Source organism: Kitasatospora sp. MAP5-34, from assembly GCF_029894335.1.
In the GTDB taxonomy this organism is placed as follows: domain Bacteria; phylum Actinomycetota; class Actinomycetes; order Streptomycetales; family Streptomycetaceae; genus Kitasatospora.
Map to the genome: position 1 here is coordinate 1 of NZ_JARXZC010000029.1, position 57,671 is coordinate 57,671.

At 71.7% G+C, this 57,671-nt stretch carries 43 protein-coding genes, 2 tRNA genes and 1 pseudogene (1 of these 46 running past the window's edge); 27 read left to right on the forward strand and 19 right to left on the reverse strand.

Annotated features, from left to right (window positions below; translation table 11 throughout):
• Positions 1-201: 201 nt before the first annotated feature.
• Both P3T29_RS22190 and P3T29_RS22195 read right to left on the reverse strand, forming a co-directional pair.
• A complete protein-coding gene (locus P3T29_RS22190) occupies positions 202-957 on the reverse strand; it encodes a nucleoside/nucleotide kinase family protein (RefSeq protein WP_280718319.1) in 756 nt (251 codons plus the stop codon).
• Positions 958-971: 14 nt separating this feature from the next.
• Positions 972-1,949, reverse strand: coding sequence for an LD-carboxypeptidase (locus P3T29_RS22195; protein ID WP_280718320.1), 978 nt, complete (start codon positions 1,947-1,949; stop codon positions 972-974).
• Positions 1,950-2,355: 406 nt separating this feature from the next.
• On the opposite strand from P3T29_RS22195, the gene P3T29_RS22200 reads away from it, so the two are divergent.
• Positions 2,356-3,204: a hypothetical protein gene (locus tag P3T29_RS22200; protein WP_280718321.1), complete on the forward strand. Its 849-nt coding sequence runs from the start codon at positions 2,356-2,358 to the stop codon at positions 3,202-3,204.
• 209 nt (positions 3,205-3,413) lie between these two features.
• A complete protein-coding gene (locus P3T29_RS22205; RefSeq protein WP_280718322.1) occupies positions 3,414-4,307 on the forward strand; it encodes an ATP-grasp domain-containing protein in 894 nt (297 codons plus the stop codon).
• 115 nt (positions 4,308-4,422) lie between these two features.
• Here P3T29_RS22205 and P3T29_RS22210 read toward each other — a convergent pair whose 3' ends face one another.
• Entirely contained in the window at positions 4,423-8,175 is a 3,753-nt protein-coding gene (locus tag P3T29_RS22210) for an ABC transporter ATP-binding protein (protein ID WP_280718391.1), read from the reverse strand.
• Positions 8,176-8,604: 429 nt separating this feature from the next.
• Positions 8,605-9,312, reverse strand: a complete 708-nt coding sequence (locus tag P3T29_RS22215) for a TetR/AcrR family transcriptional regulator (RefSeq protein WP_280718323.1) — start codon at positions 9,310-9,312, stop codon at positions 8,605-8,607.
• A 127-nt stretch (positions 9,313-9,439) separates the two neighbouring features.
• Between P3T29_RS22215 and P3T29_RS22220 the strand changes: the two genes are divergently transcribed.
• The 4 genes from P3T29_RS22220 (at position 9,440) to P3T29_RS22235 (ending at position 16,076) form a co-directional block, all read left to right on the forward strand.
• Positions 9,440-11,215: a carboxyl transferase domain-containing protein gene (locus P3T29_RS22220; RefSeq protein WP_280718324.1), complete on the forward strand. Its 1,776-nt coding sequence runs from the start codon at positions 9,440-9,442 to the stop codon at positions 11,213-11,215.
• Between the two features lie 163 nt (positions 11,216-11,378).
• Complete coding sequence (locus P3T29_RS22225; RefSeq protein WP_280718326.1) at positions 11,379-13,679, forward strand: biotin carboxylase N-terminal domain-containing protein; 2,301 nt, start codon at positions 11,379-11,381, stop codon at positions 13,677-13,679.
• Between the two features lie 71 nt (positions 13,680-13,750).
• Positions 13,751-14,704, forward strand: coding sequence for a hydroxymethylglutaryl-CoA lyase (locus tag P3T29_RS22230; RefSeq protein WP_280718392.1), 954 nt, complete (start codon positions 13,751-13,753; stop codon positions 14,702-14,704).
• 181 nt (positions 14,705-14,885) lie between these two features.
• Positions 14,886-16,076: an acyl-CoA dehydrogenase family protein gene (locus P3T29_RS22235; protein ID WP_280718327.1), complete on the forward strand. Its 1,191-nt coding sequence runs from the start codon at positions 14,886-14,888 to the stop codon at positions 16,074-16,076.
• A gap of 197 nt (positions 16,077-16,273) precedes the next feature.
• Here the strand turns inward: P3T29_RS22235 and P3T29_RS22240 are convergent, their stop codons facing one another.
• A complete protein-coding gene (locus P3T29_RS22240) occupies positions 16,274-16,801 on the reverse strand; it encodes a universal stress protein (protein WP_280718328.1) in 528 nt (175 codons plus the stop codon).
• 746 nt (positions 16,802-17,547) lie between these two features.
• Between P3T29_RS22240 and P3T29_RS22245 the strand changes: the two genes are divergently transcribed.
• From P3T29_RS22245 to P3T29_RS22270, 6 genes and pseudogenes are all read left to right on the forward strand, one after another.
• Entirely contained in the window at positions 17,548-18,315 is a 768-nt protein-coding gene (locus P3T29_RS22245) for an HAD family hydrolase (protein ID WP_280718329.1), read from the forward strand.
• Between the two features lie 1,200 nt (positions 18,316-19,515).
• Positions 19,516-20,553: pseudogene (locus tag P3T29_RS22250) on the forward strand (helix-turn-helix domain-containing protein); the annotation flags it as partial.
• 698 nt (positions 20,554-21,251) lie between these two features.
• Entirely contained in the window at positions 21,252-21,854 is a 603-nt protein-coding gene (orn, locus tag P3T29_RS22255) for an oligoribonuclease (RefSeq protein ID WP_280718330.1), read from the forward strand.
• Between the two features lie 187 nt (positions 21,855-22,041).
• A tRNA-His gene (locus P3T29_RS22260) sits at positions 22,042-22,117 on the forward strand.
• A 232-nt stretch (positions 22,118-22,349) separates the two neighbouring features.
• Positions 22,350-22,796 (forward strand): DUF4442 domain-containing protein, encoded by a 447-nt coding sequence (locus P3T29_RS22265; RefSeq protein ID WP_280718331.1) that lies wholly within the window; start codon positions 22,350-22,352, stop codon positions 22,794-22,796.
• A 462-nt stretch (positions 22,797-23,258) separates the two neighbouring features.
• Entirely contained in the window at positions 23,259-23,894 is a 636-nt protein-coding gene (locus P3T29_RS22270) for a hypothetical protein (RefSeq protein WP_280718332.1), read from the forward strand.
• Positions 23,895-23,928: 34 nt separating this feature from the next.
• Here the strand turns inward: P3T29_RS22270 and P3T29_RS22275 are convergent, their stop codons facing one another.
• Both P3T29_RS22275 and P3T29_RS22280 read right to left on the reverse strand, forming a co-directional pair.
• Entirely contained in the window at positions 23,929-24,879 is a 951-nt protein-coding gene (locus tag P3T29_RS22275; RefSeq protein ID WP_280718333.1) for a fused MFS/spermidine synthase, read from the reverse strand.
• A gap of 166 nt (positions 24,880-25,045) precedes the next feature.
• Positions 25,046-25,522, reverse strand: a complete 477-nt coding sequence (locus P3T29_RS22280; RefSeq protein ID WP_280718334.1) for a hypothetical protein — start codon at positions 25,520-25,522, stop codon at positions 25,046-25,048.
• 399 nt (positions 25,523-25,921) lie between these two features.
• Between P3T29_RS22280 and P3T29_RS22285 the strand changes: the two genes are divergently transcribed.
• Complete coding sequence (locus tag P3T29_RS22285) at positions 25,922-27,418, forward strand: tetratricopeptide repeat protein (protein ID WP_280718393.1); 1,497 nt, start codon at positions 25,922-25,924, stop codon at positions 27,416-27,418.
• A 54-nt stretch (positions 27,419-27,472) separates the two neighbouring features.
• On the opposite strand, the gene P3T29_RS22290 is transcribed toward P3T29_RS22285, so the two are convergent.
• Positions 27,473-28,117 carry a histidine phosphatase family protein gene (locus P3T29_RS22290; RefSeq protein ID WP_280718335.1) on the reverse strand — a complete coding sequence of 215 codons (645 nt, stop codon included), beginning with the start codon at positions 28,115-28,117 and terminating at the stop codon, positions 27,473-27,475.
• Positions 28,118-28,457: 340 nt separating this feature from the next.
• On the opposite strand from P3T29_RS22290, the gene P3T29_RS22295 reads away from it, so the two are divergent.
• From P3T29_RS22295 to P3T29_RS22320, 6 genes are all read left to right on the forward strand, one after another.
• Entirely contained in the window at positions 28,458-30,011 is a 1,554-nt protein-coding gene (locus P3T29_RS22295) for an FMN-binding glutamate synthase family protein (RefSeq protein WP_280718336.1), read from the forward strand.
• 217 nt (positions 30,012-30,228) lie between these two features.
• Positions 30,229-30,669, forward strand: a complete 441-nt coding sequence (locus tag P3T29_RS22300) for a hypothetical protein (protein WP_280718337.1) — start codon at positions 30,229-30,231, stop codon at positions 30,667-30,669.
• Between the two features lie 70 nt (positions 30,670-30,739).
• On the forward strand, positions 30,740-31,984 hold the full coding sequence (locus tag P3T29_RS22305; RefSeq protein ID WP_280718338.1) for a hypothetical protein: 1,245 nt from the start codon (positions 30,740-30,742) through the stop codon (positions 31,982-31,984).
• Positions 31,981-33,606 (forward strand): hypothetical protein, encoded by a 1,626-nt coding sequence (locus P3T29_RS22310; RefSeq protein WP_280718339.1) that lies wholly within the window; start codon positions 31,981-31,983, stop codon positions 33,604-33,606. Before P3T29_RS22305 ends, P3T29_RS22310 begins: the two co-directional genes overlap by 4 nt.
• Positions 33,607-33,614: 8 nt before the next feature.
• Positions 33,615-34,973 carry an AAA family ATPase gene (locus tag P3T29_RS22315; RefSeq protein WP_280718340.1) on the forward strand — a complete coding sequence of 453 codons (1,359 nt, stop codon included), beginning with the start codon at positions 33,615-33,617 and terminating at the stop codon, positions 34,971-34,973.
• A gap of 177 nt (positions 34,974-35,150) precedes the next feature.
• Positions 35,151-35,510, forward strand: coding sequence for a UBP-type zinc finger domain-containing protein (locus P3T29_RS22320; protein ID WP_280718341.1), 360 nt, complete (start codon positions 35,151-35,153; stop codon positions 35,508-35,510).
• Positions 35,511-35,538: 28 nt separating this feature from the next.
• On the opposite strand, the gene P3T29_RS22325 is transcribed toward P3T29_RS22320, so the two are convergent.
• Positions 35,539-36,483: a DUF5996 family protein gene (locus tag P3T29_RS22325; protein ID WP_280718342.1), complete on the reverse strand. Its 945-nt coding sequence runs from the start codon at positions 36,481-36,483 to the stop codon at positions 35,539-35,541.
• A 259-nt stretch (positions 36,484-36,742) separates the two neighbouring features.
• On the opposite strand from P3T29_RS22325, the gene P3T29_RS22330 reads away from it, so the two are divergent.
• The 3 genes from P3T29_RS22330 to P3T29_RS22340 all read left to right on the forward strand — a co-directional run bounded on the left by P3T29_RS22330 (position 36,743) and on the right by P3T29_RS22340 (position 38,033).
• Entirely contained in the window at positions 36,743-37,144 is a 402-nt protein-coding gene (locus tag P3T29_RS22330) for a hypothetical protein (protein ID WP_280718343.1), read from the forward strand.
• Positions 37,145-37,286: 142 nt separating this feature from the next.
• Positions 37,287-37,892, forward strand: coding sequence for a bifunctional DNA primase/polymerase (locus P3T29_RS22335; protein ID WP_280718344.1), 606 nt, complete (start codon positions 37,287-37,289; stop codon positions 37,890-37,892).
• A 67-nt stretch (positions 37,893-37,959) separates the two neighbouring features.
• A tRNA-Lys gene (locus tag P3T29_RS22340) sits at positions 37,960-38,033 on the forward strand.
• 51 nt (positions 38,034-38,084) lie between these two features.
• Here the strand turns inward: P3T29_RS22340 and acnA are convergent.
• From acnA to P3T29_RS22385, 9 genes are all read right to left on the reverse strand, one after another.
• Complete coding sequence (acnA, locus tag P3T29_RS22345; RefSeq protein ID WP_280718345.1) at positions 38,085-40,763, reverse strand: aconitate hydratase AcnA; 2,679 nt, start codon at positions 40,761-40,763, stop codon at positions 38,085-38,087.
• A 92-nt stretch (positions 40,764-40,855) separates the two neighbouring features.
• Complete coding sequence (locus P3T29_RS22350; protein ID WP_280718346.1) at positions 40,856-42,430, reverse strand: amino acid adenylation domain-containing protein; 1,575 nt, start codon at positions 42,428-42,430, stop codon at positions 40,856-40,858.
• Between the two features lie 108 nt (positions 42,431-42,538).
• Complete coding sequence (locus tag P3T29_RS22355) at positions 42,539-44,248, reverse strand: asparagine synthase-related protein (RefSeq protein WP_280718347.1); 1,710 nt, start codon at positions 44,246-44,248, stop codon at positions 42,539-42,541.
• 21 nt (positions 44,249-44,269) lie between these two features.
• On the reverse strand, positions 44,270-45,064 hold the full coding sequence (locus P3T29_RS22360) for a hypothetical protein (RefSeq protein WP_280718348.1): 795 nt from the start codon (positions 45,062-45,064) through the stop codon (positions 44,270-44,272).
• Positions 45,064-46,443, reverse strand: a complete 1,380-nt coding sequence (locus P3T29_RS22365; RefSeq protein ID WP_280718349.1) for a hypothetical protein — start codon at positions 46,441-46,443, stop codon at positions 45,064-45,066. The genes P3T29_RS22360 and P3T29_RS22365 overlap by 1 nt, the downstream gene beginning before the upstream one ends.
• 33 nt (positions 46,444-46,476) lie before the next feature.
• Positions 46,477-47,208: a phytanoyl-CoA dioxygenase family protein gene (locus P3T29_RS22370; protein WP_280718350.1), complete on the reverse strand. Its 732-nt coding sequence runs from the start codon at positions 47,206-47,208 to the stop codon at positions 46,477-46,479.
• A gap of 6 nt (positions 47,209-47,214) precedes the next feature.
• Positions 47,215-48,903, reverse strand: coding sequence for a condensation domain-containing protein (locus P3T29_RS22375; protein ID WP_280718351.1), 1,689 nt, complete (start codon positions 48,901-48,903; stop codon positions 47,215-47,217).
• A 281-nt stretch (positions 48,904-49,184) separates the two neighbouring features.
• Complete coding sequence (locus P3T29_RS22380) at positions 49,185-51,209, reverse strand: alpha/beta fold hydrolase (RefSeq protein WP_280718352.1); 2,025 nt, start codon at positions 51,207-51,209, stop codon at positions 49,185-49,187.
• Positions 51,206-52,168, reverse strand: a complete 963-nt coding sequence (locus P3T29_RS22385; RefSeq protein ID WP_280718354.1) for a TauD/TfdA family dioxygenase — start codon at positions 52,166-52,168, stop codon at positions 51,206-51,208. Before P3T29_RS22385 ends, P3T29_RS22380 begins: the two co-directional genes overlap by 4 nt.
• Before the next feature lie 498 nt (positions 52,169-52,666).
• Here P3T29_RS22385 and P3T29_RS22390 point away from each other — a divergent pair, with 498 nt between their 5' ends.
• The 5 genes from P3T29_RS22390 (at position 52,667) to P3T29_RS22410 (ending at position 57,526) form a co-directional block, all read left to right on the forward strand.
• Positions 52,667-52,996 carry a hypothetical protein gene (locus P3T29_RS22390; protein WP_280718355.1) on the forward strand — a complete coding sequence of 110 codons (330 nt, stop codon included), beginning with the start codon at positions 52,667-52,669 and terminating at the stop codon, positions 52,994-52,996.
• A 201-nt stretch (positions 52,997-53,197) separates the two neighbouring features.
• Positions 53,198-54,592, forward strand: coding sequence for a CoA transferase (locus tag P3T29_RS22395; RefSeq protein WP_280718356.1), 1,395 nt, complete (start codon positions 53,198-53,200; stop codon positions 54,590-54,592).
• Positions 54,593-54,709: 117 nt separating this feature from the next.
• Positions 54,710-55,960 (forward strand): hypothetical protein, encoded by a 1,251-nt coding sequence (locus P3T29_RS22400; RefSeq protein WP_280718357.1) that lies wholly within the window; start codon positions 54,710-54,712, stop codon positions 55,958-55,960.
• Entirely contained in the window at positions 55,957-57,222 is a 1,266-nt protein-coding gene (locus P3T29_RS22405; protein ID WP_280718358.1) for an MFS transporter, read from the forward strand. Before P3T29_RS22400 ends, P3T29_RS22405 begins: the two co-directional genes overlap by 4 nt.
• 139 nt (positions 57,223-57,361) lie before the next feature.
• Positions 57,362-57,526, forward strand: a complete 165-nt coding sequence (locus tag P3T29_RS22410) for a hypothetical protein (RefSeq protein ID WP_280718359.1) — start codon at positions 57,362-57,364, stop codon at positions 57,524-57,526.
• A 103-nt stretch (positions 57,527-57,629) separates the two neighbouring features.
• Here P3T29_RS22410 and P3T29_RS22415 read toward each other — a convergent pair whose 3' ends face one another.
• Positions 57,630-57,671, reverse strand: the end of a protein-coding gene (locus P3T29_RS22415) for a helix-turn-helix transcriptional regulator (RefSeq protein WP_280718360.1). The gene runs 948 nt beyond the window's last position; only the last 42 of its 990 coding nucleotides appear in the window; its start codon lies beyond the right edge, outside the window; the stop codon is at positions 57,630-57,632.

Here is a 57,671-nt window from a genome sequence, read left to right on the forward strand (position 1 = left end):
GTTTCATTCGCCGTGCTGCGCTTTCCGACGTCCCAAACTTTAGCCGAACCCCGCTCCATAAAGCGAATCCAGCCGCAATCCATATAAACGCGCACAACAACCAGCCCGTACGAATACGGGAAGAGCGAAGTGGTGGTTCAGAGGATTGGCCGCCCCGGGACCGTCCGCGCGAATGCGTGTCCGGTGCTCCCTGCCGAGCGACTAGTGAACACTACGCCCATCCACAGCCACAGGCAAATCCCCGGCCCGGACCACCCGGGTACACACCGCCCGAGCCGACTTCACGTACTCGCCGTTCAGGTGGTCGTTCGAAGCGATGCGCCTCCGTGCCGTGGCCGCGTCCTGTCCTCCAATGGTGTGGCGCCGCAGCAGCCGCTCCTCGCGAACGGCGTCCTCGGTGTCCACGTACCAGAGTTCGCGCAGCAGTCCGCGGGCCTCCGGCCAGGGGGCGTCTGCGTTCGCCAGGTAGTTGCCCTCGGTGATCACCAGGCGGGTGTGCGGTCGGATGACGTGGCGTGCGGCGACCGGCTCGTCGAGTGTGCGGTCGAAATCCGGGGCGTAGACATCGTGGAAGCGCTCGTTCACGACTCGGCGCAGCAGGGCGACGTAACCCCAGGCGTCGAAACTCGGTGGGGCACCCTTGCGTGAGCGCAGGCCCAGGCGATCGAGCTGGGTGTTGGAGAAGTGGAAGCCATCCAGCGGGAGGTAGGCGGCGGTGCCCGGGCCCTCCCGGCAGTCGATCTCGGTGACCAAGTAGTGGGCGAGGGTCGACTTTCCGGCGCCCGGCGGGCCGGTCAGGCCCAGGATGGTCCGTCCCGAGCCGGCTCCCCGGCCGTGCAGCAGCTCGACCGCCCGGGTGAGCAGTGCACCCGGTCCGCTGGTCGGCTCGGCGGCGAATGGGGGCGCGGGTGAGGTGACGGTATCGGGGTGGTGGGTGGTGGGTCCGTCCGCATGCATGGGGCGCACCCTACTCAGGACTCGCCGGATTCGGCAGGCGGCATTTCGTCGCAGAGCGCCGGCACGTCCAAGGTCAGCGCGCCGGCCGTCGAGTCGAGGGTGGCGGGGACCCCCAGGGGAACGGTGAGAGTCGAGGGGCCATGGCCGAAGCCGAGTTCCCAGAGGACCGGCACCCCGAGCGGGGAGAGTCGTTCGAACATCACGTCACGGACCCGCTCCAGGCGGCCGCACCCGTTCCAGGAGCCGAGGACGATGCCCGCCACGCCGTCGAGCGCGCCGGATCGGAGCAGCTGCGTGAGGATCCGGTCCAGTTGGTAGGGGTGTTCGTTGGTGTCTTCCAGTATGAGGAGCGTCCCCGCGAACGAGGCGCGGGCGGTGGGCGTGCCCCAGTCGGCGGCCAGAACGGAGGCGCAGCCGCCGGCGGTGAGACCGTGGGCCGTTCCGGGTATCAGCGGTGTGGCCGTGGCTGAGGTCAGGACGGTGGTGCCGGCCGGGTCGAAGAGGGTGCGGCGCAGGTGATCGGCCGTCCCCGCGTCGGCGACGAAGGAGGTGGTCGTGGCCATCGGCCCGTACAGCGTGGCCACCCCGAGCCGCTGCGCGACCGCCTCGTGCAGCACGGTGGCGTCGCTGAACCCGACCAGCACCTTGGGCGGACCGGCTCGGAGTGCGTCCCAGTCGATCAGCTCGGTCATGCGCTGGACACCGTAGCCGCCTCTGGCGCAGATGACGGCCGCGATGGAGGGGTCGAGCCAGGCGCGCTGGAAGTCCGCAGCGCGGGCGGCATCGCTGCCCGCGAGATAGCGGAGGTCGGGGTGGATGTCACGGAGGTGACTGCCCGGTACGACGTCCAGCCCCCAGGAGCGGAGGATGCTGGTGCCGACCGCCAGGCGGTCGGGGTCGGCGGGACCACTCGGGGCGACCACTGCCACCCGGTCGCCGGGAACGAGACGGCGCGGGCGGCGGAGCATCTGGTGGGGCTGGATCTGAGCCATCGGCAGCTGCCTCCTGACGGGTATTCGGCTGCTCACGTTATCCCCGCTCGGCCAGGGAGCCGATCGTCCTCCGGGGGCCTCCTCGGTAAGGAACGGTCCGGCGGAGGTGGGCGGCTTTTCGAGACGTGCAGCAGGAGCCGCTGTCAGGTCCGGCCGGGTCCGGGCCTCGGCCGAAGCGGTGGTCGGAGCGTGCCCGACCCGTGCTTGGCAAAGGCAGCCCCATGGGCTCGTCAGGCTTGAGTCACGGCCGCCATCGACGGTCCGGCACGAACGACCCTTTCACGCCATGGGCATTTGCCCGCCAGGTGGCGATCACGACGCTCTGTCATCCCGCACTCACCCCTTGGCCCATCGCGCACTAGTACGGGAGGATCATCCGAACAAACATCTCGGAGGGCCCGCACCGATGACCTCGCTCGACCAGACCGCGTTCGACGACTCCTCCAGGGAGCCGTCGTCGGCCGACCGTGGCGGGTTGGACGTCGAGGCGGCCACTGCGGCGAACCTGCTCACCGCGCTCGCCGCAAGGCTGCGCGCGGCGTACGAGCGTGGGGCGGACATCTCCGAGCTGGCTGCGGCGTCCCACCAGTCCACGGCGGAGGTCAGGCGGCTGCTGCAGCGAGCCGGGGTCAACGTCCCGGCCGATGACCAAAGGTGGGTGGACGGCCCCGGACGAGGGGACGGCCGGAGCTGGGCGGACGAGCAGGGCCGGGTGAACGAGCAGGGCCGGGCCGGAGCCCTCAAGCCACCGGGTAGACCGGCGCACGACTCGCAGCAGCCAAGACCGGTGCGGCGTCCGACGCCCTCCCGTCGGCTGAGCCGCCTGCACCCTCGAACCGAAGCGACCCCCACCGACCCACCTGCCCCGTCTGCCCCGTCTGCCCCAGCGACCCCACCGGAGCCGCTGCCCACGCAGCCAGGCGCTCGACAGCCGGTTCCCCCGCCGCCGTCGCAGACCCCGATGGGCATCCTGATCGGCGCCTCGCCGACCTACTCGGAACCGCCGGCCCAGCCGGAGGACAGACATCCGCGCCGCGTGCCCGCCCGGGTCGTACGGGTGGGCCGAGGTACCAGTCTGGTCGTACTGCCGTCCTGGCGGGCCGCCATCGCGGTCTCCGTGCCGACCGACCTGCTCGTGAGAGCGACCGGGCTGAGCGCCGACCGGCTCGCGGGCGCCCAGCTGTCCGCGCTGATGAATCCCGACGCCCTGCACGACCGTGAACTCGACCTGCACGATTGGCAGTCGGAGCCGTAGATCCCCGGGTCGCGCGGCTGATCCGGCGAAGGATGACGAAGCGTCGGCCCGACATCACTGTTCCCCGACAAGTTGACGATTACGCGCGAAAGCCCGACCTGGCCGAGTTCCGTCGGAGTACGCACCGGCCGACCCCGGCAGAACTCGTCGTTGTCGCACCACCGCGTTGTTCGCGCCGTCGGGCCGGCCCCTCGTCCTAGGCTGGCCTCATGCCCGCACCCGTGATCCTGCTGCCGACAGATCCGCTCGCACCCCGCCGGCCCGACCCGCACTACGTCTGGGAGGCGCAGCAGATCAACGAGTTGGGTGGCGAGTACGCCCTGGTGGACCATGACGCGCTGCTGGCCGGCGACACCGCCCGGGCGGTCCGGCGCGTGCCGCACGGGAGTGGGCCGCTCTGGTACCGGGGCTGGATGATTCCGGTGCCCGCGTACGGCGCGCTCGCCGAGGCGCTCGCCACGCGCGGCTGCACGCTGCTGACAACGCCGTCCTCGTACGCGAACGCGCACGAACTCCCGGGCTGGTACGCCGTGTTCGAGGGAGCGACCCCACCGAGCGCCTGGATTCCCGGTAGTTGGATCCCGGGGGACGCGCCGGACGCCGGCGCCCTGGCGGCGGGCGCGCGCGTGCTGGGCGGGCAGGGCCCCGCGATCGTGAAGGACTACGTGAAGTCCCGTAAACACGAGTGGGCCGAGGCCTGTTACGTACCCGAGCTGGGTGATCTGCCCGCCCTGACCCGGGTGGTGAGTCGGTTCGTCGAGCTTCAGGGCGAGTTCATGACCGGGGGTGTGGTGTTGCGCCGGTTCGAGGAGTTCGTGCGGGACGAGGACGGGCGGGCGGTCGAGTCCCGGGTGTGGTGGGTCGACGGTGAGCCCGTCCTCGTCGGCCCGCACCCCGACCACCCCGACGCCGACCCCGAGCCGGAGTTGGCGGAGATCAGCCCCCTGGTACGGACGCTGGGCTGCCGGTTCATCACCACCGACCTCGCCCAACGCGCCGACGGCCAGGGCTGGCGGGTGGTCGAGGTCGGCGACGGCCAGGTGAGCGACCTGCCGCGCGGGATCGACGCGTCGGCCTTGCTGGCCTCGCTCATCGCCGCGTAGCGGCTCCGCCGGGTAGCCGGTGGGGCGCAGGGGACGGCGCGAAGCGGGAGAGTGCGGCTCGTCCCCTCCCGCTTCGCGCCGTCCCCTGGGATACCCGATCCTGATGGGCAGAGTCTCAGCCGCGCACCGGGTCGGGCTCGGCGTGGCGGTCGGCGATGAACGCCTGCCAGAGCCTGGCGTACGCTCCGCCGCGCGCCAGCAGTTCGTCGTGCCGGCCGTCCTCCACCACCCGGCCGTGGTCCAGGACCACGACCCGGTCGGCCCGCTGTGCCGTGGTGAGGCGGTGGGCGATGACCAGGGTCGTCCGGCCGCCGGCCAGCCGGTCCGCCGCGTGGTTGACGGCGGCTTCCGTCGCCAGGTCGAGCGCGGCGGTGGCCTCGTCCAGGAGCAGCAGATCCGGGTCGACCAGCTCGGCGCGGGCCAGGGCGATGAGCTGGCGCTGCCCGGCAGAAAGGTTCCGCCCCCGGCTGGTGACCTCGTGCCGGTAGCCGCCGGACAGGCGGACGATCATCTCGTGCGCCCCCACCGCCCGGGCCGCCGCCTCGACCTCGGCGTCGGTGGCCGTCGGACGTCCGTACGCGATCGCGTCACGCACGGTGCCGGCGAACAGGTACGCCTCCTGCGGGACGACCCCGAGCCGGTGCCGGTACTCGGCGAGGCCGTAGCGGGTGATGTCGGTGCCGTCGATGCGGACGGTACCGCCGGTGGCGTCGTAGAACCGGGCGACCAGCTTGACCAGCGTGGACTTGCCCGCGCCGGTCTCGCCGACCAGGGCGACGGTCTGGCCCTGTGGTATGTGCAGGTCGATCCCGGACAGCACCTCCGGGTTCCCCTCGCCGCCACCGTTGTAGGCGAAGCTGACGTTCTCGAACCGGACCTCGCCGCGCAGCCGCTCCACCTTCACCGGGTCGTCCGTGTCCGGCGTGCTGGTCGGCGTGCGCAGCAGCTCACGGATCCGCCCGAGGCCGACGGAAGCCTGCTGGTAGCCGTCGAAGATCTGCGAGAGCTGGTTGACCGGGGCGAAGAAGAGGTCGATGTAGAGCAGGTAGGCGACCAGCGCGCCGATGGTGAGCGTGCCCGAGTCCACCCGGGAGGCACCCACGATCAGCACCAGCGCGGCAGCCACGCTGGAGAGGAACTGCACGAACGGGAAGTACATCGATATGTAGAGCTGCGCCCGGACGCGGGCGTCGCGGTACTCGACGCCACGGGCGACGAACCGGGCGGTGTTGATGTCCTGGCGGCGGAACGCCTGGACGATCCGCATGCCCGCCACGTTCTCCTGCAGGTCGGCGTTGACCGTACTGATCAGGTCGCGGGAGATCTGGTACTGGGTGGTCGACTTCCGGCGGAACACCAGCGTGGCGACGACCAGCAGCGGCAGCACCGCGAACACCACCAGTGCCAACCCCGCGTCGATCACCAGCAGCGCCCCGAAGATCCCGACGAAGGTCAGCAGACTGACCACCGCGGTGACCACGCCGGTCTGCAGGAAGCTGGAGATCGAGTCGACGTCGGTGGTCATCCGGGTCATGATCCGGCCCGAGAGCTCGCGCTCGTAGTAGTCCAGACCGAGGCGGTTCAGGTGGGCGAAGATCTTCAGGCGCAGCGTGTAGAGCACGCGCTCACCGGTCCGACCGCTCACCCGGGTCTCGGCGCTCTGGACCAGCCAGTCGAGCGCGACCACGACGAGCGCGGCCAGCGCGGCGACGGCCACACCCGAGAACGCCGCCTTGCTGACACCGTCGTCGATGCCGTGCCGGATCAGCACCGGTATCGCGAGGCCGGCCGCCGCGTCGAGCGCGAGCAGGAGCAGAGCCAGCAGCAGCGGGCGGCGGAACGGGGTCAGCAGCCGGCGGAGGCTGAAGTCCGGATCGCCCGCTTCCGCGTCGGCGAGCGGGATGTCCGGGGTGTCGGTGGCCGCCGGGAGGGCCGCCACCTTGGCGAGCAGGTCCGGGGCGGCGGCCTTGGCCTCGGGGGCCGACGGGGCCGTGGGGACGGGCGCCGGGGCGGGCTCGAGTTCGAGCCCGGGGGCGGCGGTCCGGGCCGGTTGCCGGATGCCCGCGTCAGGGTCGGTGATCAGCGCCCGGTACTGCGGGCATCGGGCCTCGAGCTCCTCGTGTGTGCCGATGTCGATCAACCGGCCGCGCTCCAGTACGGCGATCCGGTCGGCCAGCTGGAGTGTGGAACGCCGGTGCGCGATGAGGAGAGTGGTCCGGCCGGCCATCACGCTGCGCAGCGCCTCGTGGATCTCCGCCTCCACCTGCGGGTCCACGGCGGAGGTCGCGTCGTCGAGCAGCAGGATCCGGGGGTCGCTGAGAATCGCCCGGGCGAGGGCGATGCGCTGGCGCTGGCCGCCGGAGAGCGTCAGGCCCTGCTCGCCGACCTTGGTCCGGTAGCCGTCCGGGAGGTCGCGGATGAAGCCGTCGGCCTGCGCCGCCCGGGCGGCGGCGTGGATCTGCTCCTCGGTCGCGTCCGGCCGCCCGTAGGCGATGTTGGTGCTGACGGTCTCGGAGAAGAGGAAACTGTCCTCCGGGACGATGCCGACGGCCGCGCGCAGCGAGTCGAGCGTCAGATCGCGCAGGTCGTGGCCGTACGCCCGGACTCTGCCGGCCACCGGGTCGTAGAACCTGGGGACGAGCTGCGCGACCGTCGACTTGCCCGAGCCCGAACCGCCGACCAGCGCCAGCGTCTCTCCCTCGGCGAGCGACAGGCTCAGCCCTTCCAGGACGAGTCCATGCCCGTCCGCAGCGCTCTCGTACCGGAAGTCGACGCCGTCGAACTCGAGCGCCGGGATGTCCACGCCTACCGAAGAAGCGGTGGCGGCTTCAGCCGGGGAAGCGGTGGTGGCGGTGGTGGCGGCTTCAGCCGGGGAAGCGGTGGTGGCGGTGGTGGCGGCGAGGTCGATCGCGTCGGTGCGTTCCCGTACCAGCGGCTCCTGGTCGACGAGCTCGAGTACCCGCTCGACTCCGGCCCTGGCCTGCTGGCCGACCGTGATCAGCATGGTGAGCATCCGCACCGGGCCGGTCAGCTGTGCCACGTAGGTGGAGAAGGCCACGAAGGTGCCGAGCGACACGTCCCCGCGCACCGCAAGCCAACCGCCGAGCGCGAGCACTGCGACCTGTCCGAGCGCGGGGATCGCCTGCATGGCGGGGGTGTAGCGGCTGTTGAGCCGGATCGAACGGAGCCGCGAGCCGTACAGGTTGCGCGAGGCTTGTTCGAGTTTGGCGCGCTCCTGTGCCTCCTGGCCGAAGCCCTTGACCACCCGGACCCCGCCGACGGCGCCGTCCACCACGCCCGCCACGACTGCGGCCTCCTGCTGAGCTGCCCAGGTCGCTGGGAACAGCCGCTTGCGGCTGAGTGTCGCGACCCACCAGAGGGCGGGGCCCATGACCAGGGCGACCAGGGTCAGCGGGGGCGACAGCCAGAGCATTACCAGGGCCGACATGCCGAACATCAGGAAGTTGCCGGTCATCATCGGGAGCATCGACAGCAGCCCGTTGATCAACTGCAGGTCGGAGGTGGCGCGTCCGACCACCTGGCCGGTGTCCAGACTGTCCTGGCGGGCGCCGTCCAGGCGGGTCAGTGACCGGAAGAGGTCGGTGCGCATGTCCTGCTGGACGTCCAGTGCCAGCTGCCCGCCGTAGTAACGGCGGATCTGGGTGCAGAGGAAGACGAGAGCGGCAGCCAGCAGGAGCGCCACGGCCCACGGTGTGAGCGGGCGCGTGTGGGTGGTGATGACGTCATCGATGATCAATTTGGTGATCAGCGGGACGATCGCAGTGATCGCCATGCCGACGAGTGAGGCGCCGAAGGAGAGTAGAACGTTTCTTCGGTACCGCCAGCAGTAGCCCGCGAGCCGACTCAGCCACCCGCGCTCCGACGTCGGACCCGCTCCCGGGCGCGTACCCGCTCCCGAGGGCGCAGCCGCTCCTGGGCCGCGCGTGGGACTCGGCGCGGGGGCGGTCGTCGCCGGCCGGGATGCCGAGGCGAGGCCGGAAGGGTCGCTGGGGGCGTTGCCACCACGGGAAAGCTCCGCAGTGGATACGTGAGTCTCAGGCATATTTAGGGATACTAACCATTCTGTCGAGTTGTCGTCCATCGTGATTCGACGGGCGTGCCACAGACTCGAACGGCACACGACCGAGCCGGCTTCCCGACCCGACCAGCCTGACTCGTCGGGCTGGTATTCCGCACCGGACCATGGGCCGGGCCGCTTACCCCCTTGGACCTACTCCCCCGGCCGCAGCCCCGCAGTCCCGCAACCGCGCGACCGCGCGACCCCGCGACCCTGGGATCAGTCGGAGGCCGAGCTGACGGAGTCCGAGGACGAAGGGGCAGCGGGGGCAGCGGAGCCGGGAGCAGTGGCAGTGGCAGTGGCAGTCGCCGCTGCGGCCGTGAACGCGCCCTGTGCCAGGCCGTGCAACAACGAGGCCATGGCGTCGCGCGGCAGCCCGCCCTTGTCGCCGGCGGTCGGCTGTGGAGCGGCACTGTGCGGGGTCGAGTTGATCAGCCCGAAGACCGCGTGCACCGAGGCCCGGGCGAACGGAGCCGCCTCAGGCGTCGCCAGAGCCGGGAAGGCCTCACGGACGACCTCGACCCACAGCTCCACGTAGCGGCGCTGGAGCCGTCGCACATGACGACGGTCCTCCTCCTTGAGATGTAGCAGCTCCCGGTCGTGCAGGATGATCAGATCCTGGTCGTCGAGCGCGAACTCGACGTGCCCGCCGATCAGCGCGTCGAGCGCACCGGCCGCGCTACCGGCGTCGCCGACCCGGCGTCGCCCCTCCTCCAGCAGGCGCTCGCTGATGCCGACCAGCAGGTCCGCCAGCATCGCGTCCTTGCCCGGGAAGTGCCGGTAGAGGCCGGGTCCGCTTATACCGACGGCCTTGCCGATCTCGTCCACCCCTACTCCCAGGAAGCCCCGGGCCGCGAACAGCCGGGCCGCCTCCTTCCGGATCTGGTCGCGGCGTGGGATCGCGGAGACAGCTTGGTCGTTCGACATGATGCACATCGTAGACAGTCGGGTTATCGAGCGTTAACCTGAGCGCGAGAGTTAACGCTCACTAACTTGGGTGCGGACCTACCTGTCCGCCTACCCGGATGGCTCCGAGGGCAAGGGAGCTCTTGAGATGGCCCCCTCATTCGTTGGACCGACCGTCAGGCCGATAACCGGTCCGACGGCGGGTTCGTCCGGCCACTCTTCCGGTGGCCCGTTCAGCGGCTCGCTCGGCGGCTCGTTCGCCGATCCGGCCGACGACCCGGTCGCACAGACCGGCGCCGCCGCTGCCGCACCCGCGCCCCGGCTGGAGAGCGCGGCCGACCCCGGCACGGCCGCGTACCGCGCGAACACCGCCGCACACCAGGCGCTGGTCGCGGAGCTTCGGGAGAAGCTCGCGGCCGCCGCGCTGGGTGGCGGCGCCAAGGCCCGGGCCCGGCACACCTCGCGCGGCAAGCTGCTGCCGCGCGAACGGGTGGACACCCTGCTCGACCCGTCCTCCCCCTTCCTGGAGCTCAGCCCGCTGGCGGCCGACGGCCTCTACGCCGGCGCGGCACCGGCGGCCGGCGTGATCGCCGGTATCGGGCGGGTGGCCGGCCGAGAGGTCGTGGTGGTCGCGAACGACGCCACCGTCAAGGGCGGCACGTACTACCCCATGACCGTCAAGAAGCACCTCCGGGCGCAGGAGGTGGCGCTGGAGAACCGGCTGCCCTGCCTCTACCTGGTGGACTCGGGTGGCGCCTTCCTCCCGATGCAGGACGAGGTCTTCCCCGACCGCGACCACTTCGGGCGGATCTTCTACAACCAGGCGCGGCTGTCCGCCGCCGGGATCCCGCAGATCGCGGCGGTACTCGGCTCGTGCACGGCCGGCGGCGCCTACGTCCCGGCCATGAGCGACCAGGCGGTGATCGTCCGTAACCAGGGCACCATCTTCCTGGGCGGCCCACCGCTGGTGAAGGCCGCCACCGGCGAGGTCGTCACGGCGGAGGAGCTGGGCGGCGGCGACCTGCACTCCCGCATCTCGGGCGTGACGGACCACCTCGCCGAGGACGACGCGCACGCGTTGTCGATCGTCCGCACGATCGTCTCCGGGCTCGGACCGCGTACGGCCACGCCGTGGCCGCTCTCCCCGGCCGAGCCTCCTGCGGTCGACCCGGCGGGGTTGTACGGGGCGGTACCCGTCGACCCGCGCACGCCGTACGACGTCCGCGAGGTGATCGCCCGCCTGGTCGACGGCTCCCGGTTCGCCGAGTTCAAGGCGGAGTACGGCGCGACGCTGGTCACCGGCTTCGCCAGGATCCACGGACACCCGGTCGGCATCGTCGCCAACAACGGCGTGCTGTTCGCCGAGTCCGCCCAGAAGGGCGCCCACTTCATCGAGTTGTGCGATCAGCGCGGCATTCCGCTGCTCTTCCTGCAGAACATCACCGGCTTCATGGTCGGACGGCAGTACGAGGCGGGCGGCATCGCCAAGCACGGCGCCAAGATGGTGACAGCCGTCGCCTGCACCCGGGTGCCCAAGCTGACGGTGGTGATCGGCGGCTCGTACGGGGCCGGCAACTACTCGATGTGCGGGCGGGCGTACTCACCTCGCTTCCTGTGGATGTGGCCCGGGGCGAAGATCTCGGTCATGGGTGGCGAGCAGGCGGCCTCCGTCCTGGCCACCGTGCGCCGGGACCAGCTGGAGGGGCAGGGCGAGGAGTGGTCCGCCGATGCGGAGGACCAGTTCAAGCGGCCCGTCCGGGAGCAGTACGAACGCCAGGGCAACGCCTACTACGCGACCGCCCGACTGTGGGACGACGGCGTGATCGACCCGCTGGACACCCGGACCGTCCTCGGCCTGGCCCTCTCCACCTGCGCCAACGCCCCACTCGCCGAGCCGAAGCCGTACGGCGTCTTCCGGATGTGAGCCGGCGGGGCTCGCCCCTGTGCCGCGCTCACGTTCGGCGATCCGCCCCTGCCCCGGCTGAGCCCTGCTGTCACACGTCGGCGGGCTCGCTCTGCCATCCGCACTCCCGTGCGCGGCTCCCCTCGACTCCCTCGACTCCCCTCGACCCGGAGGAACACCTCCCATGTTCGACACTGTTCTGGTCGCCAACCGAGGCGAGATCGCGGTACGGGTGATCCGGACCCTCCGGCAACTCGGTGTCCGGTCGGTCGCCGTCCACAGCGACGCGGACGCTGACGCACCGCACGTCCGTGAGGCCGATCTGGCCGTACGCCTCGGTCCGCCCGGGCACAGCGACAGCTCGGCGGCCGAGACCTACCTGCGTACCGACCTGATCCTGGCGGCCGCCCGCCGCGCCGGTGCGCAGGCCGTCCACCCCGGCTACGGCTTCCTTGCCGAGAACTCGGCCTTCGCCCGGGCCTGCACCGAGGCCGGCCTGACCTTCATCGGCCCACCGCCCACGGCGGTGGAGCTGATGGGGGACAAGATCAACGCGAAGGCAGCCGTACGCACCGCCGGGGTGCCCGTCGTGCCGGGCAGCCAGGGCGACGCCCCGACCGACGCCGACCTGACGGCGGCGGCCGCCGCGATCGGTTACCCGGTTCTCCTCAAGCCGTCGGCGGGTGGTGGTGGTAAGGGGATGCGGCTGGTCCGCGACGCGGCCGATCTGCCGTCCGAGCTGGCTGCCGCCCGGCGGGTCGCCCGTACCTCCTTCGGGGACGACACGCTGCTGCTCGAGCGGTGGGTCGACCAACCCCGGCACATCGAGGTCCAGATCCTGGCCGACACCCACGGCAGGACCGTCCACCTCGGCGAGCGCGAGTGCAGCCTCCAGCGCCGGCACCAGAAACTGATCGAAGAGGCACCCTCCGTCCTGTTGAACGCGGAGACCCGCGCCGCGATGGGCGCCGCAGCCGTCCGCGCGGCCGAGGCCTGCGGCTACACCGGGGCCGGCACGGTGGAGTTCATCGTGCCGGGCATCGACCCCTCCGGGCCCACTCCCGAAGGTGTCCTGGACTTCTTCTTCATGGAGATGAACACCCGCCTCCAGGTGGAACACCCCGTCACCGAGCTGGCCATCGCGGTGGGCGCCGACACCCCGCACCCGCAACGGCTGGACCTCGTCGAATGGCAGCTCCGGATCGCGGCCGGCGAAGCCCTCCCGTTCGCCCAGTCGGACATCTCCTTCCTGGGCCACGCGATCGAGGCCCGGATCTGCGCCGAGGACCCGGACCGGGAGTTCCTGCCCACCGGCGGCCAGATCCTCTTCCTCGACGAGCCGCACGGCACCGACGTCCGCGTGGACTCAGGTGTCGCCGCCGGCACCGAGATCGGCAGCCTGTACGACCCCATGCTGGCGAAGGTCATCGCGTACGGGCCCGACCGCCCGACCGCGCTGCGCCGCCTCCGGGCCGCCCTCGCGGACACCCGGATCCTCGGCGTGACCACCAATACCGGTTTCCTCCGGCGGTTGCTCGCCCACCCGGACGTCGTCGCCGGCCGACTCGACACCGGCCTGGTCGAGCGGACCACCGAACAACACCCCGAATTGCTGGCCTCCCCGTACGCCCCGACCGCGAGCACTGCACCGGCTGCGAGCACTGCGCCTGCTGCGAGCACCGAGACGACCGCCACGGCTGACGTCGAGACTGCACCTCCGTCCGTCGGCTTGGACGTTCCCAGGTCGGAAACGCTCTACTACGCCGCCGCCCTGACACGGCAGCTGGCCCTGGCCCCGACCGTCGCCGCCAACGGCTGGACCGACCCGTTCTCCGTACCGTCCGGCTGGCGGCTGGGCGGCGAAGCCGCCTGGACCACCCACCGGCTCCGCCTGCCGGGCCGCGACCCGGTCACCGTTCTCGTCCGACCTGTTGCTGTCGGCAACGTATCGGAAGCCACTGACAATTCCTCAGCCAGCACCCCTGAGCTGCAGGTTCGCCTGGCTGACGGCCCGATTCGGACTGCTCGGGCCACCCGGACCGCAGGTCGTCTGCACCTCACCGTCGACGGCCTGCAGACCACGTTCGCACAGGCCACCGACAACAGCGCCTCCGCGGGCCCGGTGACCTGGCTCGGGATCGACGGCGACGCCTGGGCGGTACACACGTACGACCCGGTCGCCGACCGGACGTCCGCCGGAACCGCCCACCACGGCGCGCTCACCGCACCGATGCCGGGCACCGTGACGGTGGTCAAGGCCAGCCTCGGTGAGCTGGTCAAGCGTGGTCAGGCCCTACTCGTCCTGGAGGCGATGAAGATGGAACACGTCATCACCGCGCCGCACGACGGCACGGTCACCGAACTGCGGGCCACCGCCGGCGGGACGGTGGCGATGGACGAAGTACTGGCCGTCGTAACGCCCGGCGAGGAGCCGACCGCTGACGGTACGTCGGCCGAGGTCGCATCCGCCCAGGTCGCGTCATGACCGCCGCCGCGCAGGAGCCGAGGAGCCAGGAGTCGGCCACCCAGCAGTCGGCCGGCCACGAGCCGGATGCCCTGGAGCTGGGGCTGCCCGAGCCCGTACCGGCACCGGATCTGCCCGCGCAGGTGCGGATCCACGAGGTCGGGCCGCGTGACGGCCTGCAGAACGAGAGCTCGCTCGTCCCCGTCGAGGTGAAGGCGGAGTTCATCGCCAGGCTCGCGGCGGCCGGGCTGCGCACGGTCGAGGCGACCAGTTTCGTCCACCCGAAGTGGGTGCCGCAGCTCGCCGACGCGGAGCAGCTGATGCCGCACCTGACCGGCCTCACCGCCGAGTACCCCGGTCTCCGGCTGCCGGTCCTGGTACCCAACGAGCGCGGCCTCGACCGGGCGCTCGCGCACGGCGTCACCGACATCGCGGTCTTCGCCAGCGCCACCGAAACCTTCGCCCGGCGCAACCTCAACCGTTCCGCCGACGAGGTGCTGGAGATGTTCCGGCCCGTCGTACGACGGGCGGCCGAAGCGGGCGTCCCGACTCGCGGCTACCTCTCGATGTGCTTCGGCGACCCGTGGGAGGGCCCGGTACCGCTCTCCCAGGTGATCGGCTTCGGGGTTCGGTTGCTGGAGCTGGGCTGCACCGAGCTGAGCCTCGGCGACACCATCGGGGTGGCCACCGCCGGCCAGGTCACCGCGCTGCTCCAGGGCTTCGCCCGGGCGGGTGTGCCGACCGACCGCCTCGCCGTCCACTTCCACGACACCTACGGCCAGGCGCTGGCCAACACCCTGGCGGCCCTGCGCTGCGGGGTGACCACCGTGGACGCATCGGCGGGCGGCCTGGGCGGCTGCCCGTACGCCAAGAGCGCCACCGGCAATCTCGCCACCGAGGACCTGGTCTGGATGCTGCACGGCCTGGGCATCCGGACCGGGGTCGACCTGCGGGCCCTGGTCGCCACCAGCGGCTGGATGGCGCGGCAGCTCGGCCGCCCCAGCCCCTCCCGGGCGGTCCAGGCGCTGCTCGGCGAGCCCGCCTGACCTGTCCGTTCCGGGTTCGCGGTCGCCCGGGCGGGCCGGTGGGCGGCCCGCCCGGTCCGTTCCGCCGCCGGTCGCTGCTTTCCCGGCCGCTGTTTCTGCCAGCCCCCGCCCTTTCCCGCCCTTCCCCCCGCCTTTCCCACGTGAGCGTCGGCCCTGCGGGCCTCGACCGAGGAGGATCACCATGCTTGACCACCGCTTGGACCAGGAGCACGAGGAACTGCGCCGCACCGTGGCCGAGTTCGCCCAGGACGTGATCGCGCCGAAGATCGGCGAGTTCTACGAGCAGGGGGAGTTCCCGTACGAGATCATCCGTGAAATGGGGCGGATGGGCCTGTTCGGGCTTCCGTTCCCGGAGGAGTACGGCGGTATGGGCGGCGACTACTTCGCGCTCTGTCTCGTGCTGGAGGAACTGGCCCGGGTCGACTCCTCGGTCGCCATCACCCTGGAGGCTGCCGTCTCACTGGGCGCGATGCCGATCTACCGGTTCGGCACGGAGGAGCAGAAGCGCGAGTGGCTGCCCCGGCTGACCTCGGGCGAGATGCTGGGCGCCTTCGGCCTGACCGAGCCCGAGGGCGGCTCGGACGCCGGCGCGACCCGAACCACGGCCCGCTACGACGAGGCCACCGACGAGTGGGTGATCAACGGCACGAAGTGCTTCATCACCAACTCGGGCACGGAAATCACCGGTCTGGTCACGGTGACGGCCCTGACCGAACCGATCGCTCGTTCGAGTGAAGGTGGCTCAGATCTCTCGCCAACTCGGGAGATCTCCTCCATCATCGTGCCTACCGGAACACCGGGCTTCACCGTCTCGAAGAAGTACTCCAAGGTCGGGTGGAACGCCTCCGACACCCGCGAACTCTCGTTCACCGAATGCCGCGTCCCTGCGGCCAACCTCCTCGGTACGCGTGGCCGCGGCTACGCCCAATTCCTGCGAATCCTCGACGAAGGCCGTATCGCCATCGCGGCCCTGGCCACCGGCCTGGCCCAGGGTTGCGTCGACCAGTCCATCGACTACGCCGGTACACGGCGCGCCTTCGGGCGGGCGATCGGCGCCAACCAGGTGATCCAGTTCAAGCTTGCCGACATGGAGATGCGCGCCCACACCTCCCGCCTCGCCTGGCGGGACGCCGCCTCCCGGCTGCTGCACTCCGAGCCCTTCAAGAAGGAGGCCGCCATCGCCAAGCTGTTCTCCTCCGAGGCCGCCGTCGACAACGCCCGTGAGGCCACCCAGATCCACGGCGGGTACGGCTTCATGAACGAGTTCCCGGTCGCCCGATTCTGGCGCGACTGCAAGATTCTGGAGATCGGGGAGGGTACGTCCGAGGTTCAGCGGATGCTCATCGCAAGGGAGTTGGGTGTGACGTCCTGACGCGCAGCTCCCCTCCAGCGGCGCCCTCATTCGCCGACCGTTCCAATTCCCCGTCTGCTACGACTCCCTGACCGTTCGCGAGGACCGTCGTATCGCGAGGACACGTGCCCCTCGCGATACGTCGTGCGGCCGCCCGTACGGGGACGCCGTGCGGGGACGCCGTGCGGCGCGTCGTGCACCCCGCCGATGCCACCGCGTCAGGGGATGACGATGACCGGTCGGTTGGCCCGGCGCGCCAACCGACCCGACACCGAACCGAACAGCTTCCCCAGGATGCCGTGGGTGCTGCCGACCACGATCGCGTCCGCCGCGTACTCCCGGCCGACTTCCTCGATCTCGTAACAGATGTCCCCGCCACGCTCCACCAGGATCCACGGCACACCCGTGAGGTAGTCGGCACAGGCCAGTTCCAGGCCGAGGATCTCCGTCCGGTGATCCGGAAGATCGACGAAGACCGGAGGTTCGCAGCCCGCCCAGACCGTGGTCGGCAGCCGGTTGGCCACATGGACGATCACCAAGCCGCAGTGGGAGCGGCGAGCCATACCGACCGCGTACGCCAAGGCCCGCTCGCTCGACAACGACCCGTCGAACCCGACCACTACACCGTGCTGGAAGGTCGGATCACAGGGCCGCAGCTGCTGCCCCTGAAGCGCCGGATCACCGGCCCCGCCGACCTCACCAGCCCCGCCCTGCCGACCGATCGCCGACCCCGCACCTTCCGTCACGACACCCTCCGCGCGCTCTTCTCTGCTCTCGCCTCTCCGCTGTCGTGGCCTGGGCCAGCCACCGCGGACGACGTTCCGAACGAAGACGACGGCGGACCGCCGACCTGCCGGCTCCCCAGGAGAAGTCTCATAGGCCGGCCTCGCAACGTGTGCGCCGACAGATCTGGGGCGCTCAAAACCAACCATGGCTCAAAGCTCTTCGAGTGAGATGGGCCGACAGGAAAGGACGAAGCTGCCCAAGCAGCAGGCCCACCCGCGACACCGAGCCGCTCTCTGCCGAACACCACCGAATGTGACCTGCTTCCTTTCAGAGTACGACGGGGGCGGCTCGCAGCCCAGCAGTAGAGCCTTGAAACGGCAAGGATCCCGCTAACGGAGGACGCGTGCGCCACAGCTTTCGCGCCCCCGTCGCAGCGGCCGTACGCCCACTCGCCGAGGAGGTTCCCTGGAGCTTTGCCGACGCGTCCATTTCACGCAACAGGACAACCACACAACGTGATCGGACTGTCATAGACGGTCCTGCCGACCCTTCTGCGGGCCCATAGCTCCCACAGCTCCTGCATACCGTTCCTTCTCGCCTTGCCTGTGCGCCCGCACCGGTCCCACGCTTCGCCCGGCCCCTGCGCGCCGCATCAGCTACATCCGCCACATCCGTGACGCTCCGCTTTCGGCCAGTTCGGTGCAGTCCGGACCTGTTATTGGCAAATGCCTCATGCATAGGCCCACCCGCTGGCACCATGCAGCGCATGCCGCTGCTCCTGTTCGACCTCGACAACACCCTCCTGCCCCGGGACGCCGCGTACCTCGCCTGGGCACAGGACTTCCTGGAGGACCACCACCTGCCGGCCGACGACGTCAACTGGTTCGCCACCATCGACGGTGGCGGCTACGTACCGCGCAGCACGGTACTGGGCGCCGCCAAGCATCGGTACGGCCTCGACCACTCGCTGGAGTTCCTCCTCGCGCACTACCGGCGAGGCATCAACTCCCATATCCACTGTCCGCCTTCACACATCGCGGCGTTGCGCTCGGCCCGGGCAGCCGGGTGGACCCTCGGCATCGTCAGCAACGGCGGCACCCGGCCCCAGTTGGAGAAGATCCGTCGCACCGGTCTTGTCCCGTTGGTGGACGGTTGGGTCATCTCGGAAGAAGCCAGATACCTGAAACCGGATCCTCGGATCTTCGAGATCGCCGCACAGCGCTGCGGAGTCCAGCTGACGCGTGACTGGACGTCACACGCATGGATGGTCGGCGACCACGCGCCGGCCGACATCGCGGGAGCGGAGGTGGCCGGCCTCCGCAGCGTCTGGCTCCACCACGGCCGCCCCTGGGTCGAGCCGAGCTATCGGCCGACCCTCAGCGCGACCGGCCTGCCCGAGGCGGTCGGACTCGTCCTGACCGCACGCAATGCTCCGACGCTCCGGCCACGCTCGCACGCCGGAGTCCGCCCGCAGCTTCCCTCGTTCGCCATTGCCCCCGTCGACACCTCCAGCGTCGGCGTGGCCACTTCCTGAGCCTCCACCCCCCGGCGCTGGAACTCGGCCGTAGTCCCCGCGGCTGCCTCCTTCGCCCTTCGCCCTCGCCCTTCACCTTCACCAGCGCTGGTGCGACGCCGTCCTGACCTACCGCCAGCGGCCGCCTCAGGTCAGCTCGACGCGCCCACCAGCGAGTCAGCCCCTGCTCCGGGCAACCCCGACCTGCGGCAGAGCGGTTCTCCGAGCAGCGTGGGCTTCCGCCCGCTCGGCGCTTCCGCCTCTCAGTGCTCCGGCATCGACCGACCAGCAGGTGGAGTCGGCGGGACGGCCGCAGTGGCGTTGGCCTGTTCGAGCCGGCTGCGCTGCCCAGTGAGCCGACCCTGACTGCGGGGTCCGATGACACCCCGAGCGCCTTCGGCACTGCGTAGCGGGGCTCACGCGGGCGCGCGTCCGTACCGCGTGCGCCCTCTCATGAACCGCCCATTTTCAGTCAATCTCGCATCACCCTTGTCCCGTTGGGGAAAGCTGCAGCCCAGACCACCCGGTGGGGCATACGGCGTCGCGCCGCTCTCGGGCAGGCCGTGCGACAACAAGCCACCGTTGCACAGGCCCCCTTCCCAGAGGGGTCGACGGGTGCCACGCTTCGTGATCGAATGCATCACGCCAAATTGCCATGTCGACATAGCGTCGGATGGTGAACTTGTCACAACGGCAACGGTCAAACCCAGTAGATTCGATCTTGGCGAGCAGCGCGGCACCACCACACCACACCACCGAGGGGGCTGGAGCGCCTTGAGCAGGGTGAGCAGGAGCGACACGGGTCCTGACGACGGCCAGTCACCGACCGGCCCCACAGTCCGGGTTTCCAGAAGCGCCGAGCCCGCCCCGGTCTCCCCGGCCGCTGCGGCTCGTCGATCGTCGGAGCCCAGGCAGTCGCCCCGACCGGTCAGCCAACTGCTCATCAACTCGCCATCCGGACAGTCGGCTTCCCTGTCCTACGCGCAGACCGCAGGACAGCAGACGACCGGTCAGACGCCCTGTCAGGCCACCATGATTCAGAGTCAGCACCAAAACCAGAGTCAGCATCAGTACCAAGGCCAGGGCCAGGGCCAGGGCCAGTCGCCCGGCCAGTGGGGCCAGCAGGCTCCCGGTCAGTTCTCGGGTCAGCACAGCCTCCCGTCGACCTCCCCGAGCGGGGCCACCGTACTGGGAGGGCAGAGTGGCGGTCCGTCAGCCGGAATCGCTCCGGCGGGCGGCGGAGCCGGGTCTTCCGGGCCGTCGACCCTGACGGTACCTCGGAAGCTGTCCGGTCGTCGGCGCCGCGAGACCGTAGCCGTCCTGATCTTCGGCGGGGCCCCTATCTTCGAGAGTTCGATCCCGCTCTCGGTCTTCGGCGTGGACCGACAGGACGCCGGGGTGCCGCGCTACCGCCTCCTGGTCTGCGCGGGCGAGGACGGCCCGCTCAGCACCACCGGCGGGCTGACCCTGACCGCGCCCTACGGCCTGGAGGCCCTCGCCCGGGCCGGTACCATCGTCGTCCCGGCCTGGCGGTCGATCTCCCAGCCGCCGCCCGTGGAGGCGATCGCGGCCCTGCGCAAGGCTCACCACGAGGGCGCGCGGATCATCGGCCTCTGCACCGGCGCCTTCGTGCTCGCGGCGGCCGGCCTGCTGGACGGCCGCCCGGCCACGACCCACTGGATGTACGCGCCGACGCTGGCGAAGCGCTATCCGCGCGTCCACGTCGATCCGCGTGAACTGTTCGTCGACGACGGTGACGTGCTCACCTCCGCCGGGACGGCGGCGGGCATCGATCTCTGCCTGCACGTCGTCCGGAGTGACCACGGCGCCGAGGCCGCCAACGCGCTGGCCCGCCGACTGGTGGTGCCCAGTCGGCGTGGTGGCGGTGGGCAGGCTCAGTACATCGATCAGTCATTACCTGAGGAAATCGGCAACGATCCACTCGCCGAGGTGGTGACCTGGGCCCTGGAGAACCTCAACCAGCAGTTCGATGTGGAGGTACTGGCCGCACGCGCCTACATGAGTCGGCGCACCTTCGACCGTCGGTTCCGTACGCTCACCGGCAGCGCGCCGCTGCAGTGGCTGATCACGCAGCGGGTGCTGCAGGCGCAGCGGCTGTTGGAGACCTCGGAGCTGTCGGTCGACGATGTGGCGCGCCGTTGCGGCTTCCGTTCCCCGGTTGCCCTACGCGGCCACTTCCGCCGTCAGCTGGGGGTCTCCCCGGCTACGTACCGGACGACCTACCGGGCCCGTCGGCCCGCCCCGGGCTCCGGCGTGCCGTCGCAGGCCCACCCGGCCGACCGGCTGGCCGGTGCCCCGAACCCGGGCAACCAGAGCGGCCCGAGCAGCCCGCTCGGTCCGCTCGGCGCCCTGAATCCGCTCGGCGCCGGTGCTCCCGTCACCGGAGCAGGCGGATTCGGCGGACCCGGCGGGCCCGGCACAAGCGGCTCGGCGACGGGTCATTCCTCGACGAGCCTGCATCGGGCCGGGGCGGGTTCCCCGGGGGCGCACGGCAAGAACCGGATCCGGCCACTCGTACCCGCCCAGTCCGGGCCTGCGACCCATCGGCCGCTCCGGACACCGGACGGCCCGGGCGAGCGTTCTGCGGACGGTTCCGGCGAACGCGTACCCGCGCGAAGGTCGGGACACGGCGTCGATCGCGGCGCCGAGGGACAGCACTCCGAGCGGACGGGCCCCCCGGATCGCTCGCCGGATCGCTCGCCGGACCGGTCCTCCGAACGCTCGCCGGAGCGGGCCGTGGAGCATGCGGTCGCGGAGGAGGACGGGCACGGTCAGCCCACCGCCCGGGGGCTGGGCCAGGGCCATCGGCCGGACGGTTCGGCGCTCCCCGGCACCCGCGCCGAGGCCGACGCCGACAGCGGCGACGGGACAGCGCGGCCCGCCGGTCCCGACCGGGAGCTGTCCGCTTCGCGTGATCGCGCCGTAGGGTGAGTGACGTGAACGACCGTTTGGTATGGATCGACTGTGAAATGACGGGGCTCGACCTCGACCGGGACGCCCTGGTCGAGGTCGCGGCACTCGTGACCGACTCCGAGCTCAACATCCTCGGCGAGGGTGTTGACGTGATCATCCGGCCGCCGGCCGAGGCGCTGGAGGGCATGCCGGAATTCGTGCGCGCGATGCACACGTCCTCCGGCCTGCTCGACGAGCTGGAACAGGGGATCACGCTCGCCGAGGCCGAGGCACGCGTGCTGGCCTACATCCGGGAGCACGTGCCGGAGGCCGGCAAGACCCCGCTGTGCGGCAACTCGGTGGCGACCGACCGCGGCTTCCTGTCCCGCGACATGCCCGCGCTCGAAGGACACCTCCACTACCGGATCGTGGACGTCTCCTCGATCAAGGAGCTGGCCCGCCGGTGGTTCCCGCGCGCGTACTACAACAGCCCGCAGAAGGGCGGTAACCACCGCGCTCTTGCGGACATCCGCGAGAGCATCGCCGAACTCCGCTACTACCGCGAGGCCGTGTTCGTCGAGCGGCCTGGTCCGGACACCGATGCGGCCCGGGCGATCGCGGCGAAGTACCAGCTGCCCACCTCCTGATCCACGCCAGACCTACTCCTCGCCCACTCCCGATCGCCTTCTGGCTGCGAGTCGACCGGGAGCCGACCAGGAACTGATCACCGACGGGGCAGGAGCCGACCGCGACCGCACTCGAAACCCTGGCGCGAGCACCCTTCCGGATCCTGTAGAGTTCTTCCTGTCGGAGCGGGAACGCCCCGGACAGATGGTGGGTATAGCTCAGTTGGTAGAGCACCTGGTTGTGGTCCAGGTGGCCGCGGGTTCGAGTCCCGTTACTCACCCCAACAGCCTTTAGGGTCTGGTCTCTTGGAGATCAGACCCTAAAGGCTTTCTGCGTTGGCGTGCACTGACCCACGTCTGCGGCCCACGTCTGCGGCCCACGTCTGCGGCCCACGTCTGCGGCCCGCATCGGCGGCCCGCATCAGGGGACCTCGCCCCGAGCCGCCGGGCTGACGCCGCGCAAGTTTTCGGATGCCACCCTCCCGCTGATAGCTACCGGCTAGTAACATCTCTCGCATGACCACACCTTCGATCGGCCAGCTGCTCGACTCCACCGTGCCGATGGCTCACACGCTCAAGCTCGAGTACCTGGAGACCAGCCCCGAGCGGGCCGTGCTCCGGCTGCCGGACCAGGCCGAGTTCCACAACCACGTCGGCGGCCCGCACGCCGGTGCCATGTTCACGCTGGCCGAGTCGGCGAGCGGCTGCATCGTGCTGGCGGCCTTCGGTGACCAGCTCTCGCGGGCCGTGCCGCTCGCGGTGAACGCCGAGATCGCGTACAAGAAGCTCGCCATGGGTGTTGTCACGGCGACCGCCACCATCGGCCGTCCGGTGGCCGACATCGTCGCGGAGCTGGACAAGGGCGAGCGCCCCGAGTTCCCGGTCACGGTCGAGATCACCCGCGCCGACGGCGCCGTCACCGGCGTGATGACCATCACTTGGACCCTGCGCCCCAACTCCTGAGCAGTCGGCGCCCCGGTGTGTCCGCCCCGATCCCGGGCGGACACACCACCGTTCTGATGCATAGCCATGGCGCGTACGCCGCTCGCCCGGCCGGCTCCCGAAAAGGCTGAAAATCGCCCCCGTTCGCCGCTCCGCAGAACCGAACACGAGCGAGGACAAGTGAGGACAAGTGAGGGTTCGGCCCGGAAGAGTCCGGAAGAGTCCGGAAGATCCGGGACGACGAGGCCAGGAACGGGCGCGGAAGAGCCTGCGCGCCAGGGGATCGGCGCCGGGGAAGCCGGGCAACCGTCCAGCCTCGCTTCACCCTCCAGCGTGACTTTCCGTACCCGCCGCTCGTTCTCCCCTCACGTGCGAGCCAATCACGCGATCCCCCCGCAGCCCGGAACCTCCGCCGCGTCCCGTGCCCGCCGTCAGGGCAGCGGGCGGTTTCCCCGCCCTCGCACACTGGCAGCCGGGGGTGCGGTGCTCGCGCAGGTCTGGGGGCTGGGGATCGGCGTGACCGGTGCGTACGCGGCCACCGGCGACCTGGGCACGGACCTGGTCAGCAGGGCTGACGCCCCCGCGCTGCTGGACCAGTTGACGGGCATCGCCGTCCCTCTGCTGGGGCGTCAGGCCGCGCCCGTCGGGCAGGTGCTCCAGGACCGGATCAGGGCGGGCGGGCTGCCGCTACCGGGCCAGGCGGCCACCGTGCCGGATGCCTTCGCGATCGCCGCCGTCCTGCTGCCGTCCGTACCGACGCAGGCCCGGGGGGACGACGCTCCCCGCGCCTCGCGCTCCGCACCGAACGGTGGCGAGGGCCGGATCGCCACCGCGCAGACCGGTCCCGCACCCCAACCGACGGACACCCGGCCCGACCCCGCCGACCCCGCCACCCCGCAGACCCGGCCGCCCACCCCCGTACCGGCCGGGCAGCCGCCCGTCACCGCGACGGCGGGGAGCCCCGACCAGCCGGGCACCGCACAGGACCTCGCCCTGGCAGCCGAGACGCCTGTGGACAGTGGCGACGACTACACGACCGTCCTCGTCCCGATCGCGGCCGGAATGCTGCTGACCGGTGCCGCGATGTACAAGCACCGCGGACTCCCTGGCGGCCACTGAAACCACCGGGGCCGTAGGGACCACCAAAGGTGAGTCAGCGGAAGACCCCTGGCGGCGGTGCGGGTGAGGGGGCGGCGGTCGCGTCGGTGGCCGGTACCGCTCCGGCGGTGAAGTCCACCAGCCCGCGACCGTGCTCGACCCGGCCGAGGTAGGAATCGGATGCCACCCGGCGGCCCAACTCGTCGATCGGCAGGGGATTCTGGGCTGCCGCGAGGATCAGGTTGCCGAAGCGCTTGCCGCGCAGCACCGCCGGGTCCGCCACCAGGCAGACCTCCGGGAACACCGCGCGCAGCGTGGCGGCCTGGGAACGGGCGAAGAGCAGGGACGAACCGTCGGTGATGTTGACGGCATACCGGCCGCCGGGGGCGAGTGCCCGGGCCGCGAGGGTGGTGAACTCGGCCGTCGCGCAGTGGGCGGGCACCTGGGCTCCGGCGAAGATGTCGGTGATGACCAGGTCCACCGTGCCCTCCGGGGTCCGCTCCAGCACCGCCCGGGCGTCGGCGCCTCGGACCTTGATCTGCCAGCCTCGCTCCAACGGCAGCTCGGCCCGGACGAGTTCGGTCAGCGCGGTGTCGATCTCGGCGACCTGCTGCCGGGAGCGCGGGCGGGTGGCCGCGACGTAGCGGGCAAGGGTGAGAGCGCCGCCGCCGAGGTGCAGCACGGTGATGGGTTTGCCGGGCGGGGCGGCCAGGTCGATCAGGTGGCCGAGCCTGCGCTGGTACTCGAAACCCAGGTAGGCCGGATCGTCGAGGTCGACCAGGGACTGCGGCGCGCCGTCGACCAGGAGTGTCCAGGCCCGGGGGCGGTCACGGTCGGGGACGAGTTCGGCCAGGCCGGAGTCGACCGGGCGGGCCAGCGGGCCCTGGGCATGCGTTCTGGCGCCGCCTGCGGCAGTGCCGGGGGTGGCACCGGAGGAGGCGCCGGGTACGGCGGGCGTCGGCTCGGTCTCGTTGCGAGCCCTGCCGGCCCTGTTGCTGCGTCCCATGGCGCCATTATCGCCGGGGTGGCGGACGAATCCGCAGTTCAGAGCCGCGAGAGGTCGGCGGGCGGCCTGAGGGGAGGTGAGCCGGAAGACAGGGCCGACGCCCGGCGCGGCCCTGGGCGGCTCGGAACGGGCTTGGGACGCCCTCGGGACAGGCTCACCACCAGCATCAGAACGGGCTGAGACCGCTGGCGGTCAAGGTACAGGCGGCCTCGCAGAGGGCCGAGCGCAGCACCCAGGCGTCCGTGGGCCGGGCCAGCGCGCTCGGACCGGACGGCGGCATCACCCAGCGGGGGTCGGTCGGCGGGAGCAGCGCGGCTCCCGCCGTACAGCTGCTGCCGGGCAGGTGCCAGCCGGCGGCGGTGCCGGCCGGGACCAGGAAGGCGATCGCCGAGCCCCCGGCACTCTGGAGCACCGACCCGCAGGCCCGCCGCAGCCGCAGGATGTCGACCGCCTCCAGGCCGTGGCGGACCGCGACCGTGACGGTGTCGTAGCCGACCGGGACAGACCGTACGGCCGTGCTGCCACCGCCCGGGCACGAGGTGGGCTCGCCGCCGAGGCCGTCCGGCCGCAGCGCGGGTGCGCTGCCGCCGGCGAGCAGGCCTCCGGCGGTCAGGCGACGGTACTGCGACACTCCGATGGCCATGGGGCCCTCCTGTCACCTCGTCAGGTCGGAAGGCCGGCCCACTCGATCGGGTGGGGGCGCGGGCAGGGCCTTCCACGTATCAGGACAACGCGGAACGCCCCGGCAAGGCCACGGGGAGGGGTACAGCAAGCCATGGCATTTCATGGCAGAACTCGGCAACGTCGTCCGAAATAGCCCGAATTGACCATACATCATCCGGAAACTCGCCGTGTCCGGTCCGTGACCTTCGGTACTGTCATGGCCAGCAGCACAAGCACCACCTGGCACGAACTCGGAGCGCAGAACATGGCAGCCACGAGATCAGGCGGACCGCAGCAGTCGCCCACCGGCACCCCGACCACGCCCGCGCCCGTACCCACCACACACACCACCACGCCCACGCACACGCCCAACCGCGTGATGCGCGAGCTGCGCGGGGACCGCTCACCCGGCGAGTTCGCCACCGCGATCCGCCGGGCCGCGCGCGCGATCGGCGAGCACGTGTCCTGCGACGCCCGCTATGTGGGGCGGGTCGAGGCGGGTGAGATCCGCTGCCCCAACTACGCCTACGAGCGGATCTTCCGGCACATGTGGCCCGGCCGCTCACTGCGGGAACTCGGCTTCGTCCCACGCACCGAGGTCCGCCGCCGGGTGGCGCCGAACCCCCCACCGAGCGGCCTCGGCGCGCTGCTGCAGCGCAACGCGCTCCTGCTCCACGATTCGCACCATCCCGACGAGGAGAACGACGACGTGCGTCGCCGTACGTTCCTGAGCGGCGGCTCGTCCGCCCTGGCGGCAGCGGTCGGCCTTGACCGGCCGGCCCGTGCCGCCGCAGCCACCGGATCGCCCCCTGGCGACACCGCACCGGCCGGCTTCGCACCGGCCGGCTTCGCACCGGCCGGCTTCGCACCGGCCGGCTTCTTGCCGACCCACTTCGCGCCGGTCGCCCCCGCCCTGGCCTCGGCGACGATGCTGCCGTTCCCCCGCCAACCGGCGCCCCGGGGACGGAAGGTGGGCGCCGCCGAGGTCCGAGGCGTCGAGCAGGCCGTCCGGGATCTGCGGACGCTCGACGACGCCCACGGCGCCGACACGCTCTTCGAGCTGGCCGGACAGTCCCTGCGCAGCGCGTACCTGCTGCTGAACGACGGCGAGTACAGCTCCGCCACCGAGCGTCAGCTGCAGGCATGGACAGGCGAGTTGGCGATCTCGGTCGGCTGGCTGGCGCACGACTCCAACCGGCTGGGCGACGCCCGCTCCTTCTACGCGGAGGCGCTGGCCACCGCCCGGATGGCGAACGACTCGGCGCTGGAGGCACACGTGTTCTGCAACAGCGCCTTCCTGGCCCGCGACGCCGGGCGGCCCCGCGAGGCGCTGCGCGCCGCCCAGGCCGGGCAGTCCGCCGCCCGTCGGCTGGACTCGGACCGGTTGCTCGCCCTGCTCGCGATGCGCGAGGCCGGCGGCTGGGCCCAGCTGCGGGACCGGGCCGCCTGCGAGCGGGCGCTCAGCCGGGCGTACACGCTGTTCGGCCGGGGCGAGTCCGAGGCCGATCCGGAGTGGATGTCCTTCTTCGGCGAGGCCGAGATCGCGGGACTGGAGGCCCAGTGCTGGTCGGCGCTGGGCGAGTGGGACCTGGCGAGCGAGCGGGCCTGTCGGGCCATAGCGCTGCAGGAGCCGCACTTCGTGCGCAACCGGGCGCTCTACACCGCCGAGCTGGCCCACGACCGGCTCGGCCGGGGCGACCTCGCGGGGGCGGCGGCCCACGGTTCGGAGACCGTCACCCTGCTCGGCGAGGTCCGTTCGGCCCGGATCCGGGGCATGCTGGCCGACACCGCGAGCCACCTGCGCGGCCACGGCGGGGTACCGGAGGTCGGGGCCTTCCTCTCCGAGTACGACGCCGCGATCACGGCTGCGGCCTGAGCCGAGTGGAGACGGACCTGGGCCAGGCCGGAACGGACCGTGCCGGACCGACCGTCAGCCGTTCTGCAGGTGGCTGGTGTCGTTCCAGATCTCGACCGCAGGCAGCCCGTACTCCCACGACAGCACCGAGAGCGCGGCCGTCCCGAGCTTGAAACGCTGGGCGTTCTCGGGTGCCAGGCCGAGCCAACGGGCTGTCAGGATGCGCAGCAGGTGGCCATGGGCGAAGAGCACCACGTCCTGGTCCGCACAGTGCATGGTGGTGCTGTCCGGGTGCGGCGTCCCGTGCTCCGAGTTGAGCTCCGCAAGGAAGCCGTCCACCCGGGCCGCGACGTCGGAGAGCTTCTCGCCGCCGGGCACACCGTCACGCCAGATCAGCCAGCCGGGGTGGTCCGTGGCCCGGATGTCGTTGCCGGTACGTCCCTCGTACTGGCCGTAGTCCCACTCCAGCAGCTCCGGGCGGTCGACCGCCCGGTCCCCGAAGCCGACCAGTTCGCAGGTCTCCCGGGCCCGGGAGAGCGGGCTGGTGTAGACGGTGGCGCCGGGCAGGCCGTCCCAGGGGGCTTTCGCCAGCCGGGCTCCGAGTGCGCGGGCCATCGCACGGCCCTCGTCGGTGAGCGGGATGTCGGTACGGCCGGTGTGGCGGCCGGTGGCCGACCAGTCGGTCTCGCCGTGCCTGACGAGCACAATGCGGGCGGGCATGGGGAACTCCTCGCAGCTGGGTCGGCGGGATGGCCGGACTCCATGATCCCCCACCACCCGACCGCCCCACCGTAGCCCCCGGGGTTGATCGGCCAGGAAGCTCCACCGGCCGGGGTGGCCGCGTCCCGCTGATGTGACCGGGGTCGCCTCTCGTCGGCCCGAAGCCGCGCCCCGGACCAGCCCCCTGACCGCAGGCCTGTCCGCGCGGCCTCCTATTATCATTTCGAATTCTTCGATGGACGCTGATGCCCGTTTGGTCGTCTGCCCGCCGTCCAACGCGCAACACGACACAACGGCTCCGCCGCACGGCGATGGAGTCGTGCATCGAGGAGGAACATTCATGCACGCCCGGAGGATTGGCGCGGCCGCCGCGACAGCGGTGGCACTGCTGGCTGCCCGCGACCTCATCCAGAAGAGGCACGCACTGCTCCGGAACTTCCCGGTGATCGGGCACGCCCGGTACCTGCTGGAGACGATCGGGCCGGAGCTGCGGCAGTACATCGTGACCTCCAACGAGGAGGAGCGCCCGTTCAGTCGTGACCAGCGCAGCTGGATCTACGCGTCGGCGAAGGAGGAGAACAACTACTTCGGGTTCGGCACCGAGGTCGACGTCGAGCACGTACAGGGCCACGCCTACCTGAAGCAGCGCACCTTCTCCACCGCTCTGCCCGACGCGCACGACGCGCACGACCCGCAGGCCCCGCTGCCCTCGGCCAAGGTGCTGGGCGGACCGCGCGGGCGCGCCAAGGCGTTCCGGCCGGCGAGCGTGGTGAACATCTCCGCGATGAGCTTCGGATCGCTCTCCGGCGCGGCCATCACCGCGCTCAACAAGGGCGCGGCACTGGCGGGCACGATGCACAACACGGGCGAGGGCGGCCTCTCGCCGTACCACCGCAACGGCGGCGACCTCATCCTCCAGATCGGCACGGCGTACTTCGGCTGCCGCAACGAGGACGGCAGCTTCAACCTCGACAAGCTCAAGGACGTGGTCGCCGGCGCCCCGGTCAAGGCGATAGAGATCAAGCTCTCGCAGGGAGCCAAGCCGGGGCTGGGCGGGATGCTGCCGGGCGCGAAGGTGACCGAGGAGATCGCCGCGATCCGTGGTATCCCGGTCGGCAAGGACTGCGCCTCCCCGTCGCGGCACACCGCGTTCAGCGACGTCGACTCGATGCTCGACTTCGTCGAGCTGCTGGCCACCGAGACCGGTCTGCCGGTCGGGGTCAAGAGCGCGGTGGGGGACATGGGCTTCTGGCAGGAGCTGGCCACGCTGATGGCGCGTGGCGACCGTGGTGTCGACTTCGTGACGATCGACGGCGGTGAGGGCGGCACCGGGGCGGCACCACGAATGTTCGCCGACTCGGTGGCGCTGCCGTTCCGGATGGGTTTCTCCCGGGTGTACGGCACCTTCGCCGAGCTGGGGCTGACCGACGACCTGACCTTCATCGCCTCCGGCAAGCTCGGCCTGCCCGAGAACGCCGCAGTCGCGTTCGCCCTGGGCGCCGACATGATCAACGTGGCCCGTGAGGCGATGTTGTCGATCGGCTGCATCCAGGCGCAGAAGTGCCACACCGACAAGTGCCCCACCGGCATCGCCACCCAGAACCCGTGGTTGGCCCGCGGCCTCGACCCGGCCTCGAAGTCCACCCGGGCCGCTGTCTACCTGCGCACCCTGCGCAAGGAGCTGATCAAGGTCTCGTCGGCCCTCGGCGTCGCCCACCCGGCCCTCATCACCGCCAACGACGTCGAGATCATGAACGGCGACTACGAGGCCCGCACCCTGGCCGGCGTCTACGGGTACAAGGACGGCTGGGGCGAGCTCGGCCCACACCTCGCCGCCGAGATCACGGCCGTCCTCGCCGGCACACCGACCTCCGTCCAGAAGCCGACCGCCTGACGCGCCGACAGCGGCCGGCCCGTACTCCCCTTGCGCGGAGCACGGGCCGGCACCAGCACCGCCGGTGCCGACAAGGGTGTCCCGTCGGTTCGAACCGTGGGGGCCCGGCGCCCGAAGAGACGCAGGTCGCCGGGCCGCCGCAGTTCCAACTACTGCCTACTGCGTCACGGCGCACCCTGGTGCGCGGGGTAGCGGCTGGGCAGGCTAGTTTGCACGGATGAGTCTCCTCGATGATGTGGCCGAGCGCGACGGCTGGCGATGCTGGGTGTGCGACGAACCGGTCGACCCCGACAAGTCGGTGAACGACCCGCGAGGGCCCAGCGTCGACAGCCGGACCACCGACCGGAAGGCCAAGGTCGCCGAGCGGCTCGCGCACCGCGGGTGCAACACCCGCAAGGGCGCGGTCAAAGTGGTCATCGCCTGGCCGGACCGCCTGTACGTGGTCGAACCCGCACCGCTGATCACCGTTGCCGGGAGGCTGGAGCGCAAGGGGGGCCGCGAGATGGTGGGCCGTTGTCCGACCAGGAAGGACGCCCAGGAGGCGGCGGATTGGCTGGTGGACCGGTTCTCCCGACTGGTACCGGGGCTGCCGGTGACCGCCGACATCGAGGCGGGCGGCGGCCAGTTCCTCGTCATCCTGGCCACCGGCCGCCGCTGACCGCTGTCGGCTGTCGGCTGTCGGCTGTCCGCCCCGATTGTCGGTGCCAGGTGCGACACTTGGCCGCACCATGAACGTCTCGCACCTCGGGCAGGCCCAACCGCTCGCGCAGCGGCTCGCCGAACTGCGCGGCCGGGCGCCGCAGCGCAGCCTCGACGCCCGTGCCCTCGCCGCGCTCGCCGCCAATCCGGGCTGCCGCCGCCGCGCCCTGCTCGACGCCGCCGGTGTCGACAAGGCCGCCGTGGCCCACCGCTTGGGGCGCCCGGCCCCGTTCGGCCAGTCGCCGTTCGCCATCGCCCGTGGCAACGTCTTCGAGTACCGGCTCAAGGAGAACGGCTACGCGGCTCTGCTGGAGCCGCTCCGCCGCCACCTCGGCCTCCCCGAACACACCGACACCCCGCTCGCCGTGCCCGACCTGCTGCACCGGTCGAGCCCCGCCGTCCGGGCCGGGCGAACGAGGGTGGCGCTCGCCGAGGCCGCCGCCGACCCGGCCGCCTGGACGCTGCTCGACCACCCGATGCTGCGGCTCACCGTCGCGGGCAGCCCGGCCTACCTGGAGCCGGACGCCGTCGTGGTGCACGGCGGTCGGTGCACGGTGGTGGAGATCAAGTCCTTCCCGATCCTGGACGGCTCCGCCGACCCCGCCAAGGTCGGTGCGGCGGCCCGGCAGGCCGCCGTCTACGTACTGGCGCTGCAGGAGACGGCCGCTGAGGAGGCGGGCGACAAGGCAGGCGAGGAGGCCGGCCGACCCACGCTCCCCTCCCCCTACGCCGTTCCCGACCTGCCGGGCAGCCCGGAGCTGACGGTACTGCTGGTGTGTCCGAAGGACTTCACCAACCGGCCGACGGTGGCGGCCGTGGACATCCGGCGTGAGCTGGCCACCACCCGCCGTCAGCTCGCCCTGATGACCCGGGTCGACCAACTGCTCGGTTCGCTCCCGGCGGGTACCACCTTCGACCTCGCCCCCGACGAGGCGGGCAGCCCGACCAGGCCCTCCGAGGAGCTGGCCGACGCCGTCGAGTCCGTGCCCGCCGCCTACCGCCCGGACTGCCTCTCGACCTGCGAACTCGGCTTCCACTGCCGGGCCCAGGCCCGCTGCGCCGACTCGGTCGACCAGCTCGGCCCGGGCGTGCGCGGCGAACTGGGCACCATCACCACGGTCACCGAGGCACTGAAAGCAGCGGCCGACCTGAACACCGACCCGACAGCCGACCCGACGAGCGAAACGCGCCCGACCGAAACACGCCCGGCCGAAGCGCGTCTCGCCTACGCCGCCGCCCTGCGCGCCGAGGCCCTGGGCAGGGCGGCGCGATGAGCCTGCTCAGCACCCTGGCCCGGCTGGAGGCCATCCGCAGCGGGCGGGCCGAGCCGCTGGCGACCGTCCGGCACCGGCACCTCTCCGACCGTCCGATGGTGGTCGTGCCGCTGGCAGCCGCAGGTGAGGCGGGCGCGCCGCTCGCCGTACTGCTCGGCACCGACCGCGCGGCGCCCCGGCTGCACCTCGTCCCGCAGCCGCTGAACCGCACGCAGCGCTTCGACTTCCTCGCCCGCTTCGCCGCCGAGTTGCTGCCGTACCTGGAGTCCTTCGGCGCCGAGGTCGAGCAGATCGAGGCGTCCGAGAAGGACCCGGAGACCGGCGAGAAGACCCAGGTCTTCCGCGAACTCTGCGCCGATGCACCGCAGTTGATCGTGCCGAACCCGGGATCGATCCGGCATCTCGCACTGCTCGGGCGCTCCACCCGGTTCCGCCGTACGGCCGAGGACGCCGACCCCGGTCCGTACCCGGCGCCGACCCGGGTGCCGCTGCTGGGGCGGTGGCTGACGCATCTCACCGAGCGCTCCCAGGTGCCGGGCTCCAGCCTGCTGCTGCCGATGACGGGCCTGCTGGCCCGCCACTGGGCGACCGGCCAGAGCCACCTGGAGGACCAGCATCTCGCCGCCCAGCTGGCCTGGCACTCCCCGCCTCCCGGGCTGACCGGCGCCGAGGCCGCCGAGCTGGCCGAGACCGAGCGCGACGCCCACGGGCAGCTCACCCACCCACCGGCCGGTCCCGCCACCGACCCGCGCTTCGACGAGCTGGTACTGGCCGGCGCGATCACCCGGCACGACGCGGCCCTCGTCGCCCTGCAGCACCTCACCACAGCCGGCCAGCCGGCAGCCGGCCTCACCACAGCCGACCGCCCAGCAGAGCGTCAGCGCGCCGAGCTGCTGGTCAAGCTGGCGTCCGAGCAGTTGCACGCCGCCCTGGAGAGCGTCCTGCTGCCGACCTGGCGGGACGTCTGGCACGGGCTCGACCTGCTGCGCACGCTGCCGCCGGCAGCCCATCTGGCGGAGCGTTGGGAGAGCGACCGGTGGTCGTACACCGGGCACCGGGACCGGCTGGCCGCCGGGGAGCCCCCGCAGCCGAAGCAGGACGACGCGGTGACGGCCGCACGCAAGCTGGCTCAGCGCGAGCGCGAGCAGGTCCGGGTGGACGTTCAGGAGGCGCTGGACGATCCGCTGGTGATGGCGGAACGCCGGCTCGCCGGTGAGGCCTTCACCGGGGTGGTCACCGAAGTCACGCCCGCATACGACACCTCGGGCCGCTCGCCGAAGCCGCGCCCGCTGGTCACCGTCCGCACCGAGGACCGGCCACACGCCGACCCGGGCCGCGAGGCGCACCGGGCCAACGGCCTGGCGGCGCAGAAGGCCGTGATCGTCGGGGCCGACCCGGCCGAGGGCACCATCACCGTCCAGGTGACGTCCGGCATGGGGCGGAAGAAGGAGCCGGAGCCCGGCAGCCTGCCGGAGCCCGGCGACCGGATCACCTTCACGCTCTTCGAGCTGACACCTCGTCAGTCGGCGCCGCTCCCGGACCCCGACGACACACCCTGGACGCACGGCGGCCCGCCCGGCAGCGCCGACCATTCGCCTACCGCCGCCGAAGAGTGGGAATAGCCGGCACCATGACCACCGAGCCCGACCCCGCAGACCCCGCCGCGGCCGCCGACGCCACCGTGGCCGAGATCCTGACGGCGGTCTCCCGCCCCTCCCCCGGCGCCCCGCGCGGGGTGGTGGTCGACTCACCGCCCGGCGCGGGCAAGTCGACGCTGGTGGTGAAGGCGGCGCGGGAGCTGGTCGGGCAGGGCGAGCGGTTGATGATCGTCGCCCAGACGAACAGTCAGGTCGACGACCTGGTGGACCGGCTCGCCGGGAAGGGCCCGGACCTGACCGTCGGCCGCCTGCACGCGAGCGACTCGCGCCCGGCGGCGGAGGCGCTGCGGCACTCCAACGTGACCGCCTCCGCCAAGGTCGCGGACCTGCTGGAGCACGACGTGGTGATCTCCACCGCCGCGAAGTGGCAGTGGGTCAAGGCCGAGGCGCCGTGGCGGCACGCGATCGTGGACGAGGCGTACCAGATGCGCTCGGACGCGCTGCTCGCCGTGGCCCGGCTGTTCGAGCGGGCGCTGTTCGTCGGGGACCCGGGCCAGCTGGACCCGTTCACGGTGGTCGGCACCGACCAGTGGGCAGGGCTCTCGTACGACCCGTCCAGCAGTGCAGTCGTCACCCTGCTCGCGCACAACCCGGCGATCCGCCCGCACCGCCTGCCGGTCTCCTGGCGGCTGCCGCACTCCGCCGCGCCGCTGATCTCGGCCGCCTTCTACCCCTACACCCCCTTCCGCTCCGGCACCGGCCCGGACGAGCGTCGGCTGACGGCCACCGTCCGCCCGGACGGCTCTGCCGTCGACGCGGCGATCGACGAGGCCGCCGAGCACGGCTGGGCCCTGCTGGAGCTGCCCGCCCGGCACGCCGTACGGACGGACCCGCAGGCCGTCGCCGCCGTGGCCGCCACCGTCGACCGCCTGCTGCGGCGTGGCCTCACCGCGCACTCCGAGCACGGTTCCCAGCCGCTCACCCCCGCGCGGATCGCGGTCGGCACGGCCCACCGCGACCAGGCGGCGGCGGTCCGCGCCGCGCTGACGGCGCTCGGCGTCCCGGTGGACCCGGCGGCGGGCCCGGCGGTTACGGTGGACACCGCCAACCGGCTGCAGGGGCGCGAGTACGACGTGACGGTCGTCCTGCACCCGCTCTCCGGCCGGCCGGACGCCACCGCCTTCCACCTGGAGACCGGCCGGCTCTGCGTCCTCGCCTCCCGGCACCGGCACGCCTGCATCGTGGTCGCCCGGGCGGGGATCGCCGAACTGCTGGACGACCACCCGTCGACCGAGCCGGTGTCGCTCGGTGTCACGGTCAAGTTCCCGGACGGCTGGGAGGCCAACCACGCCGTCCTCGCCCACCTCGCCGGGCACCGCGTGCGGCTGTAACGTCCGGGGAGAGGCCGCGCCGGCGGGCAGCCGGGCGCTCCCCCGGACAGTGCGGCTGAACCTACTGGGCAACTGAACTACTGGCTCCGCGAGGACATCCGATGTCCGATGTCCGACAAGCACTGAAGACCGAAGCAGCGCCCGGCGGAGCCTGCACCACGTGAGGAGGCAGGTCAGATGGCCGACGACCGGATCCCAGGGATCGATCCCACTGCGCAGCCGAGCGGGGACGGATGTGCGGACTGCCTGGCGGGCGACGGGCCGGGATGGTGGTTCCACCTGCGGCGCTGTGCCGAGTGCGGGCACATCGGATGCTGCGACTCCTCGCCCTCGCAGCACGGCACGAAGCACGCCCGAGCGGCCGGACACCCCTTCCTGACCAGCTTCGAGCCCGGTGAGGAGTGGTTCTGGAACATCGAGACCGACCAGTACTACGAGGGTCCGCAGCTCGCCCTGCCCACCGCGCACCCGGCCTCGCAGCCGACCCCGGGCCCACGTGGCAAGGTCCCTGCCGACTGGCAGCTCCACCTGCACTGACCTACCGAACGTACTCGGCCGAACGTACTCAGAGCGGCCGGGCCCGCGCGTACGGGTCGGTGATCCCGTCCGGGCAGGCGAGCCCGGCGACGTCCCAACCGGCCCGGCGGGCGCCTGCCTGGTAGGCGCTCTCGTAGAAGGCGAGAACGGCTCCTCGCGGATCGGTCTCGGCGCGGGCATCGTCGTAGCGCAGCACCGCGAGGTGGCTGCTGTTGCGGGCGACCCACTGTGCGGGCGGGGGGCTGAGTGGTTCCTCGGTCAGCTGGGCGGGCTCGGGAGCCGTGTAGGAGTAAAAGGCCGGCTCGGCGAAGGTGGCGTCCCCGAACCAGAAGCCGAAGCTGATCACCTCGCTGGAGTACGCCTCCCGGGTGACCGAGTCGGCCTCCGGCGGCTGGTCGACGACCCGCCCGGAGAACCGTGAGTGGGCGAGGTCCATGGTGTGCCAGAAGTGGTGCACCGGGCTGACCTTCCCCGCGAAGCGCGCCGCGAACTCCTCCAGCAGCAAGGCCACTTGGCTGAGGATCTGCCAGTAGCGGTTGGCCTGCACCGGATCGTAGGCCGCGTGCTCGAAGTCCTCGGCGAACGGCCGGGCGGCGTCGGGCAGATCGAACGGGTGGGGAGCCGCGATCTCCACCCGGACCCCGAGCGCGGCCAGCGCGGCCAGCGTGTTGCGGTGGAACGAGGCCACGGACTGGCCGAGCAGCGAGAAGGACACCGCATCGCCGTCCACCGTCGCGACGACCAGTTGGTGGCCGACGAAGTCGAAATCGATGGTGAAGACCGGACTGCCGTCGGCCCGGCCCGTCGGACGGGTGGTGAGCCCGCGCCCGGTGAGCTGGAACGGGACGTTCCACCAGTGGTTTCGCCGCACACTCGCCGCGAGGCGGATCTTGCCCACGACCTGCGCGAAGCGGTGCACCGTCTCCTTGGTGTCCTGCCACTCGGCGAGCGGCATGGGTGGGAACAGCTCCATCGCGTACCCCTTTCCGGCCTGTCCTCCCCGGTTCCACACGCAGTTCCATCATGGCCACGCGGGGCGGCGCACGGCACCTCGCCGGATCGTGCGACGCCGACGGCGGGGCGTGTCAGACAGGGCCTAAGGAGCGCATCGGCACGGGGACCGGCGTGCGGCCGCGGAATAGCGCTTGCACGCGCACCGTTCCGCTACGGGCCGTCGCGGAGCGACAATGGACGGCGGCCGACCAGCCACACCACCCCGGAGGTGCCCGAACATGCCCGAACGCCAGTCCCCGGTCTCCGACCAGAGCGGCCCCACCGCGCCGGCCGCCACGGGCGCGGGCGCCCCCGTCCGCCGGTTGCGGCCGGCCCAGCTGCTCTTCGAGCCGCAGGCCGACGCTCCGGAGCCGGAACGATTCTTCGACCTCGAATCCATCGACGACCCCGCCGAACTGCTGCGTCGTTCGACCGAGTTGACGCTCGCCTTCCGGGCCGCCGCCGAGCGCGCGACGGACTTCCAGGCGGTCGCGGCCGCCCAGCTCGCCGACCCCCGCCGGTTCGACGCGATCTCGCCCGCCGAGATCGCGTCCCAGGTCGAGTGGACGCCCGACTACGCGGCCCGGATGGTCGAGTACGGCCGCGGCCTGCTGAAGCAGCCGCGCCGCGGCGAGCACTGACCCACCGCAGCGGCGGGTGGCGGCGGGTATTCGATCGCCAGTGGCATATGCCGGGCGGGAGGGTACCGGCCTCCCCGGGGCACTGTCCGGCAAACGGCGTTTTCCCTCCGCACCCGGCCCGGCGCGCGCCACGCTGCTGGGCGTGGACATCTGGACGTATCAATCCGTGGAGTACGTCACCGTGGCCGGTGAGACCTGGCTGGCTTCGGCGAGCGAGTACCCGCGCAGCATGCGCGCGCTGTGGCAGTCACGCCCCTGGGCCCCCTCGGTCCTGCCCTGCGGCCGTACCTTCGACGTGATCAGCATGCCTTCGCTGTTCGGCCGCAGGGTGCTGGACGAACTCTGGGCCTCCGGACCGGGCTGCGGGCCGGTCGCCGCCTTCCGTGGCCGCACCCTGCTGTTCGTCCAGCCGGGCGCCGCACCCCGGCTGCGGACCCTGCTGGCCTGGGAGGAGTGGGCCCGCGACGTGCCGCCACTGCTCTGCCACGGGACAGGCGACGCCGTGACCGTACCCCCCGTCCAGCGGATGGTGGACGCCCCGGACTCCCCCGGCCGGGGGGCGGGCCGCTGGATCGTGGCCCCCGACTCCAAGGAGCCGTGGCTGCCCGGTGCCGCCGTGGTGCTGTGGGCCTGCGTCCGCGCCTCGCGCGGTCCCAGTGCCACGAACGCCACAGGCTCGGCGGCCTCCGCAGACCCCGCAGGCTCCGGGCCGGGCACCGGCGGCCTGTACCCCCTGCCCTCGGCCTGATACCCGCACGGCGGTATTCGATTTTGGCTCCACCCGGACCCGCTGCTAAAGTTTCGCCTGTCACCAAGCGCCGCTAGCTCAGTTGGTTAGAGCAGCTGACTCTTAATCAGCGGGTCCGGGGTTCGAGTCCCTGGCGGCGCACAGTGCACAGGCAGTAGGGCCCCTCGCTCCGGCGAGGGGCCCTACTGCATTTCACTCGGCTCGGCCGGGGGCGGACGCCGGGACGAGACCGTCCCTGATGAAGGGAAGCACCCCGCCGGCACCCAGGTACTCCACCTCGCGGGCGGTCTCGACGGCTGCCGTGGCCGTGAAGGTCACCGACGAGCCGTCAGCGCGGCGGATCCGGACCAGGACCCCGCCGTGCGGCCGGAGGCTGGACAGGCCGGAGAGGTCGATCTCCTCGGAGCCGTCCAGCCCGTAGTCGGCACTGCTGCGCCCCTTGGGGAACCGCAGCGGAAGCACCCCCATGCCGACCAGGTTGCTCCGATGAATGCGCTCGAAGCTCTCCGCCAGGACCGCACGGACCCCGAGCAGCGCCGTTCCCTTGGCCGCCCAGTCACGGGCGCTCCCGCAGCCGTACTCCCGCCCGGCGACCACCACCAGGGGCACGTCGGAGGCTCGGTAGAGCTCAGCTGCGGCGTGGATCGACAGCAGTTCGCCGGAGGGCCGGTGTCGCGTCCAGGGGCCGACCCGGCCGTCTGCCATGGCGTTCCGAAGCCGTGGGCTGGCGAAGGTCCCTCGGAGCATGACGTGGTGGTTGCCCCGGCGGCTGCCGTAGCTGTTGAACTCCGGCTCGTCGATCCCCAGACGGGACAGGAAGCGGCCGGCGTCGCCGTCCGGTGTGATCGCCCCGACGGGCGAGATGTGGTCGGTGGAGACGCTGTCCCCGAGGAGCGCCAGGATCCGCGCCCCGGTCAGCTCGGCGGGCGCCGGGCCGGTGCTCGGGGTGTCGACGTACGGCGGTTCGAGGATGTAGCTGGACTCCGCCTCCCAGGTGTACAGCTCCCCCACGGGCGCAGGGAGCGACTGCCAGCGCTCGTCGCCGCTGAACAGGTCCGCGTAGGCGGAGGCGTACAGTTCGGGGCCCACCGAGGTGCGCACCGCTGCGGCGACCTCCGCCGGTTCGGGCCACAGGTCGCGCAGGTACACCTCGCGCCCGTCGTCGGCGGTGCCGACGGGTTCGCTGACCAGGTCCTTGGTCACCGTGCCGGCCAGGGCGTAGGCGACCACAAGCCCGGGCGAGGCCAGATACGCCGCGCGGATCTGCGGGTGCAACCGGCCCTCGAAGTTCCGGTTCCCGCTCAGTACGGCGGCACCGAGGATTCCGTCCTCGGTCACGGCTCGCGCGGCCTCGGGGGTGAGGGGTCCGCTGTTCCCGTGGCAGGTGGTGCAACCGAACGCCACCACGTCGAAGCCCAGCTTCTTCAGGGGATCGAGCAGCCCGGCCCGGTCGAGGTACTCCGGCACGGTGCGGCTTCCCGGCGCGAGGCTGGTCTTGGTCCACTCGGGAACCCGCAGACCGAACTCCACCGCCCGCTTGGCCACCAGGCCAGCGATGACCATCGAGTCAGGGTGCGAGGTGTTGGTGCAGCTCGTCAAGGCGGCGAGCAGCACCGATCCGTCGGCCGGCGCACCGTCCCTGGTCCGCGTCGCGGTCGCGACCGGCCCACGCGCTCGTGCCAGGCTGTCCGGCACCTCCGCCAGCGGCACCCGCTGGTCGGGCCGATGGGGACCCGCCACGCAGGGTTCCACCGTGGCCAGGTCGAAGGTGACCGTCTCGGAGTAGCGGATCGCGGACACCGCATCCGGCTGGTGGAACAACTGCTGGGCCCGGCAGTACCGTTCGACCAGCTCCACCTGTTCGGCGCTCCGACCGGTGGACCGGAGGTAGCGCAGCGTCTCGTCGTCCACCGGGAAGAAGGCCGTGGTGGCCCCGTAGTCGGGCGCCATGTTGGCGACAGTCGCCCGGTCGTGCACCGCCAGGCTCGCGACGCCCTCGCCGTGGAACTCCAGGATCGCCCCCAGGACCCCGAGGGAGCGCAGGAACTGAGTGATCGTCAACACCAGGTCGGTAGCCGTCACACCGGGGCGCAGGCGGCCGGTCAGCCGGACCCCGATCACCCTCGGCGGAGCGAGCAGTACCGGTTCGCCGAGCAGCACGGACGTCGCCTCGATGCCGCCGACGCCCCAGCCGAGCACACCGAGCGCGCCCACCATGGACGTGTGGGAGTCCGTGCCGAGGACGGTGTCGGGGCGGGCGAACGGCCGTCCGTCCTCACCCTCGGTGACGACGGCGACCTGGGCCAGTCGCTCCAGGTTGATCTGGTGGATGATGCCCTTGCCCGGCGGCACGATCCTGAGCTGCGAAAACGCCTGCCCCGCCCAGCGCAGCAGGGCGTAGCGCTCGCCGTTGCGGGCGAACTCAAGGTTCGTGTTGGTCCGCAGGGCGTCGCGGCCCGAAGCGTCGACCCGGACGGTGTGGTCCACCACGAGATGGGCCGGAAGCACGGGGTTCACCTGGTCTGCGGAGATGCCGCGCCGGACCGCAGCCGCCCGCAACGCGGCGAGGTCGAGCAGCACCGGGATACCCGAATAGTCCTGCAGGACCACCCTGGACGGCTGGAACGGCAGGTCCTCGGCCCGGCCGCCGTCGGCGCTCCAGCGGGCGACGGTGGGCACCAGCTCCGGTCCGCACCGGCCGACAGCGGCCAGGTGGGCAGTGTTCTCCAGCAGGATCCGCGCCACGTACGGCAGCGTCGCGAGGTCCACGCCGGCCGCCGCCGCGATCTCGGTGAGGTTGTACCGGCTGACGTCGGTCTGCCCGCCGGATCGGCTCTGCGACGGCTGCGGCTGCGGCTGGATACTGGTCATGGTCGCGGGCTCACTTCTGCGTTCTCACTTCTGCGTTGGAGGCAAATCGGGTCGGCGGCGCCGTGGGAGGACGGTCAGCCATGGGAGGACGGTCAGGCGGAGGATTCACGGTCACCGCTCGGGGAGGCGAGCAGGTCCAGCAGCACGGCCTGGTCCAGCTTCCCGTTCGCGCTTCTCGGGAGAGCGTCCACCCGGCGCACCGTGGGCGGGACCAGGTAGTGGGGTAGCACCTCGGCCAACTCGCCCTGGAGGGATGATGGTTCGGGGCAGGTGTGGTCGCCCCGGTAGAACAGGGCGAGGCGGTCCCAGGCTCCGTCCGCCCCTGGGACAGGGACGGGGAGTACCGCGCACTCCCTGACGCCGGGCAGGCGGAGCGCGGCGTGCTCGATCTCGGCAGGCTCCACCCGGTAGCCGGAGATCTTGATCTGCCGGTCGGCCCGCCCCAGGTAGTGCAGCACCCCGTCCGCGTCCCGGCACGCGACATCGCCGGTCCGGTAGAGCCGGGTCGGGACGCCGTCGAGGTCCGTGGTGACGAACTTCTCGGCATTCGCCCCGGGGTTGTCCAGGTACCCGAGCGCGAGCCCGTCGCCCGCGACGCAGATCTCGCCCGGCACGCCGTCCGCGACCAGGGCACCGCCGTCGAGGAGGTGCACGGCCGTGGCGGGGGCCGGGCGGCCGATGGGGATGCCATGAGGTGCGTCGCAGTCCGCCAGGCGCACCGCGCGGGTGGTGGCGAACACACAACTCTCCACCGGTCCGTAGCCGTTCAGCAGCGAGACCTGCGGATGGCGCCCGACGAAGGAACGGACGTGCGGCACCGACAGCCGCTCTCCGCCGGTCATCACCTGTCGGACGCCGGCGAAGCAGTCGAGATCCTCGTCGACGAAAAGGTTGAACAGTGAGGCGGTGAGCCAGACGGTATCGACCCCGGCGGACTCGACCAGGCCGCGCAGCTCGCCGGGGAAGAGGTAGTCGCCGTCGACGATCACGCTGGTGCCACCGGTGGTGAGCATGCCCCACAGTTCCAGGCTGAACGCGTCCCACGGAACCGGGGCGGCCTGTACCGTCACCCGTCCCCGTCCGAAGTCGGCGAACGTCCTGCCGTCGAAGAGCCGGGTGGTGGCCCGGTGCGGCGAGACGACTCCCTTCGGAGCACCGGTCGTCCCCGAGGTGAAGAACACCGTCGCGGCGGCCGAGGCGTCGACGACGGTCGCCGTCGGCACCTTCGCCGAACGGGCCGCCGCCGGGAGCCCGCCCGTCGGCGGTGCCCAGACCGGCGTTCCGGTCTCGGCGCCGGGCCGGTCGGTCACCAGCAGCCCGGCCCCCAAGGCGCCGACCACCGCGCGCCTCCGGTCGCCGGGCCACCGGTGGTCCAGGGCCGAGTACGCGGCCCCGCACTTGAGGACGGCCAGCAGTACCGCGACCAGCGTCGGCGAACGCTTCAGCAGAACGGGCACCAACTGTCCCGGGCCGACCCCGAGCCGCTGCAACTCTGCGGCGTAGGCGTCGGCTGCGGCGTCCAGTACGGCGTAGCTGATCCGCTCGTCCTTGAAGATCAGGGCGACGGCGTCCGGACGGGTCCGGGCCTGCCAGGTGACCGCCTGGTGGATCGTCTGCCCGACCGTTCCCGTGCGGCGTTCGGTGGCGGAGACGGAGGCACCAGCCATCGCGTCACTGTCCTTTCTCTCGTTGCGGCAGCGTTGCAGCGGCCTTGCGGTGGCCTTTCAACGGCCTCGTAGGCCGGGCCGGCGTCGGTTCGTTCGACGGGTGAGCGCTCAGGCGCCCAGCCACTCCAGCCAGGAGCCGAGCGTCAGCAGGGGGAAGACGAGTCCGGCCACGGCCTGATCACCACGGAGGACGCGGCCGAGCAGCTCGTCCAGGCCGTCCGGCCGCAGTCCTGCGGCGACCAGCCGGTCGCGGTGCCCGGTCAGCTCGGCGTGAACGCGCGGAGCCACCCGGCCGGTCAGCCAGTCCGTGACCGGCGCCCGGAACGGCTTCTTCACCTCGTCGCCGTACGCGGGCAGTTCGGCCGCGAATGCCCGGCGGAGCGGCAGCTTCGTCTGCCCGTGGTCCACCAGCCGGGAGAACGGCAGCGACGCGGCGAGCGCGGGGAGCCCGCCGTGCAGGAACGGGGTACGCCCCTCCACTCCCTGGGCCATCAGCAGGTGGTCGGACCGTCGCAGGAGCGGTTCCAGGCTGTGCTGGTACTCGAACTCCCGCACCACCTCCGCCGCCGGTCGTCCGCCGGCCGGCGGCAACGCCGCACCGAGGGCGTCGCGCGCGGCGGCGTACGCGTCCGACGGGAGCAGGTCCCGGACGAGTCGTCCTTGGTCCGCCGACAGGTAGAACTCGGCGGGTTCGGTCAGCTCGGCCAGCCGCAGGTAGCTGCGGTACCCGCCGAACAGCTCGTCGGCGCCCTCGCCGAGGAGCAGCGCCACGATGCCGCTCTCCCGGGCCAGCCTGGCGAGTGCGGCGTACATCGGCACGCTGGTCATCGCCGTCGGCTCGCCCAGCACCCGTACGGCGTCGGCGACCCCGTCGAGCAGGTCGTCCGGTCCGAACCCGATCCACCGGTGCCGCCAGCCGCGCCAGGCTGTTCCGGTCAGCCGCAGCGCCGAGAGGTCGGTGACACCGTCGCCGCCACCTCTCGGGACCACGCTCACGGTGGCCAGCTCCCGTACGCCCCGGCGGGAGAGCTCCGTCGCGAGGATGGTGGAGTCCAGACCGCCGCTCAGCGCCAGGCCGAGCGGGCGGTCGGACACCAGGACGCGTTCCACCGCGAGTGAGACGGCGGCGCGCAGTTCCTCCGGGGTGGCCGGCTCCCGGCCCCCGGTCGGCTGCGGAGCGCCGAGCCCTGCCACCAGTTGCTGCACCCGGCCCTCCTTCAGCAGGAGCCGACTGCCGGGGGCCACCGGCTCGATGTCCTGGAAGAACGTTCCGCCGTCCACCACCCGGCCGAAGAGCAGGAACTGACCGATGGCCTCCGGGCGGACCCGGACCGGACCGAACAGGTCGAGCAGGGCCGGGATCTCCGAAGCGACGGCAGTGCCGTGGGGATGCCTGCGCAGGTACAGCGGCTTGATGCCGAACGGGTCCCGGGACACCTCGACGCAGCCGTCGGGCGACCGGCGTACCTGCGCGTACATCCCGTCCAGGGCGGAGCAGTCGTGCTCATCGACCGCCTGGCCCTCGTCGAGCCCGCCGGCCGGCACGGTCGTCCGCCCGGTGCCGGACAGCGCGCCCGGACCGACCGCGTAGACCTCGCCGTTGTAGGCGTACGCGACGGACCCGGCCTCGGCGGTGAAGGGCACGCGATCATCCGGGAGGCTGCGCAGGCGCAGCCGGCACATGGCGACGGCGGACTGCGCGTCTCCGCACACCCCGTGACCGTCCGGCCCCCGGTGCAGCAGCTTCTCGATGCCCGCCCCGGCCAGCCGGTCGGCCCTCAGGGCCTGCCCGGACGCCGCGCCGGGGGTCAGGCACACGCCCACGACACCGCACACGGGTCAGGCCCCGGGCTGGGCGACGGCGGTGTACATGCGGGTCTTCGGCGCCTGGCCGAACTCGCAGTCGGAGAGCAGGCCGAGGCTGCGGCCGTCGACGTCCGCCTTCTCCAGCAGCGCCAGGATGTCGCCGTGGTCGAAGCGCTGCTCGCGCCCCCGGCCCTGGTACCACTGCAGCAGCAGCTCGGGGGCGATGTCCCCGTGCGGCAGCAGGGCGTCCGTCAGGACGTCCCCGGCGGCGGCGAAGTCGATCGTCTTCGCCTCGGCGTCGTAGAAGGACTCCAGCGTCCCGCGCTCCCGGCCGGTCTCGATCATGCGCTCGTCCATCGGGTACAGCCCGAGCTTGATGGAGGCGCGGAGCTGGCCGCCGTCGGCGAGCAGGTCGAGCATGCCCTCGACACCCTTGCGCGCCTCGGTCTCGCTGAAGCGGTTCACCAGGCGGTCGTTGAGGACGAACCGCTGGGTGCCGCGCAGGCCCTCGGGGGCGGGGCGGGTGATGTCGTGCCGGAGGACCTGACAGGAGCCGGCCGGCAGCGCGGAACGCAGATCGGCGCACATGCGCTCGGAGAAGTCCAGGACGGTGACCTCGGCGCCGCGCGCGATCAGGGCCTCGACCAGGTCCTTGGTGGAGGCGCCCACCACGGTGCAGCGGTCCCCGGCCTGGATGCCCGAGGTGAAGAGGTCGATCTCCTCCTCGCTCGGCTTGGCGGTGGTCCGGCCGGACTCCCAGAACAGGGAGCCGATCAGGTCCCAGGCCTCGGACTTGCGGTTCTCGGTCTCAATCGTCTGCGTGGTCATCAGTTGCTCCCGATCGGGTCGAGCAGGCTGGAGTTGTAGTCGCCTGCGAGTACGTGGTTCAGGTAGGTGCCCGCGCCGCCGACGACGCGGTAGCCGTGCGGCACGCCGGCGGGGATGAAGACGCTGGCGGGGCTCTGCACCGGGAAGGTCTCGTCGCCGAGGGTCACCTCGACGGACAGGCCCCGGTAGCCCTCCTCCTCGCCGAGGAAGATGAAGAGGCTGTCGCAGTGGTGCACGTGGGTGTCGACGTGCCCGGTGCCGTAGTCGTCCAGCAGCGGGACGCGGCGGGCGATGCAGTACTGCTCGGCGCCGGGTACGAACCGGTTGTCCACCAGCACGAAGCGGTCGCCCGGTCCCTTGCGGTGGTAGCGCAGCTCCGTCGCGGAGATCACCTGCGGGTCCACCACCCAGTCCGTGGGCCGGGCCGACAGAGTGGGCCGCGCGGTGCTGCCCTCGCGGCCCACGTCGGCGGGCTTCACCCACTCGTACGCGGACGGCTCCCGCTCGACGGCGGCGACGTGCAGCTTGGCCACGTGGTGGAAGACGTCGCGGCCGACCACGGGACGCCGGTGGTCGGGCATGGATCGCGAGTACGCGCCGACCCGACGGCTGAGCTCGGCCAGCAGGCCGCCGTTCACGAGCGGCCGGGTGCCTCGGTAGTCGAGGTTGACGGCGAGTGAGACGTAATCGGTGATCCCGGCGCGCTCGCCCAGACCGTTGACGGAGGTGGAGACCCAGGCGGCCCCCGCGTCGACCGCCGCCAGCGAGTTGGCCAGCGCCAGCCCCCGGTCGTCGTGCAGGTGGACCTCGATGTCCGTGCCCGGACAGCTCTCCCTAAGCCGGGAGATCCGCTCGCGGATGTCCTCCGGTTCCATCACACCGAGGGTGTCTGCGAAGCAGATCCGCTCGGCACCCGCCGCCGTGGCGATGCGGTACGCCTCGGCCAGTTCCGCGCCGTCGGTGCGGCTGCTGTCCTCGACGGTGAAGCGAACCCGCAGGCCCAGCCGACGGGCGTGGGTCACGGACTCCTCGACCATCGCGTACAGGTCCGGCAACTGCCGTCCGGGCAGCCTCGAACGCCGGGACACCTCGTTGATGCCCAGAAAGATGCCCACCCAGGCAGCGCCGGTCTTGGCCACTGTCTCGATGTCGTCACGCCGCGCGCGGGCGTGGGCCAGCACCGGTACATCGCCGGCCGCCTCCACCACCGCCGCGACCCGCAGCAGTTCGTCCGAGCTGACCGCGGGGTGACCGCACTCGATGGCGTCCGCTCCGGAGCTCGCCAGCAGCCGGGCGATCTCCACGCTCTGGTCGAGTGTGAAGCGGCCGTGAGCCGACTGCATTCCCTCACGCAGGGTGCTGTCGATGATGTACGTCACTAGGTCTCCTGGATTCGTCTTTGAGCAGGCAGGTCAGGCGTTTCCGAGCGCCGCCAGGTCGGCGAGCGGGAAGCTGTCCTTGGCCCGGAAGTCCGGGTCCGAGGCGTCCGCGAACACGACGACCATGCCGCGCCGGTCGTTCGGTGAGGTGTTGGCCGCGCTGCCGTGAGCGAAGTAGCGGTCCCACATCACGCCGTCTCCCGGGGCGAGTTCGAACTGGACGGGCTCGTTCAGGCCGTCCTCGGCGATGTCGAGGCTGGCGTGCCACCGGTAGTGCGGCCGGTCGTGGTGATCGATGCACCCGTCGGCGTGCGAGCCGGGGCAGCCGAACAGGCCGCCGTTGGCGGGGCTCACCGGGGTCAGCGCCGTCCAGACGCTGAACGCCTTGGGGTAGGTGTAGGTCCACAGTGCCTGGTCCTGGTGCAGGGCGACCTCGGTGCCGACCAGGGCGGGCTTGAGGAACGCCGCGTGGAACACCACCGCCGCGTCCTCCCCGACCACCGTCCGGGCCAGCTCGGTGACCCCGGCGCGGTTGAGCATCGGGCCCCACAACGTGGGGTCGTTCCACAGGAGTCGGCGCAGCTTGCGCAGCCGGCGGACCCCGGCGGCCTCGTCGTACTCCGCCTCGTAGTCCGAGGCCACGTGCTCGGCGGCGTCGAAGGTGTCGAAGAACTCCAGGGCACGCCGCTGGTCCTCGGGGCCGAGGAGCTCCGGGAGGACCTGGTAGCCGTCCCGGCCGTATGCGTCGATGTCGATGGTGGGCACGCTGAATCAGCTTCCTGTCTGGATGGTCGGGAACGACTGGTGACGTCCGGCGTCGAGAACCTCGCGCACGGGCAGGTCCGGTCGGCGGGCGAGGGCCGCGACCGCGCCGAGGAAGTCCCCGGCGAACTCCCGGACGTACTCGGCGGTGTACTCCGAGCGGTGGTGCAGGACGGTGAGTCCCACCACCGGCCCGTCCCGGAGCAGCCACATGTGGAGACCGGGCGAGTCCGCCGTCTCCGCCAGAAAGACGGGCTCGACCTCCGTCCCGGCGAGTCGCAGCGACCTGCCCCACAGCTCGTTGAACATGAAGTACACGCCGGGGTCCTTGCGGAAGCCCGCCGGAACCGTCGGCCACATCCGCCGGCGGACGTACCAGGCAGGCAGGTCGCCGTGGGCCGTCGCCGCGAGTGCGGTCTCCCGGACGGCGACCACGAGCTGCCGGAAGGTCTGCGACAGGTCGAGGTCCGAGGTCGGGAAGACACCGTTCGCGAACCAGCCGACGGTGTCCTGGTACTCGGGCTCAAGGCGGTTGGCGGCGGTGGTGAGCACGGTGACGCGGGAGCGCCCGGTCTGCCGCGCGATGAGCGCCTTGAGCACGGCCAGGCTCACGCAGTACGGCGTGGTGCGCAGCTGCCGGCAGATGTCGTCGAGCGCGGCGACGGTCTCGGACGGAACGTCGAGGTGCAGACTGGCCGGGTCGGCCAGTCCTCGGTCGGGGCGGTAACCGGGCAGGCGGACGGCGAACGCGGCCGGGTCCGGGCCCAACTGCTCCTTCCAGTACCCGGCGACCTCGTCGGCCCGCCCGTTCTGGAAGCCGTCCCACTGCCGCGCCGACCAGTCCTGGTACGCGCCCGAGTCGGTGAGCCCGGGCTCCTCCCCGGCGAGCCGTGAGCGGTAGGCGGCGCCGAGGTCCTTGACGATGACGTCCAGCGACCAGCCGTCCGCGGCGACGTGATCGAAGACCAGCGCCAGGAAGTGGTCGTCGGGGGCGCAGCGGACCAGGTGCGTGCGGGTCAGCGGGGCTCTGGTCCGGTCGAAGGTGCGGCGGACCTCCTGGTCGAGGATGCGCAGCGCTTCGCGGGGCCGGTCCTGCTCGGGAAGCCATGAGACGTCGTCGACCAGCAGCAGCGCGGCCGGGTCGGCAACGTGCTGACGTACCGTCGGGCCGTCCACCCGCAGCACCGTACGCAGCGCGGGGTGCTGGTCCACCACGTCCTGCGAGGCCGCGTGCAGTGCCGCCCGGTCGAGCGGCCCGCGCACCCGGTAGACCACGTGGAACTGCAGGGCGGGCGCGTCCGGGTCGCTCACTCCGGAGAGCACGGCCCACTCCTGGGCCATGGACGCACGGCCCAGGTGGTCGCTGGAGCGGGACGCGCTGTCGTCCGTGCCCGTCGCCGCCTGCGCGGTGCGGGCCTCGTCGACCCGGGCCGCCAGTTCGCGGATCGAGCCGGCCGTGAACACGGCCTGGGCGGAGACCCGGGCCCCGAGGAGTTCGGCCACGCGCTTGATGACCCGGAAGGCCAGCAGGCTGTTGCCGCCGAGGTCGAAGAAGTTGTCGTCGAGCGCGATGTCCGCCCGCTCCAGGATCTCGCGGTGGATCCGGAGCAGGTGCGCGTGGGTCTCCTCGGTGACAGACCCGCCGGTCGGGGCCGTGGCGTCGGCGTCGCCCCGCGTGAAGGATTGTGGTGCTGGCAAGGGAGTTCTCCTCGACCGGACAAGGGAGGGAGGCTGTGGGCACGACGCTCGCTCGCTGGGCGTCGGCGATCCCGTCCCGGTTCCCGGTGATCACTGGCTTCGTCCAGCTTCGTCGCAGATCAGCAGCGTGAGAAGGGAATCGGGGTGGACGCATCCGGCCGTGGACCCTTCCGTCCACCGAGGTGCGGGTCGTCGCGGACCGAGGCAACCGGGCACCCCCGACGGGGGCGCGAGGAACGGTCCGCTCCGGGCTCGCGCCCCTGGTCCGGCCGGCGCTCGACCTAGCGGCGGACGTCCTGGGACACCGTGGCCGGGTCGAGCCGGACACTCGCGGCGAACCACTCGGCCAGCTCCCGCAGGCGGCGCTCCACCTCGTGCTCGTCCGGCCCGGTGACGACGGCGAGACCGGCCCGCAGGTTCGACGCGACTGTGGCGTCGGGCATGACCGTGCCGGCCGCGACGGCGACCTCGGCGTACACGACGCCGGGACGGGCCAGGACCTCGTCCGCCGTGGGCACCGACCGGAGCAGGCCCGGCGCCGCGGGCAGGTTCATCCCGCCGATGGCGGCGCCCTCGGCGAGTGAAGGACCGCCGACGTCCCCTCCGGGCAGGCCGAGCGCGACCCGGGCCCACTCGTCGTGGAGATCGATGCCGTAGGCGCGCTTCACGACCTCGTCCGTCCTCCCGCCGCCCACCCGCGCCGCACACTCGCCGAAGACGATCTCCCCGTCCTCGGCGTGCTGGAAGACCTCGAGATGGAAGACACCGTCGCGAAGCTCGAGGGCCTCGAACGCCGTCCGGGCGACGGCTCGGGTCAGCGCGTACAGCTCCGGATGGGAGTCCGGCGAGAGGACCACGTGAGCGACCAGTCCACCGTCGTGCACCTCGATCAGGTTCTGCAGATACCGGGAGACCGAGAGCAGCCGGATCTCCCCGTCGCGGACCAGTCCGTCGACCTTGAACTCGGTTCCCGGGACGAACTCCTCGACGAGCCAGGGCCCGGACCCGTTTTCGACCGCCCGGGCGACCGTCGCCCGGAAGGCGTCCGGGTCGGACAGCACCCAGGTGTTCCGGACTCCTCCGCCGTCGAGCGGCTTGAGCACCAGCGGGAATTCCAGGGTCGCCGGGTCGAGCGCGTCGAGGTCGTCGACGACGGCGCAGGCGGCGGTCCGCACGCCGGCCGCGCGGACGAGCTGCTTCTGCACGAACTTGTCCCTCATGCCGAGGGCCCGCCGGAACGCCTGGCCGCCTGGACGGCCGAGGTCCGCGAGGACGGCGGCGTTGAGGAGGCAGAATTCCAGACCACTGCAGACCGTCGCGAAGTCACGGACCGCCTGGCCCTGGCGGGCCAGGCCGGCCAGCACGTCCGTGGTGCTCGTCGGATCGGGTACGACGACTGTCCGCGCACCGGCGGCCCGCGCCGCAGCCGCGTCGGACGGCTTCACAACGCAGGTGACCGGCCGGCCGGTACGGACGAGCGCGGTCACGGCCCGGGCCATCCAGCCGATATGGAGGACAGCGGAACTCGATTGCATGACTTCCCCGTGGGTTGTTGGAAGGGCGGCGCCAGGAGGCTCCGCGAAAGCGGTGCGGTAGAAGTCGGCGACGAGGCCGACGGCAGAGTCCCGGAGGAACGAGGCATGGGTTCCCTCGGTCACGGCACAGAAGAAGAGCGGGTTTCGCCGGGCGGTCGTCCTGGCCCGCTCGGCAGCAGGCACCACGGGACTGTCGCGGGCGATGACCGAGAGCACCGGGATCTGCAACGCGGTGGCGGCGTCCAGCAGATGGCTGTAGTCGTAGGTCCACTTCAGGAAGCTGGCCTCGGCCCACTCATCGGCCTCGTACCGCTCCCGGAACGGCTCGAAGGACTGATCGAGCAGCACCACACTCGCAATCCGCTGCGGCCCGAGCGTCACCGCCAGCACTGCGGCCACCAGTGCCCCGTACGAGTAGCCGACGACATGGACCGGCTGCGGCAGCGCGTCGAAGATCCGCTGGACGTCGGCAGCGAAGTCCAGCGGTGAGTAGCCCCATTCCGGGGCCGGGCTGCGACCGTGCGCGCGCAGCGACGGATAGACGGCGACCGCGCCCTCCGGGCAGAGCGCGTCACCCAGCGGCCGCAGTCTGGCCTTGTCGTCCCCGAAGCCGTGCAGCAGGAGCATGGAGCCGGGAGCACAGGGCCCGACAGCGCTTCCCGGCCTGCTGTCCCAGTCGATCAGCTCGACACGGCCGATGGTCGCCAGCTCCGGAGCCGGCAGGTGCCCGTCCGGTGACTCCCGCTCCGGAGCCGCGCCGTGGCGCGTCACCCGAACGCGGGAACAGGGCGGCCGATGAACTCCGGTGCGGCGCCCGGCGGCCAGACGCCGCCACGGTAGCTGCCGCCTGCGGTCGCGCCGTACAGGGAGGCGAAGTGCTCCGGCAGTTCCGGGCTGCCGGAGAAGGCCAGCCAGAGCCTGAGCAGCAGCCGCTCCCGGCCGCCCCCACCGGTGAAGGCCGTACGGGCGTGCAGGATGTGGAAGTTGTTGATGAGCTGCAGGTCGCCCTCACGCAGCTCCATGTCGAGGGCGAAGCCCGGCCGTTGCAGGATCTCGTCCAGCGCGTCCATGGCGGCGGTCTGCGAACCGGTCAGCCGGGGCGCCGAGGCGTGACGCTGCGAACCCACGATGAAACGGCGCACGTACCGGGCCGCGAAGCCCCCCTCCGTCCGGCTGAACACCGGGATGCCCGACCACGGCTGCTCCCCGGGCTGCTCCTCGCCGCGCCGGTCGTTCGGCAGCGGCTGGTAGAGCTCGGCCAGCAGGTCCGGCCGTTCGGCGGCAAGCAGGTCGTGGACCGCCTTGGAGGAGGCCACCCGGCTCAGGCCGCCGGAGCCGGCCGGCCGGACACAGAGCAGGCCCACCACATCCGTCCGGTCCACGTGGAAGGGCAGGTCCGCAGAGCTCTCGTAACCGCGCTGGACCGGGCTGGAGATGTCGGCGCCCCGGTCCTCGACCCGGCCGATCAGGTCGCCCTTGCCGCTCTGCGAGACGGGCCTGCCGAGCAGCAGGCCGAGCAGCCAGTAGGCCATCTCGTACTCGCGCGGATCCACCCCCGCGACCGGGAAGCCGGTCGCCACGACGAACCCCAGGCCCCCGGCCAGCCGCTCGCGCAGTTCGGCGGCGAACTCCTCCGTGCGGACCAGGCCCACCGGGCGCGGCGCGGTGAGTTCGAGCGGGTGGCCGGCGGCGATCGTCGCGCGCGCCGCCGTGAGCAGCTCGGCCGCCACCTCGGGCGGGGTGGGAATCCGCCAGAGCTCCTGAGGGCCAGTCAGATCTTCTCCCCGCCAGCCGGATCGCACCTCAGAATTCACATAGTCCATCGCACACCGAATTTCTAGGATTGGGTTTCCGGAACCGGCTGCCGGAGAGAGCCTTCAGACGCCGGTCCCGCTCGCGGCAACGGCGGGGTGGACCCGAATCACCGGGCCGGGATTCGCGGACGGGTTTCCGCACGGAGAAGAGCCGGCCGCGCTCGGGCCGGAGAGCGGATTCCGCGCCGGGGGCGCGGATCGCAGGTCCGGGCCGTTACTGACGGAATATCCGAGCCGCACCGGGACGAGAGCAGACGCTATACACGGTCGAGCCCGGCTGTCCACCTGTCGTGGGTCACAGGAGTTCGCCGGCCCGCGCCGCGCCGGCCCCCGGGCGTGGACGGTTCCGGCCTGAGCGGAAGTGGCCTGGCCCTGCCTGTTAATGACTTGTCGTCAGTCCGCCACAATGACGGGATGTACTTCGTCCTCGCCACGCTGCGCGCGAGTCCCGGCAGCGCCGTTCCCGACGGCCTGGTCACCTCGCTCAGCTCCTGGGCGACCGCCGAGGACCGCCTTCAGCACCTGGTCGCACACGTCACCGGGCCACGAACCGTCGCGTTGGGCCTGTTCCTGGTCGCACCCCGGCTGGCAGAGGCCGAACGCACGGCGGCGGTCCTGTGCCGACGCGCCATACAAGCGGACCCGGCACTGCGGAATCTGGAACTGATCGACTGCCAGTCGCCGCTGATCGGCCGGTTCTACGAGCGGATGCTGGACGTTCCCCGGCCGGGGTGGACGGAATAGTCCACGGCCGGATCCGTCCACCGCACTACCCTTCTCAAGTCGCTGAGCTGCGATGAAGCTGATGACCACCGGGAGACGAACCCGCCGGCCGGGTCGAACGGCGTCGCCCGGACACGGTCCACGCCGTGCCGGGTGACCGCCGTCCCCAGCCGGTCTGCGGCGCCGTCAGGACCGAGACAGACAGAGAGGCGTGGTGACGTGATGTCGACGTTGTCGCAACAGTTGCTGGACGAGGCGTGGGCCTGCCTCGGCGGGCTGCCCGAACGAACCGCGAGCGTGCGGTGGACCGGCCCGCAGGACCTGCTGCCCTCCCGGCTGGAGGTCGCCGCGCTGGCGGGGGCGAGCGTGGCCGCCGCCGCACTGGCCGCCGCCGACCTCGCGGCCGTACGGGACGGCGGTCCGGCGCCCGCCGCCCAGGTGGACGCGGCCAGGGTCGCCACCGCGTTCGCCAGCGACCGGGCGCTGCGCCTGGACGGCCAGGAGCAGGTGAGCTGGTCACCGCTGTCGAGGTTCTGGCGCAGTTCCGACGGCTGGGTACGTACGCACAGCAACTACGCCCACCACGAGGCACGCCTGCTCGATGCGCTCGGTGTGAGGGCCGACGCCGAGGACCCGGTGGCAGCGGTCGAGCACGCGATCGCCGCCCGCACGTCCGACGAGGTGGCCGAGACGGTGACCGCACACGGTGGACTGGCCGTCGCGGTGCGAAGCGCGCCGGCCTGGGCCGAGCACGCCCAGGGCGCGGCCGTGGCCGCACTCCCGCTGCTGACGCTGGAACGGTTCTGCGACGCACCGGTCACCCCCCTGACCCCCAGCCCGCACCAGCCGCTGCGGCCGGCCGCAGGGCTGCGCGTGCTCGACCTGACCCGCGTGATCGCCGGCCCGGTGGCCACCCGCACGCTGGCCCTGCTCGGCGCGGATGTGCTGCGGATCGACAGCCCCGGCCTGCCGGAGATCACGGCCCAGCACCTGGACACCGGGGCGGGCAAGCGCTCCACCTTCCTCGACCTGGAGAAGCCGTCGGACCTGGACGTCTTCGAGGAACTGCTGACCACGGCCGACGTGGTGGTGACCGGATACCGCCCGGACTCACTGGACCGCTTCGGGCTCGACGCCCGGTCGCTGCTCGCGCGACGGCCCGCACTGGTGGTCGCGTCGCTCAGCGCCTGGAGCCTCCACGGTCCGTGGAGCCGGCGGCGGGCCTTCGACAGTGTGGTGCAGGCCGCCTGTGGGATCGCGGACCTCGAGGCGGCGCCGGACGGTACCCCGGGGGCCATGCCGGTCCAGGCGCTGGACCACGCCACCGGCTACCTGCTGGCCGCCGCGGTGCTGCGAGCCGTGGCCCGCAGGGCGGTGGAGGGCGGCGGCTGGTACGCCGAACTGTCGCTGGCCCAGACCGCGGCCTGGCTGCTCCGCCAGCCGGTCGCCGACGTAGCGGGCCCCCGGGGCCACGGTGGCGGGGACTGCACGGCCGAGCGCGCTACGGACCTCGGCACAGTGCGCTACGCACTGTCCCCGGTCCAGATCAGCGGCGGGCCCGAGGACTGGACCCGGCCCGTCGGCCGACCGGGCGCCGACGCACCCGGGTGGCAGTGATCCGCCAGTAGGCAGCCACCCGACCAGCCACCCTGCGGTGGCTGGTCGGGTGCCTACCGGCGGAGCCCCCAGGACCGACCGGCGGACAACGAAGAACAGGGATTGCCAGGAGTGCGCATGGACAACAAGACCGAGGTACTGGCCATTGGCTGGCACGCCAAGACCGTTGCCGCCTTCGAGCGGCTGGGCCGCCGCGTCGTGAGCGCCGTCGAGGTGAAGGATCTCGCCAAGGCGTCAGCGCTCTGCGGCGAGGAGAACCTGCCCGTCGTGACCGACGCGCGCAACGTGGAGTCGGTGCTCGCCGGGCTGACCCGGGCCGGGGTCGATCCCCGGCGCTTCGAGGCCATCTTCAGCATCCATGAGCTCTCGCTCGTGACGGCCAGCGCGCTGTCGCAGCTCACCGGCCTCCCCGCTCTTCCGCTCGGGTCCGCGATCGCGCTCCGCGACAAGCTGGTCCAGAAGCGGCTGATCCGCGAGGCGGGACTCCGCGTCGCGGACTGCCGACCGATCGGCCGGCTCGAAGAGCTGGCAGGGGTCCGCTGGCAGGGGCCGCTCGTGGTGAAGCCCTTCGCCGACGCCGGTTCCCGGAACACCTTTCCGATACGGACGCCCGAGGACCTCGAAGCGCTGCTCGGCGGCGACGGCCCCGGCCGCGGGTCGGGGCCGTGGCTGGTCGAGGAGTTCGTCGAGGGCGCCGAGCTCCACCTCGACGGCGTGGTGCGCGACGGGGAACTGCTGTTCCTGAGCGTCTCCCGCTATCTGCAGAACGTCATCTCGGTGAGATCCGGCGGGCTGGTCGGCTCGGTGCTGCTCGACCCCGTCACAGCCCCGGACCTGTACGAGCAGGCCCGGGATCTCACCGCAGGATCACTGCGCGCCCTCGGGCACCGTGACGGAGTGTTCCACCTCGAAGCCTTCCGGGGTGCGGCAGGTCTCGTCTTCAGCGAATGCGCCGGTCGGATCGGCGGGGGAATGATCCCCGACGTCAACCAGCAGGTCTTCGGCGTCGACCTGGTCGAGGAGTTCGCCCGGGCGGTCCTGGGAATTCCGTCCGGGGTCGGGGCCGGGGCCGGTACCGGGTCGTCACAGGGCACGTCCTGCGGCTTCGTCCAACTCTCCGCTCCCGCCGGACGGATCAGCCGGATGCCGACCGAGGACGCGGTGAAGGCGAGACCGGGGTGTGTCACGGTCCGCCTCGCACTCGCCGAGGGCGCCGACGTTCCCGACTTCTCGGCCGGTTCCCATCTGATGGCCGGAAAGGCCGTGCTCGTCGCCGATGACGAGGCCGAACTCGAGCGACGCATGCACGACCTGGTCGGGTGGTTCCGGCAGGCCGTCGTCACCGGCCCGCAGAGTGTGCCGGCATGAGCGGTGCCGTGACGTCAGCCCTGCGGACCAGGGCGGCCGGCTGGGCGTCGGAGGTGCTACCGGCCCGTGGTCCGGGTCGGACCCTGTACTGGGCCAGCCTGGTCAACGCGGTGGGGACCGGGATGTACCTGGTCAGCAGCGCCATCTACTTCGTCCGGTGTCTCGGCCTTTCGGAGACCAAGGTGGGCCTCGGCCTGACCGTCGGCTCCCTGATCGGACTCGTCAGCGGCGTTCCGGCAGGGCACCTCGCCGACCGGTTCGGGGCCCGCCGGGTCTACGTCGTCTCGCTGCTCGGCGAGGCGCTCACGATGTGCTTGTTCACCCTGGCGGGCTCGTTCTGGACCTTCGTCGCCGCCACCACGGGCGCAGCCGTGGCCGCCTCCGCCAGTTCCGCCGCTCGAGGGCCCATCATCCAGTTCGTCTCCGAGCAGAACGCGGCGCAGCTGAAGTCGCACCTCCGCTCGGTGTCGAACGCCGGATTCTTCGTCGGCGGCGCTGCGGCCGGTGTCGTGCTCGGCACCGACAGGCAGGTGTACTACCTGCTCCTGATCCTGGGCAACGCCGCCTCGTTCGCGCTCTGCGCGGCCCTGATGTACGGCATCCCCAAGATCCCGGCCACCCTGTCGAAGTCCTCGGGAAAGAGCTGGACGTCGCTGCGGGACCTGCACTATCTCCGCATCGTGGCCATCAACTCCGTGCTGAGCCTGCAGTATCCGGTTCTCCCCATCGTGCTGCCGCTGTGGGTGGTCACCCACACCGACGTGCCCCGGTGGACCGTCGCCACGATGATCCCGCTCAACACCGTCCTCGTGGTCCTGCTGCAGATGCGGGCCGCCCGCCGGGTGACCGGGCTCCGCTCGGGCGGACGGCTGTTGACTCACGGTGGAGTCGTCATGAGCGCGAGTTTCGTGCTGATGGCCACGGTTCCGATGGTCGCCTCCCGGCTGCAGATAGCCGTGCTCCTGCTCGCGGTGGTTATAAACGCTCTGGGCGAAATATTCTGGGTGACCGGTAGCTACGAACTCAGTTTCGGCCTGGCGCCCGCCGAATCACTCGGCCAGTACCTGGGTCTCCATTCGATGGGCGGAGGACTGGGGCGGGCGGTCTCCTCGGCGCTGGTGAGTTACCTCTGCCTCTCCCTCGGCTTCACCGGCTGGCTCGCTTTCTCCGGTCTGATCCTGCTGGCCGCGTTGTCGGCTCCCTTTGCGGTGAATCGGGCGATTTCAGCCCGGGCGGAGACGCTCCCGAAAGTGCTCGCCTAGGCCGGCCGGCGGGAAAGCGCGGCTGGACGATATGGGCCATGGCACATTCGGTCCAGGCTCCGGCTCTCCCGTCGGCCTTCGGTGCTGGATAGGGTCATTACATAACCGAACGACAGAACTTCTGGGGGAAGTCATGTACGTGAGCACCACGGTCCGAAACATTCTGCTTGCTGTTGCCGTCGCCGGCTGCGCCATGGTCGCCACTACCGCACCGGGTGAAGCAAAGAACATCTCCGTATCCGCCGCCCCGAATTCCGCAGTCACCGCCGAGCAGATTCCGCAGGACGTCACCTGGGGAAACTGACGCAGCGCCGCGCAATTCCCGGGCGGACCGTCGCACCGGAGAATTCTGACGGCGACGGTTTGAAATGTCACCCGGAAAGCATCGGGCGGATTCGGTCCCGCGATCAGCGAGTGCTGGGAATCCAGCCGTCCTGCACCGCGTGGAC

Excerpts from the sequence above, each read along its gene's own strand:
- P3T29_RS22190 (WP_280718319.1), bottom strand. The coding sequence starts at position 957 with ATGCATGCGGACGGACCCACCACCCACCACCCCGATACCGTCACCTCA.
- P3T29_RS22195 (WP_280718320.1), bottom strand. The coding sequence starts at position 1,949 with ATGGCTCAGATCCAGCCCCACCAGATGCTCCGCCGCCCGCGCCGTCTC.
- P3T29_RS22200 (WP_280718321.1), top strand. The coding sequence starts at position 2,356 with ATGACCTCGCTCGACCAGACCGCGTTCGACGACTCCTCCAGGGAGCCG.
- P3T29_RS22205 (WP_280718322.1), top strand. The coding sequence starts at position 3,414 with ATGCCCGCACCCGTGATCCTGCTGCCGACAGATCCGCTCGCACCCCGC.
- P3T29_RS22215 (WP_280718323.1), bottom strand. The coding sequence starts at position 9,312 with ATGTCGAACGACCAAGCTGTCTCCGCGATCCCACGCCGCGACCAGATC.
- P3T29_RS22220 (WP_280718324.1), top strand. The coding sequence starts at position 9,440 with ATGGCCCCCTCATTCGTTGGACCGACCGTCAGGCCGATAACCGGTCCG.
- P3T29_RS22225 (WP_280718326.1), top strand. The coding sequence starts at position 11,379 with ATGTTCGACACTGTTCTGGTCGCCAACCGAGGCGAGATCGCGGTACGG.
- P3T29_RS22235 (WP_280718327.1), top strand. The coding sequence starts at position 14,886 with ATGCTTGACCACCGCTTGGACCAGGAGCACGAGGAACTGCGCCGCACC.
- P3T29_RS22245 (WP_280718329.1), top strand. The coding sequence starts at position 17,548 with ATGCCGCTGCTCCTGTTCGACCTCGACAACACCCTCCTGCCCCGGGAC.
- P3T29_RS22265 (WP_280718331.1), top strand. The coding sequence starts at position 22,350 with ATGACCACACCTTCGATCGGCCAGCTGCTCGACTCCACCGTGCCGATG.
- P3T29_RS22275 (WP_280718333.1), bottom strand. The coding sequence starts at position 24,879 with ATGGGACGCAGCAACAGGGCCGGCAGGGCTCGCAACGAGACCGAGCCG.
- P3T29_RS22280 (WP_280718334.1), bottom strand. The coding sequence starts at position 25,522 with ATGGCCATCGGAGTGTCGCAGTACCGTCGCCTGACCGCCGGAGGCCTG.
- P3T29_RS22285 (WP_280718393.1), top strand. The coding sequence starts at position 25,922 with ATGCGCGAGCTGCGCGGGGACCGCTCACCCGGCGAGTTCGCCACCGCG.
- P3T29_RS22290 (WP_280718335.1), bottom strand. The coding sequence starts at position 28,117 with ATGCCCGCCCGCATTGTGCTCGTCAGGCACGGCGAGACCGACTGGTCG.
- P3T29_RS22295 (WP_280718336.1), top strand. The coding sequence starts at position 28,458 with ATGCACGCCCGGAGGATTGGCGCGGCCGCCGCGACAGCGGTGGCACTG.
- P3T29_RS22300 (WP_280718337.1), top strand. The coding sequence starts at position 30,229 with ATGAGTCTCCTCGATGATGTGGCCGAGCGCGACGGCTGGCGATGCTGG.
- P3T29_RS22305 (WP_280718338.1), top strand. The coding sequence starts at position 30,740 with ATGAACGTCTCGCACCTCGGGCAGGCCCAACCGCTCGCGCAGCGGCTC.
- P3T29_RS22310 (WP_280718339.1), top strand. The coding sequence starts at position 31,981 with ATGAGCCTGCTCAGCACCCTGGCCCGGCTGGAGGCCATCCGCAGCGGG.
- P3T29_RS22315 (WP_280718340.1), top strand. The coding sequence starts at position 33,615 with ATGACCACCGAGCCCGACCCCGCAGACCCCGCCGCGGCCGCCGACGCC.
- P3T29_RS22320 (WP_280718341.1), top strand. The coding sequence starts at position 35,151 with ATGGCCGACGACCGGATCCCAGGGATCGATCCCACTGCGCAGCCGAGC.
- P3T29_RS22325 (WP_280718342.1), bottom strand. The coding sequence starts at position 36,483 with ATGGAGCTGTTCCCACCCATGCCGCTCGCCGAGTGGCAGGACACCAAG.
- P3T29_RS22330 (WP_280718343.1), top strand. The coding sequence starts at position 36,743 with ATGCCCGAACGCCAGTCCCCGGTCTCCGACCAGAGCGGCCCCACCGCG.
- acnA (WP_280718345.1), bottom strand. The coding sequence starts at position 40,763 with ATGACCAGTATCCAGCCGCAGCCGCAGCCGTCGCAGAGCCGATCCGGC.
- P3T29_RS22350 (WP_280718346.1), bottom strand. The coding sequence starts at position 42,430 with ATGGCTGGTGCCTCCGTCTCCGCCACCGAACGCCGCACGGGAACGGTC.
- P3T29_RS22360 (WP_280718348.1), bottom strand. The coding sequence starts at position 45,064 with ATGACCACGCAGACGATTGAGACCGAGAACCGCAAGTCCGAGGCCTGG.
- P3T29_RS22390 (WP_280718355.1), top strand. The coding sequence starts at position 52,667 with ATGTACTTCGTCCTCGCCACGCTGCGCGCGAGTCCCGGCAGCGCCGTT.
- P3T29_RS22395 (WP_280718356.1), top strand. The coding sequence starts at position 53,198 with ATGTCGACGTTGTCGCAACAGTTGCTGGACGAGGCGTGGGCCTGCCTC.
- P3T29_RS22400 (WP_280718357.1), top strand. The coding sequence starts at position 54,710 with ATGGACAACAAGACCGAGGTACTGGCCATTGGCTGGCACGCCAAGACC.
- P3T29_RS22405 (WP_280718358.1), top strand. The coding sequence starts at position 55,957 with ATGAGCGGTGCCGTGACGTCAGCCCTGCGGACCAGGGCGGCCGGCTGG.